This window comes from Chitinophaga sp. LS1, assembly GCF_034274695.1.
Classification (GTDB): domain Bacteria; phylum Bacteroidota; class Bacteroidia; order Chitinophagales; family Chitinophagaceae; genus Chitinophaga.
On the sequence record NZ_CP128362.1, the window covers coordinates 3830586 to 3888256 of the forward strand.

Annotated in this window: 50 protein-coding genes (2 of these 50 cut by a window edge); 29 read left to right on the forward strand and 21 right to left on the reverse strand. The window is 44.9% G+C overall.

Annotated elements, in window-relative coordinates; all coding sequences use genetic code 11:
- From QQL36_RS15860 to nirB, 5 genes are all read right to left on the reverse strand, one after another.
- Nucleotides 1-148, reverse strand: partial view of a molybdopterin-dependent oxidoreductase gene (locus QQL36_RS15860; protein WP_321570240.1) — the beginning only. 3341 nt of this gene lie to the left of the window's left edge; only the first 148 of its 3489 coding nucleotides appear in the window; its start codon is at nucleotides 146-148; its stop codon lies off the left edge, out of view.
- Nucleotides 109-1407: an MFS transporter gene (locus QQL36_RS15865; protein WP_321570241.1), complete on the reverse strand. Its 1299-nt coding sequence runs from the start codon at nucleotides 1405-1407 to the stop codon at nucleotides 109-111. The genes QQL36_RS15860 and QQL36_RS15865 overlap by 40 nt, the downstream gene beginning before the upstream one ends.
- A gap of 97 nt (nucleotides 1408-1504) precedes the next feature.
- On the reverse strand, nucleotides 1505-2860 hold the full coding sequence (locus tag QQL36_RS15870) for an alginate export family protein (RefSeq protein ID WP_083722756.1): 1356 nt from the start codon (nucleotides 2858-2860) through the stop codon (nucleotides 1505-1507).
- Nucleotides 2861-2934: 74 nt separating this feature from the next.
- Nucleotides 2935-3306: a nitrite reductase small subunit NirD gene (gene nirD, locus QQL36_RS15875; protein WP_083722755.1), complete on the reverse strand. Its 372-nt coding sequence runs from the start codon at nucleotides 3304-3306 to the stop codon at nucleotides 2935-2937.
- Entirely contained in the window at nucleotides 3297-5783 is a 2487-nt protein-coding gene (gene nirB / locus QQL36_RS15880) for a nitrite reductase large subunit NirB (protein ID WP_321570242.1), read from the reverse strand. The genes nirD and nirB overlap by 10 nt, the downstream gene beginning before the upstream one ends.
- Before the next feature lie 183 nt (nucleotides 5784-5966).
- Here nirB and cobA point away from each other — a divergent pair, with 183 nt between their 5' ends.
- Complete coding sequence (gene cobA / locus QQL36_RS15885; RefSeq protein ID WP_083722753.1) at nucleotides 5967-6731, forward strand: uroporphyrinogen-III C-methyltransferase; 765 nt, start codon at nucleotides 5967-5969, stop codon at nucleotides 6729-6731.
- Entirely contained in the window at nucleotides 6718-7407 is a 690-nt protein-coding gene (locus tag QQL36_RS15890; protein WP_083722752.1) for a Crp/Fnr family transcriptional regulator, read from the forward strand. Before cobA ends, QQL36_RS15890 begins: the two co-directional genes overlap by 14 nt.
- Here the strand turns inward: QQL36_RS15890 and QQL36_RS15895 are convergent.
- From QQL36_RS15895 to QQL36_RS15910, 4 genes are all read right to left on the reverse strand, one after another.
- The gene (locus tag QQL36_RS15895) at nucleotides 7399-8025 is read right to left on the reverse strand and encodes a response regulator transcription factor (RefSeq protein WP_083722751.1); all 627 of its coding nucleotides are present in this window, start codon (nucleotides 8023-8025) and stop codon (nucleotides 7399-7401) included. The genes QQL36_RS15890 and QQL36_RS15895 overlap by 9 nt on opposite strands.
- On the reverse strand, nucleotides 8022-10019 hold the full coding sequence (locus QQL36_RS15900) for an ATP-binding protein (protein WP_179091095.1): 1998 nt from the start codon (nucleotides 10017-10019) through the stop codon (nucleotides 8022-8024). Before QQL36_RS15900 ends, QQL36_RS15895 begins: the two co-directional genes overlap by 4 nt.
- Nucleotides 10020-10449: 430 nt before the next feature.
- Entirely contained in the window at nucleotides 10450-10875 is a 426-nt protein-coding gene (locus QQL36_RS15905) for a DUF983 domain-containing protein (protein ID WP_083722749.1), read from the reverse strand.
- 1 nt (nucleotide 10876) lies between these two features.
- Complete coding sequence (locus tag QQL36_RS15910) at nucleotides 10877-11761, reverse strand: AraC family transcriptional regulator (RefSeq protein ID WP_083722748.1); 885 nt, start codon at nucleotides 11759-11761, stop codon at nucleotides 10877-10879.
- A gap of 217 nt (nucleotides 11762-11978) precedes the next feature.
- Between QQL36_RS15910 and QQL36_RS15915 the strand changes: the two genes are divergently transcribed.
- The 3 genes from QQL36_RS15915 (at nucleotide 11979) to QQL36_RS15925 (ending at nucleotide 16089) form a co-directional block, all read left to right on the forward strand.
- Nucleotides 11979-15203, forward strand: coding sequence for an AsmA-like C-terminal region-containing protein (locus tag QQL36_RS15915; protein WP_321570243.1), 3225 nt, complete (start codon nucleotides 11979-11981; stop codon nucleotides 15201-15203).
- Between the two features lie 2 nt (nucleotides 15204-15205).
- Complete coding sequence (locus QQL36_RS15920; protein WP_321570244.1) at nucleotides 15206-15451, forward strand: hypothetical protein; 246 nt, start codon at nucleotides 15206-15208, stop codon at nucleotides 15449-15451.
- A 65-nt stretch (nucleotides 15452-15516) separates the two neighbouring features.
- Nucleotides 15517-16089 (forward strand): GNAT family N-acetyltransferase, encoded by a 573-nt coding sequence (locus QQL36_RS15925; protein ID WP_320581269.1) that lies wholly within the window; start codon nucleotides 15517-15519, stop codon nucleotides 16087-16089.
- A 25-nt stretch (nucleotides 16090-16114) separates the two neighbouring features.
- On the opposite strand, the gene QQL36_RS15930 is transcribed toward QQL36_RS15925, so the two are convergent.
- Entirely contained in the window at nucleotides 16115-17302 is a 1188-nt protein-coding gene (locus tag QQL36_RS15930) for a hypothetical protein (RefSeq protein WP_321570245.1), read from the reverse strand.
- Between the two features lie 585 nt (nucleotides 17303-17887).
- On the opposite strand from QQL36_RS15930, the gene spt reads away from it, so the two are divergent.
- The 10 genes from spt to QQL36_RS15980 are packed head-to-tail and all read left to right on the forward strand — an operon-like array spanning nucleotide 17888 to nucleotide 28973.
- Nucleotides 17888-19114: a serine palmitoyltransferase gene (spt, locus tag QQL36_RS15935; protein WP_083722743.1), complete on the forward strand. Its 1227-nt coding sequence runs from the start codon at nucleotides 17888-17890 to the stop codon at nucleotides 19112-19114.
- A gap of 27 nt (nucleotides 19115-19141) precedes the next feature.
- A complete protein-coding gene (locus tag QQL36_RS15940) occupies nucleotides 19142-20320 on the forward strand; it encodes a hypothetical protein (RefSeq protein ID WP_321570246.1) in 1179 nt (392 codons plus the stop codon).
- On the forward strand, nucleotides 20317-21300 hold the full coding sequence (locus QQL36_RS15945; protein WP_083722742.1) for an NAD-dependent epimerase/dehydratase family protein: 984 nt from the start codon (nucleotides 20317-20319) through the stop codon (nucleotides 21298-21300). Before QQL36_RS15940 ends, QQL36_RS15945 begins: the two co-directional genes overlap by 4 nt.
- Nucleotides 21301-21340: 40 nt before the next feature.
- Nucleotides 21341-22666, forward strand: coding sequence for an inositol-3-phosphate synthase (locus tag QQL36_RS15950; protein ID WP_083722741.1), 1326 nt, complete (start codon nucleotides 21341-21343; stop codon nucleotides 22664-22666).
- Nucleotides 22663-23115: a phosphatidylglycerophosphatase A gene (locus tag QQL36_RS15955; protein WP_083722740.1), complete on the forward strand. Its 453-nt coding sequence runs from the start codon at nucleotides 22663-22665 to the stop codon at nucleotides 23113-23115. Before QQL36_RS15950 ends, QQL36_RS15955 begins: the two co-directional genes overlap by 4 nt.
- 37 nt (nucleotides 23116-23152) lie before the next feature.
- The gene (locus QQL36_RS15960; RefSeq protein ID WP_083722739.1) at nucleotides 23153-23521 is read left to right on the forward strand and encodes a GtrA family protein; all 369 of its coding nucleotides are present in this window, start codon (nucleotides 23153-23155) and stop codon (nucleotides 23519-23521) included.
- A 9-nt stretch (nucleotides 23522-23530) separates the two neighbouring features.
- On the forward strand, nucleotides 23531-26086 hold the full coding sequence (locus QQL36_RS15965; protein WP_083722738.1) for a DUF5686 and carboxypeptidase-like regulatory domain-containing protein: 2556 nt from the start codon (nucleotides 23531-23533) through the stop codon (nucleotides 26084-26086).
- Between the two features lie 23 nt (nucleotides 26087-26109).
- A complete protein-coding gene (locus QQL36_RS15970) occupies nucleotides 26110-27363 on the forward strand; it encodes a DUF4833 domain-containing protein (RefSeq protein WP_083722737.1) in 1254 nt (417 codons plus the stop codon).
- Nucleotides 27364-27399: 36 nt separating this feature from the next.
- Nucleotides 27400-28032, forward strand: a complete 633-nt coding sequence (locus tag QQL36_RS15975; RefSeq protein WP_083722736.1) for a sterol desaturase family protein — start codon at nucleotides 27400-27402, stop codon at nucleotides 28030-28032.
- Between the two features lie 5 nt (nucleotides 28033-28037).
- Nucleotides 28038-28973 (forward strand): phosphatase PAP2 family protein, encoded by a 936-nt coding sequence (locus tag QQL36_RS15980; protein WP_321570247.1) that lies wholly within the window; start codon nucleotides 28038-28040, stop codon nucleotides 28971-28973.
- Here QQL36_RS15980 and QQL36_RS15985 read toward each other — a convergent pair.
- Both QQL36_RS15985 and QQL36_RS15990 read right to left on the reverse strand, forming a co-directional pair.
- Nucleotides 28950-30146, reverse strand: a complete 1197-nt coding sequence (locus QQL36_RS15985; RefSeq protein WP_321570248.1) for a tetratricopeptide repeat protein — start codon at nucleotides 30144-30146, stop codon at nucleotides 28950-28952. The two genes, QQL36_RS15980 and QQL36_RS15985, sit on opposite strands and share 24 nt — an antisense overlap.
- Nucleotides 30147-30206: 60 nt before the next feature.
- Entirely contained in the window at nucleotides 30207-32399 is a 2193-nt protein-coding gene (locus QQL36_RS15990; protein WP_321570249.1) for a B12-binding domain-containing radical SAM protein, read from the reverse strand.
- A 240-nt stretch (nucleotides 32400-32639) separates the two neighbouring features.
- Here QQL36_RS15990 and QQL36_RS15995 point away from each other — a divergent pair, with 240 nt between their 5' ends.
- A complete protein-coding gene (locus QQL36_RS15995; RefSeq protein ID WP_321570250.1) occupies nucleotides 32640-32813 on the forward strand; it encodes a hypothetical protein in 174 nt (57 codons plus the stop codon).
- Nucleotides 32814-32899: 86 nt separating this feature from the next.
- On the opposite strand, the gene QQL36_RS16000 is transcribed toward QQL36_RS15995, so the two are convergent.
- The 4 genes from QQL36_RS16000 to QQL36_RS16015 all read right to left on the reverse strand — a co-directional run bounded on the left by QQL36_RS16000 (nucleotide 32900) and on the right by QQL36_RS16015 (nucleotide 36393).
- Nucleotides 32900-34264: a DNA/RNA non-specific endonuclease gene (locus tag QQL36_RS16000; RefSeq protein WP_321570251.1), complete on the reverse strand. Its 1365-nt coding sequence runs from the start codon at nucleotides 34262-34264 to the stop codon at nucleotides 32900-32902.
- 144 nt (nucleotides 34265-34408) lie between these two features.
- On the reverse strand, nucleotides 34409-34714 hold the full coding sequence (locus QQL36_RS16005; RefSeq protein ID WP_083722729.1) for a hypothetical protein: 306 nt from the start codon (nucleotides 34712-34714) through the stop codon (nucleotides 34409-34411).
- Nucleotides 34711-35478: a sterol desaturase family protein gene (locus tag QQL36_RS16010; RefSeq protein ID WP_321570252.1), complete on the reverse strand. Its 768-nt coding sequence runs from the start codon at nucleotides 35476-35478 to the stop codon at nucleotides 34711-34713. The genes QQL36_RS16005 and QQL36_RS16010 overlap by 4 nt, the downstream gene beginning before the upstream one ends.
- Before the next feature lie 72 nt (nucleotides 35479-35550).
- On the reverse strand, nucleotides 35551-36393 hold the full coding sequence (locus QQL36_RS16015; protein WP_321570253.1) for an SDR family oxidoreductase: 843 nt from the start codon (nucleotides 36391-36393) through the stop codon (nucleotides 35551-35553).
- Nucleotides 36394-36530: 137 nt separating this feature from the next.
- Here QQL36_RS16015 and QQL36_RS16020 point away from each other — a divergent pair, with 137 nt between their 5' ends.
- The 5 genes from QQL36_RS16020 (at nucleotide 36531) to QQL36_RS16040 (ending at nucleotide 44886) form a co-directional block, all read left to right on the forward strand.
- The gene (locus QQL36_RS16020; protein WP_321570254.1) at nucleotides 36531-37565 is read left to right on the forward strand and encodes a serine hydrolase domain-containing protein; all 1035 of its coding nucleotides are present in this window, start codon (nucleotides 36531-36533) and stop codon (nucleotides 37563-37565) included.
- Nucleotides 37566-37603: 38 nt separating this feature from the next.
- Complete coding sequence (locus QQL36_RS16025; protein ID WP_321570255.1) at nucleotides 37604-39163, forward strand: tetratricopeptide repeat protein; 1560 nt, start codon at nucleotides 37604-37606, stop codon at nucleotides 39161-39163.
- A 288-nt stretch (nucleotides 39164-39451) separates the two neighbouring features.
- The gene (locus QQL36_RS16030; protein WP_321570256.1) at nucleotides 39452-42220 is read left to right on the forward strand and encodes a TonB-dependent receptor; all 2769 of its coding nucleotides are present in this window, start codon (nucleotides 39452-39454) and stop codon (nucleotides 42218-42220) included.
- A gap of 21 nt (nucleotides 42221-42241) precedes the next feature.
- Nucleotides 42242-43603, forward strand: a complete 1362-nt coding sequence (locus tag QQL36_RS16035; protein WP_321570257.1) for a hypothetical protein — start codon at nucleotides 42242-42244, stop codon at nucleotides 43601-43603.
- A 5-nt stretch (nucleotides 43604-43608) separates the two neighbouring features.
- Complete coding sequence (locus QQL36_RS16040) at nucleotides 43609-44886, forward strand: histidine-type phosphatase (protein WP_321570258.1); 1278 nt, start codon at nucleotides 43609-43611, stop codon at nucleotides 44884-44886.
- A gap of 41 nt (nucleotides 44887-44927) precedes the next feature.
- On the opposite strand, the gene QQL36_RS16045 is transcribed toward QQL36_RS16040, so the two are convergent.
- On the reverse strand, nucleotides 44928-45467 hold the full coding sequence (locus QQL36_RS16045; RefSeq protein WP_321570259.1) for a hypothetical protein: 540 nt from the start codon (nucleotides 45465-45467) through the stop codon (nucleotides 44928-44930).
- A 340-nt stretch (nucleotides 45468-45807) separates the two neighbouring features.
- Here QQL36_RS16045 and QQL36_RS16050 point away from each other — a divergent pair, with 340 nt between their 5' ends.
- Genes QQL36_RS16050 through QQL36_RS16060 form a run of 3 tightly spaced genes read left to right on the forward strand, consistent with a single transcriptional unit; the run spans nucleotide 45808 to nucleotide 48224 of the window.
- On the forward strand, nucleotides 45808-46740 hold the full coding sequence (locus QQL36_RS16050; protein WP_321570260.1) for a TonB-dependent receptor plug domain-containing protein: 933 nt from the start codon (nucleotides 45808-45810) through the stop codon (nucleotides 46738-46740).
- The gene (gene pnuC, locus QQL36_RS16055; protein ID WP_321570261.1) at nucleotides 46712-47221 is read left to right on the forward strand and encodes a nicotinamide riboside transporter PnuC; all 510 of its coding nucleotides are present in this window, start codon (nucleotides 46712-46714) and stop codon (nucleotides 47219-47221) included. The genes QQL36_RS16050 and pnuC overlap by 29 nt, the downstream gene beginning before the upstream one ends.
- Nucleotides 47214-48224 carry an AAA family ATPase gene (locus tag QQL36_RS16060; protein WP_321570262.1) on the forward strand — a complete coding sequence of 337 codons (1011 nt, stop codon included), beginning with the start codon at nucleotides 47214-47216 and terminating at the stop codon, nucleotides 48222-48224. Before pnuC ends, QQL36_RS16060 begins: the two co-directional genes overlap by 8 nt.
- A gap of 344 nt (nucleotides 48225-48568) precedes the next feature.
- Here QQL36_RS16060 and QQL36_RS16065 read toward each other — a convergent pair whose 3' ends face one another.
- The 3 genes from QQL36_RS16065 to QQL36_RS16075 form a co-directional block, all read right to left on the reverse strand.
- Complete coding sequence (locus QQL36_RS16065; protein WP_083722718.1) at nucleotides 48569-50731, reverse strand: hypothetical protein; 2163 nt, start codon at nucleotides 50729-50731, stop codon at nucleotides 48569-48571.
- 326 nt (nucleotides 50732-51057) lie between these two features.
- Nucleotides 51058-52953 carry an AAA domain-containing protein gene (locus QQL36_RS16070; protein WP_321570263.1) on the reverse strand — a complete coding sequence of 632 codons (1896 nt, stop codon included), beginning with the start codon at nucleotides 52951-52953 and terminating at the stop codon, nucleotides 51058-51060.
- Nucleotides 52954-53089: 136 nt separating this feature from the next.
- Nucleotides 53090-53479, reverse strand: a complete 390-nt coding sequence (locus tag QQL36_RS16075; protein ID WP_083722716.1) for a VOC family protein — start codon at nucleotides 53477-53479, stop codon at nucleotides 53090-53092.
- Nucleotides 53480-53494: 15 nt separating this feature from the next.
- Here QQL36_RS16075 and QQL36_RS16080 point away from each other — a divergent pair, with 15 nt between their 5' ends.
- Entirely contained in the window at nucleotides 53495-54328 is an 834-nt protein-coding gene (locus QQL36_RS16080; protein WP_321570264.1) for a DUF6348 family protein, read from the forward strand.
- Nucleotides 54329-54339: 11 nt separating this feature from the next.
- On the opposite strand, the gene QQL36_RS16085 is transcribed toward QQL36_RS16080, so the two are convergent.
- The gene (locus QQL36_RS16085) at nucleotides 54340-54465 is read right to left on the reverse strand and encodes a hypothetical protein (RefSeq protein ID WP_321570265.1); all 126 of its coding nucleotides are present in this window, start codon (nucleotides 54463-54465) and stop codon (nucleotides 54340-54342) included.
- Between the two features lie 110 nt (nucleotides 54466-54575).
- Here QQL36_RS16085 and QQL36_RS16090 point away from each other — a divergent pair, with 110 nt between their 5' ends.
- From QQL36_RS16090 to QQL36_RS16105, 4 genes are all read left to right on the forward strand, one after another.
- A complete protein-coding gene (locus tag QQL36_RS16090) occupies nucleotides 54576-55106 on the forward strand; it encodes a hypothetical protein (RefSeq protein WP_083722714.1) in 531 nt (176 codons plus the stop codon).
- Nucleotide 55107: 1 nt separating this feature from the next.
- Nucleotides 55108-55332 carry a hypothetical protein gene (locus QQL36_RS16095; protein ID WP_083722713.1) on the forward strand — a complete coding sequence of 75 codons (225 nt, stop codon included), beginning with the start codon at nucleotides 55108-55110 and terminating at the stop codon, nucleotides 55330-55332.
- A 342-nt stretch (nucleotides 55333-55674) separates the two neighbouring features.
- Nucleotides 55675-56655, forward strand: coding sequence for a glycosyltransferase (locus QQL36_RS16100; protein ID WP_083722712.1), 981 nt, complete (start codon nucleotides 55675-55677; stop codon nucleotides 56653-56655).
- A 395-nt stretch (nucleotides 56656-57050) separates the two neighbouring features.
- Nucleotides 57051-57671, forward strand: the 5' portion of a protein-coding gene (locus QQL36_RS16105; protein ID WP_083722711.1) for an SDR family NAD(P)-dependent oxidoreductase. The gene runs 405 nt beyond the window's last position; only the first 621 of its 1026 coding nucleotides appear in the window; its start codon is at nucleotides 57051-57053; its stop codon lies off the right edge, out of view.

A 57671-nucleotide genomic window follows, 5' to 3' on the forward strand; every position in this document is an offset into this window, starting at 1 on the left:
GAAGGTTCATCCCTTTGGAGCAAAGCATGCCCCTGTTTACAGGATGATCTTTATCTCCCTCTACCTGGATCTTTCCCTGCCTGTCCTGGTGCACGATGATCCCACATCCTACTCCGCAATAGCAACAGGTTGTTTTGTATGAAGCCATGATTTCGCTGGTTTACTGATAAATCTTGTGAGCATCACGATGAGCGATACACCAATTACGATGTAGCCAATGTAAGTGAATGCCTGTATATAGGAGATCGATTCAGACTTAAACAGGAAGCCGAAGAGCATACCACCCAGGTTACCCCCTGCACCTACGATACCACTGACCAGTCCAATGTTTTTCTCATTGATAAAAGGTACAATGCCGTAAGTAGCACCATTGGCCATCTTGAGGAAGAGCGCAAAGGTGAGCATAGAGATGATCGCCAATGTGAGATTACCAGCCTGTGCAAAGAACAACAGGCCAATGCCTTCGAGTAATAATACGATGGCGAGCAGACGGCCTTTGCCTTTGAGACCAAAGCGGGCACCTACTTTGTCAGATACGATACCACCCATGGCACGGGCAAATAGGTTCATGAATCCAAACACGCCTGCCCAGAAACCTGCACTGCTCTGTGATAAATGAAACGTGTCGACAAAGTGTAATGAAGCCACATTGTCAAAAGTGATCTCCATACCAAAGCACATCGCATATGCCAATGTCAATGCCCAAATGCGCCAGTCAGCAAGGATGGAATAATCAGTTTTTGTTTTATTCGCATGATGGTCTATCTCATCGAAATTACCATCAGGTGTATCTTTTGTATAGCGTGAATAGAGGAAGGCTACGATCAGCATCATGATGCCGGGAAGGATCATTGCATACCGCCAAGCTTCAGATTTTGTGAACCCCAGGCCCACAATGGTTGCGAAGATAACCGGCATCACCATGTTCGTCACTCCACCACCCAGATTGCCCCAGCCACCGGTTACTGCATTGGCAGTGCCTTTGATATTCGCAGCAAACATCATGGAAGTATGATACTGTGTGACTACGAAGGATGCGCCTATCACACTGATGGCTAAGCGGAAAAGTAAGAAAGTAGTATAGTCTCTGGCCAGTCCTACCAAAAATACCGGTAATGAACCAGCGATCAGCAGCCGGATAGCCGTCTTACGAGGCCCCCAGGTATCACAGAGTTTACCGATGATAAGGCGGGCCAGTATAGTACCCGATACGGATGCGATGATAATATTGCCTACCTGTGCTTTAGAGAGACCCAGGTCTTCACGGATGGTGGGCATGAGCGGTGCAAGACCGAACCAGCCGAAGAAGCAAACAAAAAACATGAGCCACGTAATGTGAAAGGTGCGCATGTTAATGCTATTCAGTGAGAACAGCGGGAGGGTTTTGAGCTGGTTGTTTTGCGACATAGTGCAATGAGTTTTTTATTTGAGTGATGGCATGGCGGTGCCCTTTAGCTGAAAGCGTACTTTCAGCTATGGCTGGCGAACGATGTATCCTAATCCTTTACTTGAAAATAAAATCCGGTTTGATGATGATCATTAAGTAAGCCCAGTTACTATTGCTCTTAGCGTTTGCAACATTTTTAACGCCTGCGGATGTTAATGCATTGGTGCTCCAGAAGTGGCTATAACCACCTTCGAAGCTGACTACCTTCGTCAGGGCAAGGTTGGCTACGATGTCCAGCTCTTCCCCAAAACGGCGGGTGTCATACCCCGGGATCTCACTGCTGGCAAGAAATTCATGAATATCGCCGGTGAGTGTCCATTTGGTATTTGGTTTGAACTTCGTTTTGATATAGTAGTTCTGTAAGCCCCTGTTGCCAAACGGACTGCCTACATAAAAGTAGTCCATATAGCCCCAGTATTTATGCGGGGTACCATACAGGAAGTCAAAGGCATTGCTGGTCTTGCCGTCCGACGACGTGCCACCTGTGGCAAAGTCTACACCAGCACCTGCGCTGAATGGTTTGGATACCTGGTACATGAAGTTACCATTCAGGGTAGCTGCACGCAGGTTCAGGCCAGTGGCACCTTTACCAAACTGGTAATAACCCGAAGCTGTCACCGTCCACCTGTTGAACGTGTTGGTGTAAAACAGTCCGGTGGTCATGCGGGTGTAGGTCGCCTGTTCGTATGTTTTAGTCGCTACCCCAGCCACTGTATCGATGTGATACTTAGAGAACTGGTCGGCAAAGAAGAGGAACGATACATTGCCCTTCTTAAATTTCTTACCGGCATAGAGGAATTCCATGGCTTTATACATGGTACCTGCGTTGGTGGTAGCTGTGTAGTTGCCAGGAGGCGTTTCGTTGTAGATCGTTCCTGTGCTGTTTTCCTTGTTTTGATTAAAGCCGCCACCCAGGTGTAACTGGAAAGGGCCTGTTTCATACTTCAGGATAGCTGCATCGTGGCGACGACCTTGTTGCAGCCAGTCCAGGTTCCCCAGTAACCGCATATCGTCGTAGGCAATTTCCTGTCTGCCGACCTTTAGGTTCAGGGCTTTGTTTTTGTAAACGGTGTCGAGCAACATTACTTCTGCCCAGGCTTCGTGTACCATCAGGCCATTGAGGTCCTGGGTAGTAGTGCGGTTGATCAGTGATACATCCTGTCCCCATACTCTTACATCCTGGATAGTAGCACCCAGTTTGAAACGGTAACCGGAAAAACCTGCCATGAGACGGGTACGCTGAGATGTAAAGACGGCGGGGTTTGATCCCTGTGGTAGTGGGGCCCCTTGTCCATCACGATATTCCGTGCGTGTTCTTAATTGAGCCCCTATAGAAAACTGCGCATCTGCATGGAGGTAGGAGATAGCGCTTAGTACGATGGAGAATGCCCCGGCGCGGAACAGTAGCTTCATAAATTTTGGTTGAGTGGTGTGAATTACGATTGTTACACTGTTATTATTCAGTACACGACTGGTTCTATCGTAATTTACATAACCATCGCCGGATTATAAACTCCTATAAATACTTTATTTTCTACCACTTTCACGGGGTAAGTTGTGATGTTACACTCATGTTCATCAGTGAGGCAACGGCCGTCTTTCAGCGAGAATGTTTTTTTATGAAAGGGGCAGGCTACTTTGGGTTCTCCTTCCTGCGTGCCGGTCATACCCCGGCTCAGGGCCATCTGCTGGCGATGTGGGCACAGGTTCTGGGTAGCATACCATTCGTTTCGGCGGGCAAAGTGGAACAGGGCAATCTGTTCATCGCCCAGTTTTACACATACGCCACCGTTAGCAGGCACGTCGGTGGTGTGACAGGCGAGTACCCAATCTTTCTGAGTGTTGGTTGTTACTTCCATTCGGCAGCTTTTTTTTGTTCTCTGAGATGATCAAATTTTACGGTAGGATCTTTTTCGCCGGGGGCGTTTACGAAGTGATTAAATCGCTTGCGGAGTTCTGGATTGTCAACCACTTCTTTCCATTCGCACTTGTACCTGTCTACGAGGGATTGCATTTCTGCTTCCAGTTGGCCTGCGATACCCAGACTATCATTCACGACTACATTGCGGAGGTAGGTGATGCCACCATCCAGTTTGTTGAGCCATGTAGCTGTACGGGTAAGTGGATCGGCAGTTTTGATATAGAACATGAGAAAGCGGTCGATGTAGCGGATGCAGGTGTCGCTGTCCAGGTCCGAAGCCAGCAGGATGGCGTGTTGTGGCTTGGAACCGCCGTTGCCACCTACATACAGGTTCCAGCCTTTTTCGGTAGCGATAATGCCGAAGTCTTTGCTCTGGGCTTCAGCACATTCACGGATACAACCCGATACAGCTGATTTAATTTTATGTGGCGCACGCAACCCATGATAGCGTTCTTCTATCTGAATAGCAAAGCTTACACTGTCGTGCAGACCAAAACGGCACCAGGTAGAACCTACACAACTTTTTACTGTACGCAGTGCTTTGCCATATGCATGGCCGCTTTCGAAGCCCGCAGCGATCAACTCTTCCCAGATGGAAGGCAGATCGCTGAGGTGAGCTCCGAACAGGTCTATACGTTGACCACCTGTAATTTTGGTGTAGAGATTGTATTTAAGGGCCACTTGTGCGATGACCAGTAATTTAGCAGGTGTGATTTCGCCACCGGGAATACGGGGTACCACTGAATACGTGCCACCTTTCTGGATATTGGCGAGGAAACGGTCGTTGGAATCCTGAACGGTGTCATTGCCTTTGTCGAGAATGAGTTCGTTCCAGAGGCTGGCCAGGATGGAGGCAACTACGGGTTTGCAGGTTTCGCAGCCATCGCCATGACCGTAAGTGTCCAGTACTTCATCGAAAGTATAAAGGTGTTTTACTTTGATCAGGTCGTACAGTTCCTGGCGGGAATAGTGGAAGTGTTCGCAGAGCACATTACGGATATATTTGCCCTGTGCCTTCATGGTAGAGGTGATGAGGTCTTTGACCATAGGCACGCAACCTCCACAGCAGGTACCGGCTTTGGTACATTTCTTTACATCATTCAGTGTTTCATTACCTGCTTCTACTGCCTGGCAGATGGTGGCTTTGGTCACACTTTCACAGCTACAGATGATGGCTTCGTCAGGCAGACCCAATACCCCGGCACCTGCTTCAGTATTGCCTCCGCGGGCGCCGAGCAGTACATCTTCAGGATTAGGGGGCAGAACCACTTTGTTCTTAGCGGTTTGCAGGAGCATGTTGTAAGCTTCCGCTTCGCCAACGAGAATACCGCCTATCAGTGTTTTACCATCGTCAGAGACATTGATACGTTTATAGATGCCTTTCATGGTGTCTTCATATACAATCGGACGGCCGGTAAAAGGATCGCCGAAGCTGGCAACATCTACGCCAATGAGCTTGAGTTTGGTGCTCATATCGTAACCAGTAAAGGTCTTGTTGCTGTCGGTGAGGTTAGAAGCTACTACTTCCGCCATTTCATAGCCGGGGGCAACGAGGCCATAGACCATACCATTATGTAAGGCGCATTCACCAATGGCAAAGATGGCAGGATCGGTGGTTTGCAACTGGTCGTTGACTACAATGCCGCCTCTGTGGCCGGTATCCAGACCGCACAGTTTTGCCAGTTCATCTCTGGGCTTGATACCTGCAGAGATTACAAGCATGTCTGCCTCAAGGATGGAGTCGTCGGCAAATTGTAAACCCGTGATGGTATCATCACCTAATATAATAGAGGTGTTCTTGTTGGTATGAATTTCCAGACCCAGCTGGCTGAGTTTGGATTGGAGAATGCGGGAGCCGGCATCATCAATCTGGCGGGGCATGAGTCTTGGCGAAAATTCTATGACATGGGTGTCAGGAATACCGAGGTCCAGCAGGGCTTTGGCAGCTTCCAGACCCAACAGGCCACCGCCTATTACCACACCACGCTTTGCTTTGGGGGCATAGTCGCGCATCAGTTCCAGGTCCTCGATGGTACGATATATAAATACGCCTTTTTTGTCAACACCGGGAATGGGAGGAACAAAAGCAGCTGAACCAGTGGCGAATATGAGAAAATCATAAGATTCGTTGATACCTTTGTAAGAGTGAACGGTCTTATTTTCGCGATCAATATGTTGAACAGGGTCTCCGGTATGCAGCCTGATATTATTATTGCTGTACCAGGAGGCAGGGGCGAGGAGGAGGTCTTCCGCAGTTTTGCCGGCGAAAAATTCGCTTAGATGAACACGGTCGTAAGCTGGACGGGGCTCTTCGCCAAATATCGTGATCTGAGGTGGTGTTGTGTGTGTCTTTGAGATTATTTTCTCACAAAACTTATAGCTCACCATTCCGTTGCCAATGATTACTATTTTCATGGTTGATAAGAAGCAGAAGGTTATTTATTACGAAATAGTTAATATGATAACTTTTTCCTGACTGACTATCTGTTTTATTCCTTTTTATGTGATTTGCATCATGAAATTAAGAATAATGAATGTAATTTTATAGTGAATGGTATGATTTGTATCAAATATAGTTATTTATAATATAAAGGAAGCATGGCAAAATTATCCCTGGTAGGTGCTGGTCCGGGTGATCCGGAACTAATTACGCTAAAGGCCATTAATGTGTTAAAACAGGCAGATGTAATATTATATGATGCGTTGGTGAACGAGGCATTGCTGAGTTATGCCCGGCCGGATGCAGTGCTGCGTTTTGTAGGCAAGCGATATGGATGCCATTCTTTGTCTCAGCAGGAGATCAACCACCTGATTGTAGAGTATGCTAGTAGCCATGGGCATGTAGTAAGACTGAAAGGGGGCGACCCTTTTGTATTTGGACGTGCAGGTGAAGAAATTGCAGCAGCGAATGCCGCAGGGATACCAGTGGACGTTATTCCCGGTATTTCCAGTGCGCTGGCAGCGGCGGAATCGCAGATGATTCCATTGACCAGCAGGGGGGTGACTGAAAGCTTTTGGGTAACAACCGGCACTACATTGACTGGCGATATTTCAGGAGATATTGAACTGGCCGCCCGATCGACTGCTACTGTGATTATATTAATGGCGATGAGCAGACTGGAAGCCATCATGGAAATCTTTTCCAAACATGGTAAGAAGGATCTGCCGGTTGCCATCATACAGGAAGCCACTACAGGCAGAGATAAAATGGTACTCGGTACAGTAAATGATATCTATTATAAAGCACATCATGAAGGAATGGCAAATCCTGCTGTGATAGTAGTCGGAGAAGTAGTACGTTTGCGTAATATAACTGCCGAAGTGCAGGCGTTGATCAAAAAGAAGAACGATGAAGAAAGATAAATCAGGTTGCGACGTCGCCACCTGTATGTTTTGTAAGCTTTGTGTACCCGAATGGAAACCCGCAATACAGGCACACAAACAAACCTATAATGTCAAAAAAGGAGGAGTATTATTTAAGGAAGGCGAACCGGTACAGGGCATTTACTTTTTGTATAGTGGTTCTGTAAAAGTGCATAAGCACTGGGGAGAGGAGAAGGAATTGATAGTCCGCTTTGCCCGCAAGGGAGACATTGTAGGTCATAGGGGAGTAGGTACAACCCAACTTTACCCAGTATCAGCTACCGCACTGGAAGCTGCGGAAGTTTGTTTTATCCCCATTGATTTTTTCCAGACTACGCTAAAGGTCAACCATGATTTTCTGTATGCTATGATGCTCTTCTATGCCGCAGAACTACAGGAGTCAGAGCAGAAAATGCGGAACCTGGTGAACATGCCGGTGAAGGGAAGAGTAGCCTATGCCCTGTTATTATTATTGGAGAAATTTGGGCAGGATGCCGAGGGGAATATAGACCTGATATTAAGCAGACAGGATCTGGCTTCTTATACAGGTACCACTTATGAAACGGCTTTCAGGGTGATGAGTGAACTGATACAGGAGCAGGCCATCGCTGTATCCGGCAAGAGCATAGCGGTGACAGATACAGCGAAACTGCAGGTGTATTCCCAGTTACAATAGTTTGTATTCAGCAGCGAGTTTTACAACGGAAGTCGTATTGTTCACACCGAATTTTTCCATCAGGTTCTTACGATGGCTTTCTACTGTATGGGTACTGATAAATAATTGTTCTGCTATCTGAATAGTAGTGAGTCCCTTGCCTATGAGCTGAAGGATCTCCTTTTCACGGCGGGTGATACGGGGGATGGCTTTGAGCAGGTCCTGATCCGCACTTTTCAGTGCCTCGCGGGTACTTGTACAAAGGTATTCTTCTCCATCCATCACGGTATTGATGGCTTTGATGATTTCATTACCCAGCGCATTTTTTAACACATATCCACTTGCGCCGTTATGTAGCATACTATGAATCACAGGTTGCTCATCGTGTACGCTGAGGGCGATGATCTTGATATCCTCGTATTTCTTTTTGATTTCAGTGGTTAGGTTTATGCCACTTACATCCGGAAGGTTTACATCCATGAGAATGACATCCGGGTGTTCCTTTTCTTCCAATGCCTGTAGTACACTTTTTCCATTGCCATAATCCCCGATCACATCAATGGTCAGGTCAGAACGTAGTATGTTCTTCAGCCCTTCCACCATTATGGGGTGGTCTTCAACAACTATAACCTTTATCATGCATCATTTTTTTCGCTTGTTGCACATTCTATTGTGATGGTGGTTCCTGTTCCTATTTCTGATTGAATTTCCATTTTTCCACCGAGGAAGTCTACACGGGCCTGGATATTGGCGAGGCCTGCGCCTTTCAGTTTATTTCCCTGCGTGGTGTCAAAGCCGGCACCATCATCTTCTATTGTGAGGAAGATGGTATCGCCGGTTTGCTGAAGGAGTACGAGGATCTGGGAGGCGTCGGCATGCTTGATAGCATTGTTGACCAGCTCCTGCATAATTCTGTACAGTACTACCTGACGGGTATGTTTCATACTATCTGTATGAAAGTTGTATACCTGGCAGACGATATTATTAACTCCGGTCTTTTTAAGGCCACGGCAGTATTCTACGGTTGCTTCACCCAGTCCATATTTAATCAGGATTTCAGGCATCATACTACGGGCTATGCGACGCAATTCGTCCATGGCGCCGTCCAGTCGTTGTAGTGTGTTGTTTACCTTGTCATGCTTGATCTCAACATCATCTATGGTTGGGATGGTAGATAGCTCAAGTTTGATACCAGATAATAACCCACCCAATCCATCGTGCAGATCTCTGGCCAGTCGGGTACGTTCCTGTTCCTGCCCTTCGAGCATGGCGCTCAAAAGGGAAATGTGGTGTTCCTGGCGGATGCGGTCTACTTCGAACTGGTGCAGTTGCTCCTGTTGTGTGAGGAGTTTGCGGCCATTTCGGTAGAACAGATAACTCAAACCTGCAACGACTAATAACGAAATCATAATCACGATCATCAGGGAAATCAACAACCTGTTTTTTTGCAGGGCGAATTCCTGTCTTTCGTTTTCATGTTGCAGTTGCAATATGCGTCGTTCCTTTTCAGAAGTCTGGAACTGGGTTTCCAGTTCATGCAGTTTGGCAGTGACTTCCTGCTCCTGCATACTATCGGAAAGGGTAATATATTGTCTCAGGAAACGATAGCCCTGATCTGAATTACTTTGTTTGTAAGCAATATCGGCCATGAGGTCCAGCGCCGGCATGTGCAGAGGGTAATCCCTGAGGGAAGACGCCAGCGTGGTATACTCATTCATGAATGACATGGCGATATCATACTGGCCCAGGCGGTTATACAATTTGGCCAGGGAATAGAGGTTCTGACAGATCGTAGTATTGTCCTGATAGCGACGGGCGATGGACAATCCGCTGTTGAACATCATAGTAGCATGTACATACATCTGGTGCTTCTGATCCAGTTGCCCCTGGTAGTCAAACCAGGAAGCCCACAGGTTGGAAGAGTCACCGGGCATGGAATCCAGTTTCTTCTTGGCGTCAGCGAGGTGTTGCTGCATCTGTGAAAGGCTATCCAGGTAAAACATACAGCTGGACAGGTTCAGGTGACGGCTGATGATATCTTCCGTGAACGCTGCAGAATCGGCGTAGGTATCCAGGCTCTTATTATAATAAGTAGTGGCGGTTTTATATTGGGCCTTATTAAAGAAGATATCACCCAGGCTCTGGTAGGTGCCACCCAGTATTTTGGGCTCATTAAGCTGTTCAAGTACGGGGATGGCTTTCAGGTATTCTTCTACCTGTAGCTGGGTGTAGCCTTTGTCGCCCATGACCATGGCGAGATTAATCCGTGTCATGGCCATGAGCTTGCGGCTTTCCCTGGCAGTGTCCTTTTTGAGGGCCTCTTTGGCCAGGATCAGGTACTTTTCTGCTTCCTGAGGGTCGTGGTACGTGCGGTACCATTCACCCAGGGCCAGATGAGCACTGGCGATGCCGAGCTTGTTGTCCCGTTTTTCTTCCAGTTTAAGTGCCTGTTGTATGTAAGAGAAGGCTAAAGCGCTGTCGGTGGTTTGCAATTTTTTTGCAAGCCGGAGGAATAATTCCACCCTTGCTGCTTCGTCAGGTACCCGACGAATGGCATTCTGAAGGCTATCCAGGTAGGTCGGTTTGGACCTGGAGCAGCTGGTGATAAATACGCTGTTAGCTATTAACAGCATGATTATGAGTATGCTTAGTACCCGCTTGTAAGTAAATAATGTTCCCATCCGGATGGAAATATATAAAATATTTTATAAATATAGCTAATTGGTTGAGATTATTGGATTTAGATTGTTTTTAATATGATCAGCTAAGAAAACCCCTGTTTTCCGGGATTTTTTTCAGGGAGAACAGGCTGTACTTTTGTGATGTCGAAAGGGAAATGTGAAAGCGAAAATATGCCGAAAGGCTACAACAATGACGATATACTAATCAAAAATATTCACGAGGCCATAGATTTTATTGAACAAACCCCCAGAGATGACAAGGCAGCGGGATTCGTACACCCGCTGCCTGTATTTAATCAAAAACGATCATCTCTTTAAATTATTGTTCCCACAACCATTTTAAATTTCAATATTCTGCGCTGACCTAAGGACCTAAACCACGTTAGTGGTGATAGTGTCCTGTTTTTATTTCAGGATTATACCCGACAAAGAATGCCAGCCAGATGGTTCTGGATATGCGCATGATAGGTGGCTGCAAAAGGATCAGTAACACCGCATTCACACCTATCCACCAGAAAATTCTGTTATCATAGAGAGAAAAACCAAGGAGTACCCACCAGGCCACAAAGGTTGCTACACTGATCGCTACGGTGAGTGCATAACTTACATAACCGGTACCAAAATAGAACCCGATTTCCCTTTGCAGATCTTCTCCACACACCGGACATCTTTCGTTCATTTCTGTAAAGTGCTTCAGATCATATGCATTATCCGTCTTAAAGAGCTTTCCTTTACGGCAGGCTGGGCACCTGTTTTTCCAGATGCTAAGGAATAAATTAGGCCGTTTTTCGATTTTTTCTGCACACATATTATTGAGTAATGTATTTCTTTCTGAATTCTTCGGGAGTGATTCCTTCGTAATTTCTAAAGAAACGGGTGAAGTAAGAGTTGTCTTTAAAGTTGAGATCGTACGCGATTTCCAGTATACTCAAGTCTGCATTGGTTAGCAGGCGTTTAGCTTCCAGGAGGATCCTGTCGCGAATGACATCGCCGGCTGTTTTACCCAACAATTCTCTGCACAATGCATTGAGATGGTTAGGCGTTATGTACAACATAGCGGCATAATCTTTTGGCAGTCTTTTAGTACGGAAGTACTGATTGATCAGCTGTTGGAAGTTGCGGAGCTGTATGGAAGTGTGTACTGTCAGGGCTGTGGTTCCCCCTCTGGTGGTATGTCGCTCTACTGTAATAAAGAGCTCCAACAGCCGCAGGCAGATCATGTCCATATTGAGTTGAGGATGCTGATTCGCTTCCCGCAGCAGTTTTTCGAACAGTTCGGTCACTTCAGGATGAATGTAACCCGGCAACTGGCAAACGGATTGCTGACTGTTGCCACTGAAAAAGCTGAACTGGTCCAGGTAGTTTGGATTGAGCAGGAAGGAGCGGAAGAAGTCGGCGGCGAAATGTATAATATACCCGTCGGTACGGCTTGTGAAGTCCCAGCTGTGTACCTGTCCTGGAGCCATGAAGTAGATCTGGAAGGGATGAACATCGAATTTGACAAAGTCGATGGTGTGGGATCCGCTACCTTTTGTGAACATCACCAGGTGATAGAAGGCGTGCCTGTGGGGATGATGCCTTGCCTGGTAGTGTTTGTCGAGGTAACCGGCAAAGTCTTCTACCATAAGGTGCAACGGTTGCCCGTTTTTGTCGATGGTACAGACGTCGTAAACCGGTATTGTAGCGCGCGCCATTGTGCTGTTGTTATTAATTGTACAAAATTACCGGATTTTATGAGTATGTGATGGTGAAATAAGGGGGTATTATGGTACTTTTTACCGATTCGGTAATTAATGAGAGAAAACGGAGCCGGGTAGCGTCTTATATACATATAAAATATTTTTATTTTATAGGGTTCTGGTTAATTTTGCATAATTATATAAGTCTCAACTTACACATCATTAAAGAAGCATGAAGACACGGAAACGCATTTTTCGTATCCTATATATCGTATTGGGTTCTATGCTGGCATTATTAGGGATCGCCTCTCTTATTCTGTACACGCAGCAGGAACGACTGACACAAATGGCACTCAGGGAGCTGAATAAGCAGCTGCCCGGTGATCTCGTTGTGGGTGGCAGTAATATCGCCCCATTTGAAAACTTTCCGTACGTATCGATTGGACTGAAGAATGTAACATTTTATGCTAACAAACAGCATACTGGCAAACCATTGTACCAGGTAGAAAAATTGTTTGTTGGATTTAGTCTGCCAGACATCATCCGCCAGCAATACAATGTAAAGGTACTGGTAGTGAAAAATGGTTACCTGCACCTGGTTAAAGAGCAGAATGGAAAGATCGATATCGTGGAAGCCAACCGTATTCAGTCGGATTCGACTATTACTACTTCTGGTGATTCGGCGCCTATGCAGCTGGATATCAAGAAGATCATTCTGAGAGACCTGGATATCTCGTATACCGACAAGGTGATGGGATCGCATGTGGCTACACATATCGACAAGATCAAGACCTCGTTCAAAATGGATGGGGATCTGATCAACGCATCGATGGAAGGTAAGCAGGTCATTGATTATATCACCCCGTCTGACACTGTGCTGTTTCGCCATAAAAATATTGAGACAGATCTGCAACTCAGTTATGATAGCAAAAAGCAGTTACTAAACCTGCCCGTGGGCAAACTGAAACTGGAACAGGCAAGATTTAGTGTGACAGGTTCCCTGAATATGTCTCAGGGTAATCTGGTTGATGTGACACTGGAAGGAGACAAGCCGGATATCAACCTGTTATTATCTTTCGCACCTGCGAGTGTGACGGAGCAACTGAAACAATTTAAATACGACGGCCGGATCTCTTTCAAAGGCGTCATGAAGGGAAAACTGGGTGATGGCAAAATGCCACTCATCTCTGTCAACTTCGGTTGTGAAAATGCTTACTTCCTGAACCCGGATGCGAACAAGAAAGTAGACAGTTTGAGCTTTAAAGGATATTATACCAATGGTGCTGAGCATTCGCTCAAAACCTCTGAGTTGCACATTCTGAATATGAGCGCATTGCCAGACAAAGGTGTGTTCAAAGGCAACTTTGTAATGCGCGACTTCACCGATCCAAAGATTGTGATGCAGGTGAACTCAGAATTGGAACTGGAATTCATCGGTGCTTTCCTGGGTATCAAAGACCTGCAGAAGGTAACAGGCCACATCAGTCTGAACATGAACTTTAAGGAACTGGTGGATATGCAACTGCCGGAAGCTTCGCTCGGTAAACTGAAAGAAGGAATACAGAGTGAACTGACGGTGAGCAACCTGACCTTCCGGATTCCGAATTATCCGCATATGGTGCGCAATATGAACCTGCATGCGAACATGAAGAATGGCATGGTAACGCTGGATAGTCTGGCGCTGCGCGTAGGCCATTCTGATATCATGCTGAGTGGTTCACTAAGCGACCTGCCAGCAGTGTTTCACAAACACCAGCAACCAGTAAAGGTGACGCTGAATGTACATAGTAATAAGATATTGATGAGCGATGTGCTGGCCTTTGATTCTGCGAAAGCAAGAAAAGCAAAAGAGGAGATCAATGGGTTTAACATCACCTTGTCTCTCGAAACATCTGTGAACCAGTTGCTGCATCCTGCCCCCTTGCCAAAAGGTACTTTCAGGATGGAAAAACTGAATGCCTCCTTTAAATACTATCCACATGCATTTCATGATTTTGGTACAGAAGTGGCGATCAATGATACTGCATTGCTGATGCGTAACTTCGGTGGTCTGATTGATAGTACGGATCTGAAGCTGAGTGCGAGAGTGATTAACTACCAGTTGTGGTTTGATAAGGTAAAGAGAGGGAAAACACAGATTGCATTTGACCTGAAATCACAACACCTGGCCATGAATGACCTGCTGGGAAGGATCAGCAAAAACTATGTTCCAAAAGATTATCAGCAAGAGGTAGCCAGTAATATCTGGCTCCGTGCCAAGTGTGATATGAAGTATGATTCTGTCTTCAAATTTGCGAAACTGCATATTGCGAATATATCCGGATCATTGAAAGTACATCCGATCGTACTGGAAAAGATCAATGGTACCATCATGTATGGTAATAACCGCTTTGTACGTGTAGACACGCTGACAGGAAAAATTGGTAACAGTGACTTTGATATCAGCGGCCGGCTATTTTTAGGAACTGATACCACACAGCGGAAGAAGCCGAATTTCTTCACATTCAAATCTGAAAAACTGGATGTGGATCAGCTCACGAATTATAAATTCTCAGGAGTGGAAGAGGAAGAAGACAAACCGCTGGTAGCGCCTACAACCGTGAGAAATACGGTCACGGATTCTATTCATAAGAGTGCGTTCAACATTTTCAATGTACCGTTTACAGATATAACCGTGAATGCGGAAGTAGGAAAAGTAAAGTACCATCATCTGTGGATAAAGGACTTTACGACAAAGATGCGGATGCAGAGTAACCATCATATGTATATCGATACCCTGGGAATGAATATTGCTGAAGGCACCATTGGAATGAGAGGTCACTTTGATGGTTCTGATCCGGCTAAAATTATGTTCAGGAGCAGGATCCGTTTCAATGACGTGAACATTGAGAAGATGATGTTGAAGCTGGATTACTTTGGTCAGGACTATGTGATCAATAAGAATGTAAAGGGAAGGTTGTTTGGACAGGTAAGGTGCCGTGTACTGATGCATCCGGATCTGACACCAAGGTTAGAGGATTCACAAGCTACGCTGGATGTGGATATCAGGAATGGGAGTCTGGTGAACTTTTCCCCGATGCAGGCGATGGCGAGTTACTTTAAAGACAAGAACCTGAACAAGATCAACTTTGATACGTTGAAAAATAAGCTGACCCTGAAGAATGGGGTGCTGGAAATTCCTAAAATGAATATCAACTCATCACTTGGGTTTATAGAGATTTCAGGTAAACAGGGATTGGATTTCAACATGGAGTATTACCTGAGAGTGCCCATGAAGGTGGTAACGAGTGCAGGATGGCAGGGGTTGTTTGGCAGGAAAAAAGAAGATGTAGATCCGGATCAGGAAGATGCGATTGAGTACAGAGATAAGAACAAGACGATCCGGTTTATGAATATTAAAGTGACAGGTACGCCAGATAAGTTTAAAGTTGGATTAGGGAAGGCGAAAAAAGCATAACTATGATGAAAGCAATCATGATACTTCTAATTTATGGCAGTACAGTGCAGGCACAGCGATTGCATGTGCTTGCACTGGCTGAAAATGGAGGGCATCATATTGCTTACACTAAAAGAGCAAAGGTGTGGTTGGATCAGCTGGCGAAGGAGAACAATTTTGTGATTATGGGGCATGCGCCTGAATTGTTTGATAACCCGACGTATGTTTTACTATTCAGGAATGCAATCAGCTGGGCTTTCAAAAAATAAATTCCATTTTTGAGCAAAGGGTATTTTTGAATTGTTTTAGCTTGCTGTTTATAACCCATTCCACTATGACGCAACAATTACCTGCTTTTTTAAGTGCTGATGCAGGCACGTCTTTTTCTTCCGGTGAGTTTTTTCTGAGACCATTGGTATTGGATACTGATATTCCTTTGATTCACGATTGGGTGAACAGGGAGTATGCCGTGTATTGGCAATTACAGCATAGTACGATAGAGACAGTGCGTAAAATGTATGCCGATCTGATCGCTTTGCCGCATGTACAGCCTTTTCTGGGGTTTTATAATGACAAGCCGGCTTTTCTGGTAGAGTTTTATAAGGCACAGGAAGATAGGATAGGGGAGTATTATGATGCGCTGCCGGGGGATTATGGATTTCATATCCTGATGGCGCCGGTGGAGAAGCGGATACCGGATTTTACCTTTCAGGTGTTTCAGGTGATAATGGCGTTTTTATTTAGTGATGCGAGGGTGGAGCGATTGATAGTGGAACCGGATGCGAGGAATGAGAAGATACATGTGTTGAATAAGAGAGCGGGGTTTGAGTATCAGGGGTTGGTGGAGTTGCCGGAGAAAACGGCGCATCTGGCATTTTGTAAAAGAAAAGAACAGGTAGTTTCCTAAGGGAAACTACCTGCGGGGAAATATATTAGTTCCTGGAAACGCGACCACCGCGTGAACCGCCACCATTGTTAGATGATCTGCCGCCACTGTTATTGCCGCCGCTGGATTGTCTGCCGCCGCCATTGCTGTTTCCTACAGATTGTCTGGTGCCGCCACTGTTGTTGGTTCTGCCCGGGGTGTAGTTACCACCGCCATTTGATCCACTGTTGTTGGTTCTGCCTGGGGTGTAGTTACCACCACCGTTGTTGGTTCTTCCCGGGGTGTAGTTGCCACCACCATTGGATCCGCCATTGTTCACTCTGCCCGGGGTATAGTTGCCACCACCGTTGTTAGTTCTGCCCGGGGTGTAATTACCACCGCCATTATTAGTCCTTCCCGGTGTATAACCGCCTCTGCCGCCATAATTTCCACCACGATCTACCCGACCGCTATTCCTGTTATTACGATAATTATCCACCACAACCCTGTTCCGCTGAATCACGGTTACAGAAGTCATACGGGTAGGTCTGTACATCACACGTGCAGGTTGGATTCTGCGTGTAGGTACGACTACATAGCGGGTGTGGTAATGTGCACAGTAAGGACGATATTCGTAATAAGGCATTGGGCGCCATGGACGCCACCATCCTGGATGTGCTACCCATGTAAAGGGTGAAATCCATACAGTATAAGCAGGTGCATATACAAAGCGAACACATGGCCAGAACCACACATTTACAATAATCCCTTCAGGGCTTGAAACGGATGGACCGTGGCTGGCAGGGCTGTAATTAAATGCATTGTCAGCTTCAGGCAATGGCTCTGCTATGGTAGATTCACCATAAATATCAGCATCCCCTTCAATCTGGATTACAGCATTGTCGTCAGCAGTTTTCTCAAGAGAGATCACTGCTACATCCTGACTTTCGGTGGGAGATACCAGGGCCTGCAGTACAAATATCTGTACATCGTCCTGCTTCTTGCCTGTAACACGCACATAATCAATCTGTCCGTCTTCATTCAGGTCCAGGTTATTGACTTTATTATCCTCAGTGTTTAATAATTTTTCGAATTCTTCAGGTGATCCTGCTTTTTTAAATAAATCCAAAGCTCCCTGTAAACTGAAATTGTCCCCGGGTAAACCGGTAGAATCTGCTTCCTGATCCTGCGCGCTGGCGGAAACTGCTATAGTAAAGCATAGGAGCAGTGCAGAAATGGTTTTTGAAAGGTTCATACGATGTTGTTTAGATCGTTAGGGATGTGAAATTACAAATAGTTTAATTATATTATATAAAAACTGTGCCAATTGGAAGGGTTCGGTCTTTTTATAGTATAACTAATTGATAATTAAGGTAAAAATAATTGAACGTATAAAATAATTTTATTTGTCTATCTGATTGTGATTCTTGATGATTTAGATTTTTTTTTGATCTTAATTCAATTTTTATTCCTAATTTGGTGCCGTCAATCGTAAGGTCCGGGCTACCGGATCACTCTACTTAAACCGCAACTCGCATACTGTTTTTGGGCCACCAAATTAGGACATTGTTTGAATAATGATAGTCACCATTTTGTTTTCAAACATACTTAATAAATAAAACCATTTACGATTTTTCGTGAATAGTGCTTAAACCGCAACTCGCATACTGCTTTTGGACCTTTTTTAACGCTGCATTCAGTGGTGTGATGCTGGCTATTAGCCTGTCGTCATAAGAATTAAATACTGTCAATTATGATCTGAAAAAGGTGCAGATCATAAAACACGGTATCTGAAATTGCACAGGTATTGTGTTACAACAACCGAATTAGAGCAAAAAAGATGAGTAAAATGTTACGTGCGAAGATGGCGGGAATAGCCCGGGTAAACAGTGCAAAAGAAAGAGGAATCTGGCCTTATTTCCGACCAATCTCTTCCGGTCAGGACACTGAGGTAGAAATTGAGGGTAAGAAAGTACTGATGTTTGGATCCAATTCCTATCTCGGGCTGACAAACCATCCTCAGGTAATAGCAGCAGCTATTAAGGCGACAGAAAAATACGGAACCGGTTGTGCGGGGTCCCGTTTTCTGAATGGAACCCTGGATTTACATCTGGAATTAGAAGCAAGGCTGGCAAAGTTTGTGGGCAAAGAAAACGCGATCGTATTCAGCACCGGCTTTCAAGCCAACCTGGGTGCCTTGTCAAGTCTGACCGGTCGCAATGATTACATCCTGCTGGATGAACTGGATCACGCTTCTATTATTGATGGTAGCCGTTTATCCTTCTCCAAGGTAGTCAAGTACAAGCACAATGATATGGACAGCCTCGAAGCCAAGCTACAGGCATTACCATCAACAGCGGTGCGTTTAATTGCTATAGACGGGGTATTCAGCATGGAAGGTGATCTGGCTAAACTGCCTGATATCGTATCGCTGGCTGATACCTATGGTGCAAATATCATGGTAGACGATGCACATGGTCTGGGTATCTTAGGTATGAATGGTACCGGTACCGCTTCTCACTTTGGTCTTACTGACAAGGTTGATGTGATCATGGGTACTTTCAGCAAATCCTTTGCTTCCCTGGGGGGCTTTATTGCTGCCGACAATACCATTATTGAGTACCTGAAACACACTGCCCGCGCACTGATCTTCAGCGCAAGCATGACCCCTGCTGCTGTGGCAAGTGTACTGGCTACGCTGGACATTATTGAATCAGAACCTGATCATATCAAAAGACTGTGGGACAATACAGAGTATGCCCGCAAACTGCTGGAAGATGCTGGTTTTGACACTGGTGAAGTATCTGAAACCCCCATCATTCCTATTTATATCCGAAATGAAGAAGGGGTATTCAGCATTACCAAAAGATTACAGGAACTGGGGATCTTCGTGAACCCTGTGGTGCCACCTGCCGTTCCTCCTGATGCTACACTGATCCGTTTTTCACTGATGGCGACACATACCTTCAGCCAGATTGAAAAAGCCGTGGAAATGTTAGTGAAGGCATTCAAAGAAGAAGGCATTCCCTTAAGAGAAAAACATAACGGGAATATAGTGCTGCAATAACGCCTGTAACAATTAAAGCAAATAATAATGGACACCATACAGACACCTTCCGTTACCACCACAACCACTGTAGTCAGAGGAAGTGCACCCGTTATCGAACAGGTGAGTACTAAACAGCAGATGAAATTATTCATTGACTTCCCGCATGACCTATACAGCAATGATCCTTTATATGTGCCCGAGTTGTTTATTGCACAACGCGACCTTTTAACGCCGGGCAAGCATCCTTTCCACGAACATTCACAAATACAACTGTTTCTCGCTTACCGTGACAAAAAAATAGTAGGCCGTATAGCCGCTATCAACAATCGTAATCACAACGCGTTCAATGGCACTAACGATGGTTTCTTTGGATTTTTTGAATGTATCCCCGATGTGACTGTGAGCAATGCGCTGTTCAATGCAGCTGCAGAATGGCTAAAGAAACAGGAATTATCTACCATCATTGGACCAGTGAATTTCTCTACCAATGAAACCTGTGGTTTACTGATCGAAGGATTTGACAGTCCACCAGTCGTAATGATGACTTACAATCGCCCTTATTACATAGAGCTGATTGAGGCCGCTGAAATGACGGAAAATGTGACACTGATCGCATGGCAGGTAACTGCCGAAGCCGTGGAAGATAAGCCGCTGCGTATGATGCAGATGCTGGAAAACAGACTCGCCCAGCGGAATATCATCATACGCAAAGTAAACCTGAAGGATTTCGACAATGAGGTAGCAAAGATCAAAGATGTTTATAATAAGGCCTGGGATAAGAACTTTGGATTCGTTCCTATGACAGACAATGAATTCGCATATCTGGCCAAGGACCTGAAATTAATAATGGATCCGGATCTATGTATCGTGGCAGAAAGAGATGGACAGATAGTAGGTTTTTCCCTCTGTATTCCCGATCTGAACAAGGTGCTGATCAAGATCCGCAGAGGACGATTACTGCCTACTGGCCTTTTCAAACTCCTGCTGGGCAAGGGCAAGATCAAAGGTGTACGGGTAATAGCACTGGGTGTACTGGAACCTGTGCGTAAGCTGGGGGTGGAAGCAGTCTTCTACGGCCGCATCATCAAAGAATGTCGCCGTAAAGGTATCAATGTGGCAGAAGCCTCCTGGATACTGGCACAGAATGACCTGATGAACAGTGCGATCCATGCGGTGAACGGCGTACCATACAAGCGATACAGGATTTACGAGAAAGCAATATGAGTAAAAAGGTATTGATTACAGGTGCAAGCGGTTTTCTGGGTTTCCATTTAATCGAAGCTGCACTGGCAGCAGGAATGGAAGTGCACGCAGGGGTAAGGCCCTCTAGTGATGTAGCACATTTACACCATCTGGAGATCTCTATCGTGAACCTGGATTTTCGCAATGTACCTGCCATGGCAGCCTTGCTACAGGAACAGCAATATAGTGATATCATTCATGCTGCTGGCGCCACCCGTGCTAAGAATGAAGCCGCTTTCAACGAGGTCAATGCAACGTATACAGAAAACCTCCTGAAAGCAATCGTACAATCAGGTATTGAATTGAACAGGTTTGTGTATTTCAGTAGCCTGGCAGCAGTAGGGCCAAAAGCTTATGAAGCAAAATGGCCGGAGCAGGATGAGTTATCACCTGCACCCGTGACATTGTATGGTAAGAGTAAACTGCTGGCAGAAAACCTCCTGAAGCAATATGCGCAGATCCCCTGGGTAGTATTGCGCCCTACGGCCATCTATGGCCCCCGGGACAAGGACCTGTTTGTGTTGTTTAAGACGTATGGCTGGCGATTGGAACCGTATATGGGGAAAGGCCCCCAGCAGTTGAGTTTTGTTTATGTAAAAGATGTGGCACAGGCTGCCATTTGCGCGCTCAATGGACAAATTATACATACCTGTTATGATGTTTCGGACGGGAATAGTTATGATCGTTATGCATTGGCCAAAGTGACGAAACGGTTGTTAGGCATCAGAACACTACGTATTCACATGCCATTAACATTGATCCGGTGGATAGCTGTAATGGCTGAGGCAACAAGTAAGGGCATGCCGTTGTTAAATAGGGACCGGTTAAATGAGCTGACTGCCCAAAACTGGAACTGTAGCATAATACGTATACAAAGAGAACTTGGATACCAGCCTGACTTCTCCCTCGAGGAAGGAATGAGGGAAACACTGGACTGGTATACCGGGAACCACTGGTTATAACAAACGTTCACTAATTGAAAAACAAAGAGGCAAAAAGAAAATGAAACATCAAATTAAAGACGCAAACGGAAAGCTGGGAGTACTGATGCCAGGCCTTGGCGCAGTAGCAACCACTTTCATCGCTGGAGTGTTAGCTGTTAACAAAGGCTTTTCCAAGCCAATTGGATCGGTAACACAAATGGGACACATCCGTCTGGGTAAAAGAACAGACAATAACAATCCATTGATTAAAGATTTTGTTCCCTTAGCTAAGCTGGAAGATATCGTCTTCGGCGGCTGGGATGTTTATGAAGATAACGTGTATACAGCAGCGGTAAAAGCTGAAGTATTAGACAGGTTTCAGATTGAAGCAATTAAACCCGAACTGGAAGCCATCGTTCCGATGAAGGCAGCTTTTGACAAAAACTTTGTTAAAAATCTGGATGGCACACATGTAAAGGATTTCAAGACGCGTTATGACCTGGCAGAGATGGTTATGGAAGACATTAAAACCTTCCAGCAGAAAAATAACTGTGATCGTGTCGTAATGGTATGGTGTGGTTCTACTGAAATTTACCATCAGGCAGCAGACGTGCACAATTCGCTGGCAGCATTTGAACAGGGATTGAAAGACAACGATGCAAGAATTGCTCCCAGCATGATTTACGCTTATGCGGCACTGAAGCTGGGCGTACCTTTTGCCAACGGTGCACCTAACCTGACCTGCGATATTCCGGCATTGGTAGAGCTGGCCCACCAGACCAAGACGCCGATTGCAGGTAAAGATTTCAAGACCGGTCAGACCCTGATGAAGACAATTCTGGCGCCGGGGCTGCAGGCGAGAGCCCTGGGTATGGAAGGCTGGTTCAGCACCAACATCCTCGGAAACCGCGATGGATGGGTGTTAGACGATCCTGACAACTTCAAAACCAAGGAAGTTTCCAAGCTTGGCGTTTTAGAAGATATTTTAAGTCCGGAAGAATATCCTGATCTTTACGGTGACCTTTATCACAAAATCCGTATTAACTATTATCCGCCGCGCAAGGATAATAAGGAAAGCTGGGATAACATCGACATCTTCGGCTGGTTAGGGTATAAAATGCAGATTAAAGTAAACTTCCTGTGCCGTGATTCAATCCTGGCTGCACCGATTGTACTGGACCTCGCATTATTTATTGACTTTGCTAAGCGTGCAGGCATGAGCGGCATACAGGAATGGCTTTCATTCTACCTGAAATCTCCTCAGACTGCCCCTGGCTTACGTCCTGAACATGATATTTTCAAACAGCTTATCAAGCTGCAAAATACCTTGCGCTACCTGATGGGTGAAGATCTGATCACGCATCTGGGACTGGACTATTACGAAGGAATTTTTGATACTGAATGATAAGAATACACAAATTAATCGCCACCAGCCTTGGCATTGGATACATTGGCAAGGGCGGAGGAACGGTTGCAGCTGCAGTCGCCGCTCTGGTCTGGTACCTGGTTTTGGCTGGTGGCCATCCTAACAACGTTTGGACGGTGCTGTTTACAGTAGCCATCACCTTATTAGGAATCTGGTCTGGTACGGAAGTAGAACCATATTGGGGCAAAGACGACAAAAAAGTGGTAATAGACGAAGTCGCCGGCATGTTCGTAACCGTCCTGTTCGTGCCTGTCACTCCGGCATATATGTTGGCCGGATTGGTATTATTCCGTTTTTTTGATATAGTAAAACCTTTATATATCAGGCGCACAGAGGCTCTTCCGGGAGGACTAGGGGTTATGATGGACGATATTGTAGCTGGCATCTATTCCAATATTTTGTTGCAACTGGCAATACATCTGATTTAGAAGGTTTGGGTACGCGTTTTGCACAATTGTAGACCATATGCAATTTATTAAAGCACAAACTTCGGCGATGATAGCGACCGGAGTACAATTTTCGATATCCTTTTTACTATTGCATATGTGGGAAGGATATGGTGTAGCTGCCAATGTGACAGGAGTCACCTGTGGAGGTATTACCAACTTCCTGATCAACAGGACATGGGTATATCAAAAGGGAAACGATACATGGAACTGGCAAGCCATTAAATATATCATTGTCTGGTTCGGAAACCTGATAGTCAATACTACCTGCTTTTGGGTATTGACCAATTATACCGCTATCGATCAGCGCGTGGCTGTGGTTATGGCATCGGTTATTACCGCCGTCGGGTATAACTATGGAATGCAAAAGCGGTTTGTTTTTAAATGATTTTGGTTAATGAATGGATTTAAAAATATAGTATCCGGAATTCTTTTATTGCTCGTCTCTGGCTTTAGTTCGGTATTCGCACAAACGACCACCACCGTGAAAGGACTTATTACTGATAGTCGCACGGGGGCTCCGCTGCCTTTTGTAAACGTTTTTGTTCCGGGCACTTCCATCGGTACTGGTACCAGTGCAGATGGAAAGTATCAGCTGGATGTCTCTATTACGAGAGATAGTATCCGCTTTGCTTTCATGGGTTATAAGAGCGTAACCCGGAAAATCACACCCGGTATTGTTCAAACCATTAATATTCAGCTGGAAAGTACAGCCAAGAATCTGAATGAGTTTGTAGTTAAAAAGAAAAAAGAGCGTTATCGCAACAAGGATAACCCAGCTGTGGAGCTGATCCGCCTCGTGATCGAGAACAGGGACAAAAACCGAATGACGCATTTTGACTATGCTCAATACAACCAGTACGAAAAACTGGAATTCGCACTGAGTAACCTCTCTGAAAAGATTAGCAACGGTCGTCTGACCCGTAAGTATAAATTCATTTTTGAGAACCAGGATACCACCAAGTTCGCAGGCAAATCTATTCTGCCTATCTACCTGGAAGAAAAACTGGCCGATGTATACTATCGCCGTGATCCGGAGAAAAAGAAGACGATTGTGACGGGCGATAAGAAAGTGAGCTTCGAAAACTTTATCGATAACAGGGGCCTGAGCCAATACCTGAACCACATTTACCAGGACGTAGATATCTACGATAACCAGCTGATGCTGTTCACGAACCAGTTCCTGAGTCCGATTGCCAACTCTGCACCTACTTTTTATAAATTCTATATCGCTGATACCATCGTAGCACCAGACAGCACCAAGCTGATTAAACTGGAGTTCTACCCCCGTAACAAGACTGACTTATTGCTGGAAGGGGAACTGTTTATTACTTTAGATGGTAACTATGCCGTGCAAAAAGCGGATATGACTGCGAATAAAGAGATCAACCTGAACTGGGTGAGAGATTTTCACCTGTACTTTGATTTCCAGAAGACCTCCGATGGCCGCTATTATACCAGCAAACAAACGCTGATGGCCGACTTCGGTATCTTCAAAGGGAGCAGTGGTATCTACGGTGAGCGTACTGTATCTATCAGGGATATGGCCATCAACCAGCCGAAACCATCAGAATTCTACAACGGTGCTGCTGTAGTAGAAGATGAGAAAACAGTGCAGCACGGAGATGACTTTTGGGTACAGAACAGGCACGATTCCCTGTCTACTGCGGAATCTAAAGTGTATTCCAATATCGACAGTCTGCAACACATGAAATCTTTCAAGCGTACAGCTGACATCCTCACTCTGTTGCTGGCAGGTTACAAGCAGGCAGGTCCTTATTTCGAAATAGGTCCGGTCAATACTTTCTATAGCTTCAACCCGGTTGAAGGTTTCCGCCCCCGCCTGGGTGGCAGAACCACTCCGAAGCTGAGCAAAAGCCTGTACTTCGAATCTTATGCCGCTTATGGCCTAAAAGATGAGAAGTGGAAGTATTACGTGGGTGGTGCATACGCCTTTAACCATAAGTCAATTTACGACTGGCCGGTTGTAGCACTGAAAGCTAATTATCAGCACGAAACAAAGATCCCCGGTCAGGAATTACAGTTTGTACAGGAAGATAACTTCCTGCTGTCATTCAAACGTGGTAACAACGACAAGTGGCTGTATAACAAGATCTTCAATCTGACCTTCCTGCAGGAGTTTACTAACCACTTCAGTTATCAGGTAGGATTCAAACATTGGATACAATCACCAGCCGGTAGTCTGGCATACTATAAAGGAAGCGAACCGAATACACCTGTTACTGACCTGACTACGGCCGAGTTTAGCACAGAACTGCGCTGGGCGCCAAATGAAAAGTTCTACCAGGGTAAGAGCTTCCGTATTCCGCTGCCAAACAAGTACCCTATTTTCACCCTGAGAGGTATCGCAGGTGTGAAAGGAATTGCCAACAGCGCATACAATTACCAGAACGTAACGCTGAACATTTACAAGATGTGTTACCTGGGTCAGCTGGGCTTCAGCGAAGTGGTACTGGAAGGTGGTAATATCTTTGGTAATCACCTGCCTTATCCATTACTGTCTATCCACAGAGCGAACCAGACGTATGCTTACCAGCTGGAGAGTTATAACCTCATGAACTTCCTGGAGTTTGTGAGTGATCACTATATAGGATTAAACATCGACCATAACTTTAATGGTTTTATCTTTAACAAAATTCCGCTGTTCAAGAAATTGAAATGGCGTGAAGTGCTCGCTGGAAAGATTTTGTATGGCGGTCTGCGTTCTGAAAATAATCCTTCCAACAATCCTGATCTGATTCAGTTTTCAAAATATACTGACGGTTCATCCTTTACATATACATTAGGCAAAGAGCCTTATATAGAAGGAAGTGTGGGCATTTCTAACATTTTTAAACTGTTCCGTGTAGACCTGGTAAGAAGGTTCACTTACCTGAACAATCCTGGAGTAGCAAACTGGGGTATCAGAACACGTGTACGGTTCGATTTTTAACAGCGAGGTTAAAAAGTCTGAGTATGAAAAAGTCATTGAGAGACCAGTTACAACAATTGATTTATCTGGTTATCAATCCTATCGTAAAAGGGTTGATAAAGATAGGCTTTACGCCTAATATCGTGACCCTTGTAGGGTTTCTGCTGAACATAGGGGTGGTGATCATCTTTGTGACCGGCGTGGAAGAAGGAAACAGGGGAGACCTGTCGTATGTAGGTTGGGCGGGTGCGCTGACCCTCTTCGCAGGTCTGTTTGATATGCTGGATGGACAGGTGGCCAGATTGGGCAATATGGGTTCCCGCTTTGGTGCATTCTTCGATTCGGTGCTGGACAGGTATAGTGAAATGGTGCTGTTCCTGGGTATCTGTTATTACCTGGTAGGACATCATTATTTCCTGAGTTCACTGGCAGCATTTGTAGCCATGATCGGTTCTATGATGGTGAGCTATACCCGTGCAAGGGCAGAGGGCCTGGGCATTGAGTGTAAAGGTGGCCTGATGCAGCGTCCGGAACGTATCGTAGTGATCTCTTTGTCAGCGATCGCCTGCGGTATCACAGCCCACTTTATCGGTGGCGATTACAAACTGTTTGTACCAGGTATCCCTTTCCATATTTTTGAAACCATTTCTATCTTTACATTCCCGCTGTTTATCATGGCGGTGATGACGAACATTACTGCCATCGGCAGAATGCGCGATGCGAAGATAGCACTGGACAAACAGGACCAGGTAACCAGGGTGATCAGAGGTGCGGCAACTACTGTAAAAGTTCTGTTGGTAGCAGCCCTGCTACTGCCGGCAATGGCATTTACTGAGCCTAACTTTCCAACGCCCAATGAACCAGGGCAGTTGTTTTATATTCAACGTACCCCCAACACTAATACGATCGTATACGACCTGAATATAGTTGATGGTAAGCTGGATGCAGATGAGCCGGTAAATGTATACTGGATCCGTTATGCAGATGGAGGAGAAAAGAAGCCACTGAACTATATACAACGTAAATTTGCCTACGGAATCAAAGTAAAGGACCTGGGACAGGGGAAATATGAATTACATTCCGTAGCTTATGCAAAAAAAGACCTGTACCTGATGAAGCCTACCGGCCAACCCGATTACCATGTGTATGCAAAGATCGGAAATTCACTGGCTGTGCTGGACCGCATTTATATAGAGATCGATGGTGGTACCTTCTGGCATCCGAATGTACTTTACATTGAGCTGAAAGGGAAAGACATGGTGACTGGTAAGGAAGTAAAGGAACAGATCAAACCTTAAGTCAGTAAAAACACCACATATAATAGATTTAGAGTGATGAAAAAGCAATATGTTTCCAATTCAACGGAGTCGGTACCCATGTTTAAGAATGGGCTTATGGAGGCATTATCCAAGGTGCATTTCAGTGTACCGCTGATCCTGTATATCCCTGTGATCAGTTATGTATGTTATTATGGGCTGACTCATACAGATGCTGGTGTGCCGGCGTTCCTGCTGTCAGCATTGGGAGGGCTGTTTGTCTGGACTTTGACTGAATACGTACTACACAGATTTGTATTTCACTTTGTGCCTAAATCCAAATGGGGACTAAGGCTGCATTTTATATTTCATGGTGTGCATCACGATTATCCAAATGATGCACTGCGACTGGTACTGCCACCCTCAGTGAGCGTTCCGCTGGCAATAGGATTCTTTTTCCTGTTCAGGGCACTCATACCTGTCAATTACCTGTATGGTTTCTTTGCCGGTTTTATGACGGGGTACCTGTTTTATGATATTTCCCATTACGCATTACATCACCTGAATTTCAGGAACGCTTTCTGGAAGAGACTGAAAAAGCACCATATGAAACACCATTATCAGAATGCAGATAGAGGATATGGCGTAAGTTCAGCATTATGGGATAGGGTGTTCGGATCAAATTTTCCTCAAAAAGAAGAACAGCTATAAGGAAAGTGGAGACTAACAGTAAGACACGATTTGGACGAAAAGAAATCATATTTACTACACTTGCAAGTATAGCCTACCTGTTACTTTCTGCCCTCCTGGTTGGCTTCAAAACCGACCAGGTGTGGCTGATTGCCATTTTTAATGGCTGTTATTACGCCTCCTGGGGTACACGTAGGTTCATTATAGGATTTTCCATTTTTTTAGTTTACTGGATCTTATTCGACTATATGAAAGCCGCACCGAACTACATGTTCTTCAAGGTGCATATAGCGGATATATATGAGTTTGAGAAACACTTATTCGGTATTCATGATGGCGGGCAAATACTGACCCCTAATGAGTACTGGCTGGCACATTCCCGGTCGTGGATCGATGTAATGACAGGGATCTTTTACCTGTGCTGGGTGCCCGTGCCACTACTGTTTGCCTTGTATTTGTTTTTTACCGACAGACTGGCGTTACTGCATTTTGCAGCTACTTTCTTCTTTGTAAACCTGTTGGGATTTGTGATATATTATACCTTTCCTGCGGCGCCACCATGGTATGTACAGTTGCATGGATTTGAGTTTATCGCGAATACACCGGGCAATACTGCAGGGTTAGCGCGCTTTGACGCTTACTTTCAATCGAATATTTTTCATTCTATTTATAGCAAAGGCTCCAATGTATTTGCTGCCATGCCTTCCCTGCATTCTGCCTATCCACTCATCGTGCTGTATTATTCCAGGCATCATGTAAACCGTTTCTTCCAGGTTGTATTTGCCACCGTAACGGTAGGCATCTGGTTTGCCGCAGTCTATCTCAGTCACCACTATGTTGTGGATGTACTGGCGGGGATTACGACGGCTACTGTAGGCATTTTCATTTACAGGAAGTACCTCATGAAGGTATCCTTTTATGACAGGGGTATACAGTGGTTATACAGTTTCGTACGCGGGTAATTTGCGGAGTAATTCATCTACTTCATTCCCATATTTACGGTTGAAATAATAGCGTTTTGCTGTGAGGAGCATGTCTCTGGCAGCAGCTGTATTCTTTTGTTTTGTGTACAGGATACCCAGGTTCCTGTAGGCGTACGCGTTACCTTTGTTGTACTGTAAAGATCTGTACATTAGTTCTTCTGCCTGTACCGGGTGACCGAGTCGCATGAGTACATAGCCCTTATTGTTATAAGCAAAAGCGCAGGTTTCATCATAGGCAATGGCCTGATCGAAATAAGCGATCGCTTCTACAAACAGCTGCATATGAATGCAGGTAAAACCAATACTGTTCAGCAGTTCAGAAGATCCCGGATTGAGGGAAAGGGCGTAGTTGTATAATTGCAGTGCGCGATGATGGTTCCCCATTTCACTGTAACAGTGTGCTACTTCGGCAATGACACCGGTATGTGCATTGTGTTTTTCCAATACCTTTTCATAGTAAGGGAGTGCCTGCACAAAATTGCGCTCCGCCCTGTAAGACACACCTGTGAGCCAGAGTGTATTCACATGGTTCGGGTCTATATGCAGAATGTGCTGACAAAGGGTACGGCACTTTTTGCCTTCATTGTATTGCAGGCAGGACTGCGCTTCCCTGAAGTATTTTTCGATGATGTGTTTCTTCTTTTTAGCGCTGTACAACCAGTGGAGGAAAGGGTAATACCTGGCGGTAAATGGTAGCCTGATGCTGGGTGTATGCAGCGGTATGTCCCCATGGATATTCCTGTCTGCCTTCAGGATGTCTATGTACGAGGCATACACAATACCTAAGGATTGCAGTTTATATTGACAGCGGTTTTCTATCGTTAAGATGGAGAGAATGATGTGTTGCGGATTTAAATGTTTGTCTCCCAATCGTTTCTGATAAAAGACGGCATTTTCCAGCATTCTTTCGGCTTCGGCAGTGAGGGGCAGGGTATCCTTGTGAGGTTGCTCCCCGGCTTTTTCCCATGAAAGGGTTTTGAGCCAAAAGATCATTTTCTCGCGATCGGGGGTATCGATGGCGATATCGGTCGTGCAGGTTTCGAGGATGCCTAAAAGGAGTAATTGACTATCAATGTAATAGAGATTCCGTTCCAGAGAAAACTTTCTGGCATAGGCAAACACGGCTGATAATTCATAGGACGGCGCAAGCATTCATTCAAAACTTTGAGTACATATCAAATTTAAAATAAATGAGGCATATTTGGAACCGCTTTATAATTGCAGCAAACCGTATTTATATAAGGTGTTGATTGGCTTATTGTCCCAGAACAATTCAAAATCTTCCAGTCCGGCAGCCGTATAGTGGTCCATTACTTCTTTCAGTGTATAGGTCTTGCTGTTCCGCACCGACAGTTGTTCCAGCATACCTGCCAGCCATTGGCCTTTGTCAGGGTCTACGCTGATGGTATGTTTATCCTTTTTGCGCTGGAAAGTGAGGAGGGCTATTTCCCAGGTGGCGCCTTTCTTGGATTTAGTCATTGTTTCTACGGATGGCGTTTTGCCCAGCCATACTATTTTAGCAGTAGGTTTGGCAGTGGCCAGTTCGTTATCTTCCAGTGCTTTCACAATATAGTCAGGGGCTACTTTTGTCTTCGGCACTTTGAACTCAAACCACTTTTGCAGTGGATCGGTCAGACAGATGCCGTGCATAAAGTTCAGTAGTGATTTCTTCAAACCAAAGCTAAAGGTTTCATGTTCTGCACCTGTTTCATCAATGTGAATGATATCATTATTGGCAAATGAGCCGATGGCATCGCTTTCTTTTTTAACACTGAATTTCTCCGGTTCCAGACCTACGGGGCTATGTGCTGTCATGGTGAACTGATGCCAGAAAGCAGATTGTAAGATGCCTGCCTGGAACATCTGGCGCACCATTTCCAGTGAGTCGATGGTTTCCTGTGCAGTTTGAGTAGGAAAGCCGTACATGAGATAAGCATGTACCATCACACCTGCCTCCGTAAAGTGTTTATTCACCTGCGCCACCTGTGCTACGGTAATACCTTTCTGGATAAGCGCCAGCAATCTGTCCGATGCTACTTCCAGGCCACCGGATACCGCAATTAAACCGCTCTCTTTCAATAATTGACAAAGGTCGCGGGTAAAGCTTTTTTCAAAGCGGATATTCGTCCACCAGCTTACAGTCAGTTTTCTTTTGATAATCTCCAGTGCCAATGCGCGCATCAGGGCAGGAGGTGCGGCTTCGTCTACAAAGTGAAAACCGTTTTGCCCTGTCTGCGCAATGATCTCTTCCATACGGTCACAGAGCAGAGCAGCTGCGATAGGTTCGTATAAACGAATGTAATCGAGAGAGATATCGCAGAAGGTACACTTGCCCCAATAGCAGCCATGGGCCATGGTCAGCTTATTCCAGCGGCCATCGCTCCACATGCGGTGCATGGGGTTCACTACTTCAATAGCAGAGATATATTGATCTAACAGGAAGTCGCTGTAATCCGGCGTACCTACCTGTGACTGTTTATAATCCTTACAACTGGCATTGTTGATATAGGTGACCTTGTCGTCTACAAGGGTAAAAGTGCGCTTCAGGTCAGCAGTAGGCGTACCATTGATGTGGGCAATGAGTTGTTCGAGCGGCGCTTCTCCATCGTCCAGGGAGACGAAGTCGTAGAATTCAAATACCCTTGGATCGCTGAGTGAACGCAGTTCTGTATTGGCGAAACCGCCACCCATGGCTACTTTTACCTGTGGGTAGTGCTTCTTGACCCACTGTCCGCAGCGGAGGCTGGTGTACAGATTGCCAGGGAAAGGAACGGAAATAGCCACCAGTTGTGGTTGTTCCCTTTCCATGTGTTTGCTAAGGAGGTCGATCAGGATATGATCGATATAAGTATATTCCTGTTGGAGTGCGGTGTACAGCTCGTCGAAGCTATTGGCCGATCGGCCCAGTTTTTCGGCATAACGGCTAAAACCGAAGTGTTCATCCACACATTCCATGATGAGATCGGAGAGGTCTTCCAGGTACAGGGTGGCCAGGTGTTTGGCTTTGTCCTGGTTACCCATGGAGCCAAATGCCCAGTCAAGGTCTTCGAGTTGGGCAAAGCGGCTGGCTTCGGGGAGAAAATCCCTTTTGCACACGCGGTGGGAGAGGGTAGGGTTCTTGCCTTGCAAAAAGGCGATCACATCGTCGATCGTGGCGATATAGTCGTCCTGCAGGGCAATGATGCGGCTGATATTTTCTGAATGAGGGATTTCCAGCTGGTTGATATGGGCAAAAAGCTTTTCCAGACCTTGTTTGGAAAACAGGGCTACGGTGACTTCTATGCCAAGGTCAGCCTGAAAGGAGGAGACCCCCTTTGTATTTAAGAAACCTTTCAGATAAGCTGTGGCCGGATAAGGCGTATTCAGCTGTGTGAAGGGTGGTGTAATCAGAAAAACAGCACTCATTTGAGTGCGAAATTAGGGAAACCGGGGGAATAAACGCTGCTACCTGCTGGTAGCAGCGCCTATGGCCTTATTGCAAAGCTCTGAAGACTGAATTTGTATAATCGGGATTTACATTTCCTGTAACCGCCTATGGCCTTATTGCAAGGCTCTGAAGGCTGAAAATCATTTTCAGAATAAAACATTCATGAAAAATGGAATTCACCAACGTGAAATGAAAACCATTTTCAGAATAAAACATCCATGAAAGAGGGAATTCACCAACGTGAAATGAAAATCATTTTCAGAAAAAACATTCATGAAAGAGGGAATTCACCAACGGGGAATGAAACCTATTTTCAGAAAAACATTCATGAAAAATGGAATTCACCAACGAAGATGAAAACCATTTTCAAAGAAAAAGAGGGTATCAAATAGATGATACCCCCTTTTAAAATTTGATACCAGGCGGAGACATTTTCAATTAATAAATTGCTCAGTGCCTCCCTCTCTTATCAATAAAATTACTGGTTATCAACCTGCGCTTCGATCGTTGACTGTATAGTGGTAGATACAGCTGAGAGCAGATCATATCCGGTAGCAGATTCAATAGCGTCTACGCTGGTACGATAGCTCTTCCAGTCACTGCCAATAGAGTTATTGTTCGGCGTATTGATCGCAATCACCCTTGTAGAGGTGGAAATTCGACTCAGGTCACTGTTACCATTAGAAAGTACCACTACTACTTTCCATACATTGCTTGGTACAGTTACATTGCCACCATCGATCGTAGAGGCAGAGCCGCTACTACCGGTGCCGCCTGTACCATAGCTACCCATGATGATGTAGCACTCACTGCCTGCGCTCACGAGGGTTCTGATGTAAGATTCAAAACCTTCCCAGGTAACCTGATTATTATTCGGGGCCTGTGGAATCATGTTGGTCATCAGGAAGGTAGAAGAATTCGCAGCAACAGAAGAAGTTCTGTCACCTGAAGGACAGTTGTGACCGCGATCAAAACCACTGCCGGAATAGCTGGTAGAACCTACCTGGTACCAGCCGGAAGGCAATGCAGTATTAGCACGGAAATCATCCTGACGCGAAGTGCTGCCAATGTCAGAACTGTTCAGGTGCCAGCTAACCCAATTGGGTGTACCTCTTACACTGTTGTAAGATTCGATGTAGTAAGTAGCATCGTACAGGTAATTGGTAGTGTACACAGAGCTGGCTACAGCACCACTTGGGTTACCTAACAGCAGGTGACTGTTATCGCCGGTAGTGCCACCTGTGCCGCCACCGCCGGTAGAAGTACCTGTGGATACAACTACATCATCGATGTTGATCCTGTTGGTACCGCCAGATACTTTGCGGATAGAGAGTCGGTAGCTGCCTGTAACGCTCACGGTGAAGGTTGCAGTAGACAGGGTCGTGGATGAACTGGTCACAGTGCTGCCTACCTGTGAGTAGGAGCTGCCACTGTTGGTAGAGATCCAGAGTTGCCATGTACTGCTGCCATCAGAGCCAAATACAGCGTGTGCAATGGAGATAGTTGTAGCCCCGCCGGTAGCATCGAAGTTCATATCGAGGGTACCGGTGTTGCGGATACGAACGGACTGGGAACCGTTCTTCGCATCGGTAGACAGTGTGCCAAGGAGGGCGTCGTTGAGGCTCCAGCTACCACTGCTGAGCGTAACGTTGCCAACTGTATAGGCGGTTTTAGTGCCGGACTCGAAAGACTCGCTTAAGGTAGTAGTGGCAGCTGCGGTAACTGCTGCTACAGTTTTCTCCTTGTTAGCGATAGGAGTAGGGGCTTGCTCTTTCTGACAGGATGCGACGATAAGTGCTGCTGCTAATATATATAGCAGGCGATACGACAGATGGCTTTTCATTACGTTGGGTTTTTATGAGGGTTTACCAAACTGGAAATTTACGGTATTTAGCGGGGAGGAGGGATTGGAAGGAGGGTTATTATTTTGTTACTAAAAAAAATTACTAAAAAAAGGGGGGATGTGGTGAGCATCCCCTTTTGGATATCAATGATTTCTTCTGTTATTCCTGTTTTGTTGCACAGTAGCTGCACGGTTACTTCTATTTGTCGTACGGTCAGCCTGCCTGTTAGCGCTATTAGTCGTTGCCGTTTGTTTGGCTTCTTCTTTTGTCACAACACCATCGGCAGTGGCGGCCTGTCTGTTGGCAGTATTTGAAGTACGGGTAGATTGTCTGTTTGTCGCATTCTGTGTAGCAGTTGCCTGACGGTTAGCCCTGTTCGTTTGCGGAACTGTTTGCGCTATGGCCAATGAACTGATGCACATTGATAATAGAACGATGGTTTTTTTCATGGTTTTAATTTTAGTTTATGACTGAATAAAGCAATGAAGCCGTAAAAGACAAGTACAAAAGGATTCTTACTGATATACCCGGTCGTTAATCCATATCGGACTTTCTCTGTCTCCGGTTGATAAGTATGAAAGAGCCTATCCCATATCATGAACACACCGCCGAAATTTTTATCAATATAAAGGGGATTGGTGCCATGATGTACCCGGTGTGCAGAAGGTGTATCGAGTACTCCTTCAATTGGGCCCAGTTTACCCACAGCTTCCGTATGCAAAAAGAACTGGTACAGTAAATTCAATGCATAGGAAAGAACAATAAAATCGGGCGGTAATCCAATCAATGCCGCAGGTACAAAGAATAAAGGACTGATCAATGCACTGAACCAGTTCAGCCTGTAAGCCGCTGTGAGGTTCATCAACGGTGATGAATGATGAATAAGATGAAAGGCCCATAACGGTGCCCAGTGATGAGAGGTCCTGTGAAACCAGTAATAGATGAAATCAGCCACAATAAAAGTAAGTATGAAAGTATACCACGTATGCGGCAAATGAAAAGGAGCAAGATCCGTTGCAAATCCTAAGATCCACAACTGATACCCGGCAAAGATCAATTTAGATAAATGAAACCCTGCCAGTATTAAAATATTAGTGATCGTCTCATCCAACTGGTAAGCTTTTTTATCTTTCTTCCAGCTCCAGATGATTTCTGCAATGATCAATATTGCCAGAAAGATCAATATGCCGCCTCTGTAATGTCCTGTATGCATGCTATAAAGGTCATGCATACAGGGAAAACAACCCGCGATAATCCGGGTGAAACAGCTAAAAATGGCGGTGAATTATGCGGCAAAAAACGTGGCATACCCATTGGCAAATGAAGCAAAATTGCGGGCAGGGGTGCCTGTTACATCAACAATTGCAGCACTGATTCCTGCTGCTTCCCCTCTTGCATAGTGTGCATAATCTTCCAGCAAGCCATCTGCCTGCCACTCCGGAAATCCTGCCTGTATCAATGCAGGGCGCATGGCTGCCGCAGGTACATCTACAAACGAAATCTGCTGCCCGGTCGCTGCCGATAAATACGCTGCCATCTCTGCATGGGTAATAGCGGCCGGTCCTGTCAGATCATAGATCTTATTTTCATGCCCGGGTTGGGTCAAGGTAATCGCCGCTACTGCTGCAATGTCCCTGATATCGACCAGGCTAATTGCAGCATCGCCAATGGCTGCATAAAACTGATGCGTATGTTTGATCAGATCTGCAAAGCCTAATAACCCCTGCATAAATAAGTTAGGTCTTAAAAAAGTATAGGCCATACCAGATTGAATGATCTTTTCTTCAATTGCCGCATGATAACGCAAGAACCGAACCGGAGAGTTTTTGGCTGCTGCAAACTGGGAGAGTTTTATGATGTGTTGCACCCCCGCTTCAACAGCGGCTTCCACGAAATTACTTTGTAACTGTTCTGCTTCTTCAGATGAGTTGGTTAATAAAAACGCTTTTTCTACACCCTGCAATGCTTTTACCAGGCTATTTTTATTACTCATATCTCCAATGACAGTCTCTGCCCCTTCAATGGTTTTAGGAGACCTTACCAATGCACGAAATGCAATCCCTTGTGCAGCCAGTTGTTTTGCGAGTTCAGTACCGATATTGCCGGTAGCGCCTGTAATCAGAATCATATTGTTTGTATTTTTATTACTCAAAATTCCAACTTTCACAGGAGGCTGTATTGTAAGAAAACGAAATTCAGGGTGGAATTTAACAGCTTCGCGGGGAAAAATAATAGCAGACCTCGTTGATCATGTACCTTCGAACTATGAGCAAAATACTGATTATCCTACTCTGCCTGTACAGTACGATCGTCTGTGGGCAACAATACGATTTCTCTGCTGTCGATAAATTTATCGAAGCGCATACCGCTGCTTATGATAATGGCGTAGCCGTAATGGTATCCCAAAATGGAAAGGTCATTTATAAAAAAGAACTGGGCCTGCGTGTAGATGATAAACGACTCATAGCTTCCTGTTCCAAATGGTTATCAGGTGCCGTGATCCTGTCATTGGTAGATGAAGGAAAATTATCCATGACAGATACCGTCGGCAAATACCTGCCCATTTTTACAAAATATCACAAAGGGCATATCACCATTCGCCAGCTCTTCTCGCACACCTCCGGTTTCCCCGGCAATAGCGATCAGCACTATGAAGGCAGGCCTTTTATGACCCTCGAAACAGCGGTCGATTCCATTGCCGCTTATGTTGATATGATTCATCCTGCAGGTACCTACTTTAACTATGGCGGCGTAAGTATGCAGGTGGCCGGTAGAATCGCAGAAGTGGTATCCGGCAAATCATGGCAGGCACTCTTCAATGAGAAAATAGGGAACCCCTGTGATATGAATGCGAATTATATTATTATGAGCTTTCGTAATCCAATGATTGCCGGTGGGGTGAGAACATCGGCTACTGATTACCTACACTTCCTTGAAATGATTGTGAACAAAGGCGTCTATAATAATAGAAGGGTCTTAAGCGAAGCCGCCATCGCTACCATGCTACAGGACCAGACAAATGATGCAGCAATAGAGAACACCCCTTACCCCCGAAATCCTTTTTCTCCCCAGCCGGAAAAACCGGTACGCTATGGTATCGGCAACTGGATTGATGTGGTAAGCACTGATGGAAAAATACTGGAAACAAGCAGTCCCGGTGCTTTTGGTACCCATCCGTGGCAGGATGAAGTACACCAGGTAGCAGGCATTATCTTCACAAAAACAGAATTAAAAAAGAGTGCCCAGGTAAGTTTGGAAATCCGTAAAATGATCAGAGATATCCTGAATAGTAAGCCTTAACAATTACTTAATATTAAAGGTGTTTCTTTGCCATCAGTATGCGTATTTTCTTATTGTGCTTATTATTGGCAGTGAACAGTGCATTTGCACAGGAGGTAGATCAATCGGAACAGACTACGCTGGAATTTCCCGACTCCGCCTTTTTGAAATTGAAGGAAGTGTATAGTAAATCTATTGAAGAAAAAGATCATGTCACCACCGGCATCTCTCTTCAAAAGATGGGTAATATCTGTTATTACCTGGGCAATTATCCACAAGCTTTGGAATATCATCTCAAGGCCGACAAGATCTTCCGTGAACAAAACCGGAAAGACCTGCTCGCTGCCAACCTGAATGATATGGGTATATTATATTATTATAACAGGCAGATCCCCATCGCCCGTAAAGAATATGACGAGGCCTTATCTATCTATAAGCAATCCGGAGATGGTGAAGGACTGGCAGTGACCTATGGAAAAATAGGGCACTTATATGAGAAAAGCGCTAAATATGACAGTGCTTTTTCTTACCAGCGCAAGGCTTTGTTGCAATATAGCAACCTTGCCAAGAAGCAGGGGATGGCCAAGATCTATGAGAATATCGGTAGTATTTATGAAGACCTCGCAAAATTCGACTCCGCATATTATTATTATAGTCATGCCTATGACCTCTATGAACAGGAACACGAAAGTGTAGCCAGCATCGAAGTGCTCAATAACCTCGGAGACATTTTCCGCAAGACAGGCCGATACAATGAAGCCCTCATTCGTACCCGGGAAGCACTTTTGCTGGCAGAAAAAACCAATGACCTCTATGAAAAAGGCGCCGCTTACAGGGATTTAGGTAAAACTTACGCCCTCATGCAGCAAAAAGACAGCGCTTATTTATACGCAGAACTCTCCCGCAAAGCCACCATCGATATATACTCTTTGGAAAATAACCGGCAGACCGCCTTTCTCAGTGTCTTATTTGATATTAATAAAAAAGATGCTGAGATCATTGGGCTGGAACATACCCGGGATATCCACATCATTATCACCATCGCGACCATCGTTGTTATTATATTATTATTGGTATTAGGCCGCATGGTCCTGAGCCGGCAGCGGTTAATGCATGCCACACAGCAGCAACTGATGCAGACAGCATTGGAAAATAAAGACCTGCAGGAAGATAAATTAAGACAGGAACTGGAGATAAAAGGAAAGGAACTGGCCTCCAATACCCTCCACATGATCCAGAAAAACCAGTTGCTGGAAGAACTGAAGGGAAAACTGGAGGTAATGGCGAAAGATGATAAACGGGATCAGAAGAAACAGATTCAACACGTGCTCCAACAGATCAATGTGAGTTTTAATCACGATGAGTATTGGAATGAATTCCGGGATGTATTTGAACAGATCCACCAGGATTTCTTTGCCAGTCTCCGGAAGAAAAAGGAAGATCTGAGTCATAATGATGTACGGTTGGCAGCGCTTATAAAACTCAATATGAACTCAAAAGATATGGCCACTTTGCTGGCAATTTCTCCCGATAGTTTGCGGGTAAGCCGGTATAGGTTGCGTAAAAAGTTAGGTTTGGATGAGGGCGAAAGCTTATCAGCTTTTATTCATTCGCTATAACAAAGCGGATTAAAACGACCTGCTATGAAGGTAAAAATCTCCGGATTTTTTACAATCAAAATTCCGAAAACATCTTTTGCCGTAGACAAATGCAACTAATTATGCTACGCCCCTGTTACGGTAACAATTTGTTAATGTAGAATGTGTGTGTTGATTTTCAATTACTTAAAACGCCTTGTTGCCGTCTTGTATACGCTCCTGTTCACGCTGTTACATTTTGTTCACGCCTGTTTTTCGGTTTCAAACGCACCTTTATTCAACTTGCAGCAGCTTTTTAAAACTGCTACAATGAAGCGACAATTCTTTCTTTTCATTATGCTGATTGTTGGGACACTTTCAGCCTTTTCTCAAAAGATCAGTCTGACTGGTCAGGTTATTGATCAACTTTCCGGCGACCCTTTATCAGGTGCCAGCATCACTATCGAAGCTGGAGGAAAACAACAATCTGTAGTTTCCGGACTCAATGGTTCCTTCATTTTTAGAAACCTTCCTGGAGGTACTTACCCTGTACATGTAAAATATGTAGGATATAAACATTTCTCCGGTACCATCTCTGCCGGCGCACCGCTGAAAGTATCGCTGGAAAAAGAAGAACGCGCGCTCCATGCCGTAGACATCTCCGGCAAGCACGATAAAACGACTGCCGCCTCCGCCATGCAGGCCGACAGAAGAGCCAACGTAGTCATGAACTCCGTTGCTGCCAGAACCATCGAAATCTCTCCTGACCTCTCCGTAGCCAACGTTTCTCAGCGTATCTCCGGCGTATCTCTGGAAAGAAGCACCAATGGTGAAGGCCAGTACCCGATCATCAGAGGTATGGACAAAAGGTACATTTACACCCTCGTAAATGGTATCAAGATCCCAAGCCCTGACAATAAAAACCGTTACGTACCACTGGATATCTTCCCTGCTGACCTGCTGGACAGACTGGAAGTGATCAAATCTCTCACGCCAGACAGAGAAGGCGATGCGATTGGTGGTGCGATCAATATGGTGATGAAAGATGCACCTGATCAACTCACCATCCGGGCAAATGCCGCTGTGGGTTATGCAGATAAATTTGCACATCAGGACTTCACGACCTTCAATCACAGCGCTAGTCTGGATGCATCTCCACGTGCTACCAACGCTGCAGGTTATCAGGCTACCATGAAGGATTTTCCAAACAGCGCCTTCACTTACAATACCAAACAGAATCCGATCAATACCCTCTTCAACCTGTCTGCAGGTGGTCGTGTATGGAAAGATAAACTGGGTATTATCGTAGCAGGTAGCTATCAGAATAACTACCGTAATGTAAACTCTGTTTTCTTCGATACTGAAACAGACATGAACAACGGCGATGCAAAAGTAACCAGCATCGAATCCAGGAATTACTCTATCCAGCAGCAGCGTAGTGGCCTGCATACCAAATTTGACCTGAAACTGAATGACAGGAACCAGATCAAATTATATGTAGCCTACATGAACCTGGCGAAGAATGAATTCAGAAGTAAGTCAGACACCAACCTGATCCTGGGCCGTACCGGCGAAGGAACGGGTCGTATCAGCAACAGCTACAGAACTTACCACGATGTACAGCAGATCTTCAACACTACCCTGAGTGGTAACCACGAGATCCTGCCACGCCTGCACATGGATTGGTCCGCTGTATATAGCAAAGCTTCTGACAACAGACCTGACGAAGCGACCCTGAGCCTAACTACCGGTGTAAGCAAGGATGCAACGACAGGTGCACTGGTACAATCTCCACTATACCTGGATGGTACTTCTACCCGTGAGTTCACCCGCAACTCAGACCAGGACAAAGCCGGTTACCTGAACTTCACTTATAAAACTGATATCGCAGATGCAAAGGTTGACTGGTCTGTAGGTGGTATGTACCGCAACAAAACCAGGACCAGCACGTACGATGCATACACCCTGCGTCCTACCGATCCAAGCACACAGACTTACGACGGCAATATCAATAATAACAACTTCACCGTATTCAATGGCGAAGGTACTTCTACCAATGCGCTCAACTACGACGCTACTGAAAACGTAGGTGCGGGGTATGCAATGGCAAAGATCACCTGGCGCAAAATAGAACTGACAGGTGGTGCCCGTTATGAGCATACTGAACTGAACTGGAACAGTGCCGTACCTAAAACGGTTTCCGGCAAAACCGGTTCTATCAACTACTACGACGTATTGCCAAGTGGTTTGCTGAAATACACTATCGACAGGCATCAGGCAGTTCGCTTATCTTACTACTCTGCTATCAGCCGTCCTAACTTCTACGAAGTGATCCCACACACAGGTGGCGATCCGGATGCTGACTACCAGGAGAAAGGTAACTCTAACCTGAAGAGAACTACTGCCGATAACTTTGACCTCCGTTATGAATACTATCCCAAAGGACTGGATCAGTTACTGGCAGGTGTATTCTACAAGAGACTGAACAACCCAATTGAATACGCACTGGAAAACGTAGGTACCAATGTATACTACATGCCGGACAACTTTGGTAAAGCCAGCAACTACGGTTTTGAACTGGATGTAACCAAATACCTGCGCAAGTTCGGTGTAAGAGCAAACTACACGTATACACACTCTGCGATCACTACTGCGAAGACATTATATTATAGCACAACTACCGGTACTTCTCAGAAACAGGTAGATCAGACTAGACCACTGCAGGGCCAATCTGCACACGTGGCAAACGTTTCCCTGTTATTCAAAGATGACAACAAACTGGGTCTGAACGCACAGCTGGCACTGGGTTATACCAGCAGAAGGATCAACACCGTATCACAGTTCCTGGATAACGATATCTGGCAGAAAGGTTTTACGCAGATGGACTTCTCTATCGAAAAGAGATTCTGCAAGCGTTTCGCTGTGTATGCGAAGGTGAACAACATCCTGAATACACCTTACGAACTGGAGATCAGACAACCTTATACTGCAAGTGGTATCACAGGCAGTGTGCCTTACCAGACATTGGGCAAGAACACATTTGTTCGTAAAGATACTTATGGTGCAAACTACCTGCTGGGTGTAAAATTCAAATTATAAGACCAACAAAATAAGATCACAATGCAAACAAAAAATATATTGCTGTTAGGCTTACTGGGAGTTGCTTTCAGTGCCTGTCATAAAGAAGAATCTGTAAAGGTATCTACGGCTTCTGTAACAGTAGGCCAGACTATTACGTCCGATACATTGACCGGTTCTGTAAAAGGAACGCTTCAATCAGGTCGCACCTATTACTTCAGCGCTGATATCACGATCAATGCAGGCGATACTTTACTCATGCAGGAAGGTACCAGACTGATCGCACTGGGTGATGGTAAAACAACCGCTACCAGTCCGCAGATCACTTGTAATGGTACATTCATCAGTCTGGGTACAGAAGATAACAACAACTTCATCACTGTACTGGATAGCCTGCGTACCACATCAAATATCGGTGCGGGTTTCTGGGGTGGTATTCAGTGTGGCGCAAGTAGTGGTGATGTAATTATTAAGTGGACACACTTGGAATTTGCTGGTGGTCCTGCAGGTGATGCAGCTGATCCGGCGGTATTTGCTTCCGGCGATCCGCGTAACTTCCTCAGCTATACGAATATCGATGGTCAGGTGATTGTAGAAGATTCCTGGTTCTATGGTAGTACGGACGATGGTATCCGCATTCTGCATGGTAACATCAGCTTTATGCGTAATACTTTTGAAGCCTGTGGTAAAGCAGGTGGTGAGTCCCTGAACATGAAAGCAGGTACAGTAGGGGATGTGGCATACAATGTATCGATCGGCGCAGCTACTAATTCTTTCAAAGTTTCTAACAGTGGTGGTGCGACTGTGCAGACAAATGTGTATGTTTACAATAACACGATACTGAATGGCGGTATGCGTCAGGTGAAGTCAGGTCGTGGTGGTTCTATCAACTATGAAAAAGGTGCGCAGGGTAAGATCTATAACAACATAATCGTAAACTGTCGCTTTGGACTGAGAGTTACATCAGATGCGGATACTACACACATTGCGCATAACAACCAGTATTATTATGCCAATGCACAGTACATGATCAAACAGTTCAATGCAACTGATGGTGTGGCCAGAGCAGGTAGTGCTGACATTAGCAGTGCATCTGTAAAAGATAAGAATCCTCTCTTTGGTTCATACGATGTAGATCAGTTTGATTTTTCTACTGTGACACCTCCATTGGATATATCAAAAATGCCATTGACGATCCTTACGGCACAGTCTTACAACTGGTCACTGCTCCCGGGTTCTCCTGGTCTGAGAAAGGGTGATGCAGATAGTTTCCAGGCACAGGCGAAGGTAACGACAAGTGGTACTTATGGTGCCACTATTCTTCAACCGGGTGTGGATATGGGTGCTTATCAGTCTGATGGAACCGGCAACCAACACTATACTACCAGTTTGGCTTCTAAATAATGAGTATGTATAAGATCGTATTCTTTTTATTATTGAGTGTGGCTGCTGTAGGGCAGGGCTATACAGGCACAAAGACACCATATCCGTTTAAACAGGCGAATTATACACCGGTACCCAAAGGATATACGGCCGCGTATGTGAATTACACAGGCAGGCATGGTGCGCGGTTTATGACAAAAGCAGGGAGTGATGTAAAGTTGCTGGCATTGCTAAACAAGTCGGCACTGACGCCACTGGGTGATAGTATCAAAGTGATGACAGCACAGTTCCTGGAGATAGAGAAAAATAATTACGAGAATATCAGTTTGCTGGGCAATGCGGAGCAGCATGCCATAGCAGAACGATTAATCAAAAGAGAGGCCGCTGCTTTCAAAGGTCGCGGTATAACGATAGAGGTAACGCATAAGAAGAGAACAAGACAGAGTGCAGATGGATTCCTGAAAGCATTTGCAGATTACAAAGGAAAGAAAGAGTTTAAGCTGGTGCAGGACACGAATGAGAATGTGCTTCGGTTTTATGATCTTTCACCGGCGTATAATTCATTTAAAGAGGGAAAAGTGATTGCAGAGAGAGTAGATTCATTGCAGCAGGATCCGCTCTCCCGGAAAATAGCTGGTGACATCTGTAAAAGAATCTTTACGACTGCCCTGTCAGAAAAAGAGCAAACCGCAGTCGCAGAATGGTTATATGACCTCTACAGTATCCAGTTTTCTTTGGTGATGGAAATGCAGCAGGCAAAGGTATATTTTGATTTCGGAAAAGCTTTTACACAGGAAGACCTGCAATGGCTGAACAAAATAAACAATGCAGCAGACTTTCTTGAAAAAGGTGCAGGGTTGGATACATTAGGTATACAATCAAGAATTGCAGCGCCTTTGTTGTTGGATCTGGTTACCTCTACCGATGCGCTGACAAAAGGGAAGCTGAATAAAGATGCCGTATTAAGGTTCTCTCATGCAGAAGCGATTTCTCCATTAGCTACGCTGATGGGAATTAGGGAAGCAAGCGTACCCACTGCCAGTATTTATGATTTTGATAAAAACTGGAAGGCAGAAAATATCATTCCATTGAGTGCGAATATTCAGTGGATCATTTACAGCAATGGAAAGCAATTCCTTCTCAAAGTTTTACTGAATGAGAGAGAAGTTGCATTGCCTGTTAAGACTACCTGTTATCCGTATTACAAATGGGAAGATGTGAAAAGCTACTATTTATCTAAATTGAAAAAAATAGGAGTGAAGCCCGGTGATGATATGCACAAGTATCTATTGCAGGTGAAATAATAAATAACTGGCCGTCTCATACATCTATGAGGCGGCTTTTTTTACGTGATTAGTAATTCCCTCACCGTTTCATTCCCCGGTAAATCCACCGCCACCACAATCACCTTTCCTCCTGGCGGCAACACATTGACTTTATAATACCAATCCACGCCATTCCGGCCTAATACAGCAGCACCTCTTTCAAGAATGACACCATCATTATCTATCACCCGTACCTGCATTTCTGCTACCCGGAATTCATCCTTAGCAGTAACTACCACCGTCTCTTCTTCGAACCTGATATTCTGTACTTCAGGAGACTTATAAGCATCCTTTACAGCCATATTATAAGCATTCTGTCCGGGTCCTGCCAGCGACTTATAATAAGTCTTCAGCTCCGGATCCTGAATGATCACCTTAGCATAGGCTGCCGCAACGCGCATTTTATACCTCGCTGCCAGCTGATTTTTTGTCGGTTTTCCCTTTGATGGTCCGCGCTTTTTGGCAATGATAATCTGGTCATTCCGTTCGTAAATAGTGAATTGCTTGCCAAGGGTGCCCCGGACGGCATAAAGGAGTAAGTTGTCTTTAACAATAGCCATAAATAACAATTTTGGGGTTATATGTTCAATATTAAAAGAATTCTTTCAAATAATAGTGCGACAATAACGCCAAATGAGTACTAATACGTCACTTAATTATCACCTCAATATCCAATTGATATATAGATGTACTTCTAATGTCCTTATAGTGACCTGTTAATAACGGTAAGGAGAACTTATTCTTCAGGTGCCCGGATGAATGCCTGATTTTTATCGTAATAAAATCCTGTTTTGTTTTTTCCAACCAATTCTTATATTTGTGTAATAATTACATTAATTCACACCTATGCCATAGTCATGTGATAACCCAGTAATAACAATTTAGAGGACAATATAATATATGAAACGACATCTATCTGCCACTGTATCAGTATTGTTATGGACTTTGTTTGTCAACGCCCAGGATAAGGATACAATTACGACCCAAAAGAAACTAGGTGAGGTAGTCATCTACAAGGCGAACACGGTTACGCCTGTCACCTACCAAAACCTGAATATGCAAGTCATTGACCAGAAAAACACCGGTCAGGAACCTTCATTCTTACTCTCAGAAACCCCTTCAATCACTGTATATTCAGATGCCGGCTCTTATCAGGGCTACTCTTATTACAGAATGCGTGGTATGGACCAAACCCGTATCAACACCACCCTCGACGGTATGCCGCTGAATGAACCGGAAGATCAGGGGGCTTATTTTTCCAACTACCCTGACATCCTCAACTCTATCAGCAATATCCAGGTTCAGAGAGGTGTAGGTATTTCTAAAAATGGTGCTGCCAGCTATGCAGGGAGTGTACAGCTCTTCTCCCCGGATGTAAGAGACTCCGCCAAAACTACTATCGGTGGCGGTTACGGCGCTTACAATAGCTACCGCCTCTTTGGTGAATACCAAACGGGTGTAAGGAATCACAAAGCCCTCTATATACGTGCTTCGCAGGTGGCCACGGATGGTTATAAATATCATTCTGCCAATCACTCCCAATCTATCTTTGTGAGCGGTGGATTGTTCTATGATAAAAGCACCTGGAAACTCAATGTCATGGCTGGACATCAAAAAAATGACATGGCCTGGCTGGGTGTAGCGGATACCCTTATTGCAAAAGACAGAAGAACGAATGGGAACCTCTCTGATGAAAAAGATCATTTCTTTCAAGGGCTGGTGCAGTTACAAAATATCTGGCAACATCGAGCTGTTGGGTACCGTGTCCGGTCTCATCTCTGTTTACTATGCATCCAGGGGCAATGTGCTTACATGGCCCACAGGGATTGTTAACGAAGTGGCACTGGCCATTTTATTTTATCAGGTACAGCTGTATGCTGATATGTTCCTGCAGGTATTCTTTTTTGTGGTTACCATTTTTGGATGGTATCACTGGAAAAGTAATCAGGCCGATGTACCTATTACAAGACTCAGTGCAAAAGGCATAAAATGGTATATCATTAGCCAGGTAATTGGTACGATTATTTTAGGCACTGTTATTCAACAGTTGCATATATGGCTCCCTGTTTATCTCCCCGTACCTGCCGCCTATGCATATGTAGACTCTTTTGTAACAGTCGCCAGTATCTTAGCGACACTATTACTCGCAAAAAAGCAACTGGAAAACTGGATCTTTTGGATTATCGTAGATATAATTAGTGTAGGCCTATACCTGGTGAAAGGAATTAATTTTTTGTCAATAGAGTATGCCATCTTTTTAGGACTCGCATCCTGGGGATTGTGGCAGTGGCGTAAAAAATTGCGGTATGCGTAAAGCGTTTGTATTTGGGAAGTTTATGCCTTTTCACAAAGGGCATGAGGCAATGATCCGCTTTGCCCTCACAAAGTGCGATTTCCTCACTGTATTGATCTGTGTGAGTGATCAGGAAACCATGCCCGGGGTATTGAGAAAATCATGGCTGGATGAAACGTTCAGACAGGAACAACGGGTAGAGATCCTTACTTATCATTATGATGAAAATATATTGCCCGGTACCTCAGTTACTTCTGCAAGTGTATCTGAAGTATGGGCGGTCGCATTCAAAGAATTACTCCCTGATTACAACATCTTAGTTACCTCAGAACCTTATGGTGAACTGGTAGCAGGCTTTATGGGTATTACACATATCCCTTTTGATCCGGAACGGAAAATAGTCCCTGTCTCCGCCACGATGGTGAGAAATAACCTATGGGAAGCATGGCCATACCTGCCCGATAGTGTGAAAAAGACGATGATGAAAAAGGTGGTGATATTGGGTACAGAATCCACTGGCAAGACTACCTTAACAGGCCGGCTCGCCACCCATTTCAATGCAGCTGCTGTGATGGAAGCAGGACGGGATATTGTAGCAGACTCCAACGATTTCAGTATGCATGATCTGTATGCGATTGCCACTGCACATGCTGCAAGAATAAAAGCTACTGATGCGCCTTTGCTGATTATAGATACAGATATTCATATCACTATTTCCTATGGTGAATATGCCTTTGGGAAAAAAATGCAAATTGAAAACGAAATTTTTTCCATCAATAAAGCAGACCTCTATCTGTATATGGACAATGACGTTCCTTTCGTACAGGATGGTACCCGTATAGATGAAGCTGCAAGAAATGAACTGGATGTATCACACAGAAACGTACTGGAGAAATATGGTATTGAGTACGAAGTGATCAGTGGCAATTGGGAGGAACGATTTGAACAGGCTGTAGGGTTAATAAATCACCTTGTAAACTTTCGTTCACAAGGCGCAAACTTTTCAAGCGTCACACACAGTTAATAGAACAAACTGTGGGGCAGATGTGGCCCTTCTCTTTCCACGATTGTTGTACTATCCATGCCATACATAATAGCAATATCCGCCCGCAAATCTTATTCGGGGCACCATGTCTCTGCAATCTGGAAAGAGGTTTTTTCTTTTTGTGCAAAAGCCGGCATTGCCAATAGTAGCAAAGCAGCTAAGAAGCCGTTCTTTGTATTCATTGTTCCTGATAATGAAAGTTGAGACCCTGTAAATAAAATTCGTAGATCGTAATAATAAAAAATCATCAGGAGAAATCATAACAGGAAGGCCATTCTTTTACCAGCGGTAAAAGAATGGCCTTCAGCAACTAAAAATAACAACTATGCGTTAGGGCACTTCTGCGATACAGAGAATCCCACAGCCTTCACTCCATACCATGGGAACTGTGTATTACTGTTCAATATCACCCTTGTATTTGCTGAGATGCTCAAAGCATATCCGCAGGTATCCATAGCCGCAACATCCAGTGACCATGGCAGACTGCTATCACCCGTATCACCGATACTATGGTAGTAGTGATTCAATGGTGCAGGGGCTGCTCCATTTGTATGCGATGACGGCTGCAGACTGAAATCCCAGTTGGCAAAGAATGGATGCGTAGCACGTAGCTCACCATTGATGATGTGTTTCGCCGCTGTCTTATCATAGCAATGGCAATCGCCACCGATGATGATCAGGTCCAGTGTTTTGCTGAGATCCAGTGTGGTATTCGCGGTAGGACTAATCGTTATTGGCTCGTTGCAAATCACGATAGAGAAGGTGTCCTTGTGAACAACATTGCCCGATGCATCTGTGTATGAGAAACGAATGGTGTAATTACCATCTGCCTGTCCACCGGTGCTCCAACCTGCGAGGTAATTGTATTCATTGTAAATACCCAGTGCCGGATTCGCTTTGTAAATAAACCAGCCATCGGCAGGGTTCTGTGCATCGCTGTATTCCAGGTTCGGATCAGGATTGAAATCGATCATCGCAAAGCTTTCAGCAGTGGATACCGGGGCATAAGTGGTATCAGCAGCACCAAATTGCTTGTACTCGATCTTGTATTTAATCTCACCATTGAAACCATTACGGTCAATGATGCCATGGAAGCTCACCCAGCCGCCATAAGGACGGTTGTTATCTCTTGTAGGTGAAACGGATGCTGCATTTACCAGGAAGCTGGCCGGATCGATGGCATCGCGGTCCACACCACCCACCAGTGTCAGTTCCGCATCTACATGAGCTACCTGGCTTGGACGGATCTGTACCACTGCATCTATCCTGTTGCCCCAGGTATTCAGTGTATTCGGATTGGTAGTAGAAGGGAGGGAAGACCATGACAATACTGCACGTACCCTGATAATATTCGGTGTTGTACAGCTTTTAATACGACCTTTCAGGTTAATAGGCAGGTCTACATTGTAGTACAGACCATCTTCAGGAATATTGCTGATATCATGTACGGTTACACTGGCAGTACCCAGGTATTGCGTGAAGGTGCCGTTGTTGTCCCAGTCAGCCCAGAAAGCCACATGCTCCTGCGAACCTGCATGACACATGTCGCCGCTAAAACCGCTGTTCTTCTTTACTTTGATTACAGCGCCCAGAGTATCCTGTGCGGTATTCAGCCCTACACAGGTCAATTCTTCAAAGGTCACATCCGCTTGTCCTACAGGTTGCAGAATGATCTTGGAGATAGCGCTGATATCTACTTTCAGCTGCGCAATATCTGTCAGATTATAGCCCGAAGCCGCTTTATAAAGCTTGGTGCCATTACTGATCTTCGCTATTACAGAAGGATAGAACGTACGATGATCAGGTACCTGTGCACGCTTGTAGGTCGTGTACAATTGTTCTAAAGGCGGCACAGGAGCTAAAGCTGGTAAATCAACTTTTGCCTGCAGGTCAATGTTCGCGAGAAAGTCTGGTTTCTCCTTCACATTCAGGATGGTGAAGATATCATTCCAGATGATGAACTTTTTGCGGGGCAGTTGAATATTCACATCTTTCACATTGCCATAGTATGGCTTGTCGTTTGGGTTAGCAGAGGGGATGCTGTTCCATGATAATACCGCTCTTACAGTTGGTATCACGGCCTGGTTACAGGCAAGGAAGCGGCGGTATTTCTCATCATTGATGTACAGGAATGTCATATACTTCAATGGATGTTGCGGACCCGCAGGTGCTTCAGAGATGTCAGCTACCTTGAAGCTGGTGTATCCCATATCCTGGAAACCGCTGCCGTCTTTGAAGTCTACAAAGAAGCGGACGTATTCTTTAGAGCCATTGGTACAGAGACCACCGCTGTAACCGGTAGCTTGCTTGATGCTTACAATCGCTTCCAACTTGCCTTTGGAAGGATTGTAGCCTACGCAGGAAAGTTCTTCCCATGTAGTGTTGGTGTTGGTGATAGCAGGCTGTGAAATGAATGACTGCAATAAAAAGGTCTGGCGGGTAAATAGTTGCTCCGCTGACAGACCGGGAATCTTCAGATTTTCCATGACGTTTTTTTTGGGGTGACGAAACTTTAGCTTTGTTGTGGTGAAACAAAGGTAGATGTCCCCAAAAGAAACGCCTAGCGTATTAATACGTGATTTGTGTAGGTAATACTTCTATAGACCTGAAATAAAAAAACGAGGCTGACCAAAAAGCAAAATGAAGGTCCTGACAATTGCTTAAACGATGACAGGGCTCCATCAGGTACCCGAATAAAATGAGGCTGACCATTACTTTTTGGTCAGCCTCATTTTATTCGGGTACCTAATGTGTATTGAGAAGGTTTTTTAATTTTTCCTCGTTTTTTTGTGTATGTCTGTGGGGGCATCAATCAACTATCCATAAATTCCCACGCACTCTGGTAAGCATCCTTCCCTTCTGCATATGCAATGAAGTCAGCATAGAACGGCAGCTGGGACAGCGTAGCACTATCTCCAATCACCACCAGTTTCTTCCTGGCTCTGGTCATCGCCACATTCATACGCCGGATGTCAGAAAGGAAACCGATCTTGTTATCACTATTACTTCTCGTCATACTGATATACACAATATCCCTTTCCTGTCCCTGGAAGCTATCGATGGTATTCACGGAGATCCTGTTTCCAAAAGGCTGTAGTGCCGGTGAATGTTCCAGTTGCTCTTTCAACAGTTGTATCTGTTGTTTATAAGGAGAGATAATCGCAATACTGGGGAAATCTGCAGGTTGGTAATGTGTGTTCAATGTATCAACAAACTGGGAGAGGTGTTTAAACAGGAACGCAGCTTCTTCAGGATTCGTTGTACTGGTACCTTCCGTCTTTTCCTCAAAACCACAACCGGCAGTATCTACAAAAGACAAAGGACTATCTGCAGAGAAGAGCAGGTGCGCTGCTACAGAAGCGTGTGCTTTCAGTTTATCGTGATAGAAGATAGCAGAAGAATAGCCCATGATGGTAGCATGCATACGATACTGTTCTTCCAGCAATACGACTGCTTCAGGATGCAACTCCGTACACTTCTCCAATAATGTATGTGCAAGACCGTTACGCGCGGCTTCGTCAGATTTGATAGTAGGGGAGAGCTGACAATGGTCACCAGCCAGTACCACTTTCTCTGCTTTCAGAATGGGGATCCAGCAGGCAGGCTCCAGTGCCTGTCCGGCTTCGTCAATCACTACGGTATGGTATTTCAGTTGCTTCACGGTATAGTGGTTGGCACCTACTAAAGTAGCCGTGATCACCTGTGCTTTATGAATGAGGTCTTCAGCAATATAAGATTCCGTGTTTTCCACAGCCTTCATAATGTTCCGTGCTTCATCAAAGAGGGCCTTGCGTTGTTCACGTTCTGCCTTTCCAAAGTTCCGTTTGTATTTATGCGCCATGTCTCTGAACTCACCCGCCTGTTTGCGCAGGCGCTTCACTTCTTTCATGCTGTTGTGTTCAGCCATTTTACTATCGAGAGTGAGCGACATGAGTCTTTCAGACACCCTTGCAGGGTTACCTACCCGGAGTACATTCATGCCTTCGTCTGAGAGTTTTTCACTCAGTAAGTCTACAGCCGTATTGCTGGGGGCGACTACGAGGATCTGTTTACGATCCTGAGCATACAGGGCTTTAATAGCTTGTACGAGGGTCGTGGTTTTACCGGTTCCCGGAGGGCCGTGAACGATAGCCAGTTCATTGGCGGCCAGAATTCTGTTCACTGCATCCTGTTGGGAGGCATTGAGCCGGGGATGGGTGAACTTTGGCAGTTCATTATTAAAGGTAGGCGACTTTTTACCAGTCAGGATTTGTACGAGCTGATTTTTATCAGCTCCTGATGCCTGTTTTAAGGCATTTTGCATCTCATCGTAGCTGTTGTCATCAAAAGACAGGTCGATGCCTAATTTCCCGTCGTTTGCCCATTCCGGGAGCTCATCGGTGCGTAAGGTGATTTTCAGGCGGTTACCGCTCTGGTAGGAGACGGTACCTTCTATATTATCTTTTTTAGGATCGTGGTTGGAGAACAGCACGGCAGATACGCCAAAGCGCAGTTGATGTGAGATGTCCTGGTGGGTGGTACGTTCTACTTCGACGGTCAGGTAGTCTCCGCGGCTCATTTCGGTTCCCCTGATAGCAATAGGGTACCAGGAGAGGCCGTTGGCGCGGCGTTCGGCTACAGATGTTTTTTCCGTGAGTGAAATATAGGACTGCCGATCTTCTTCTCTTTCAGTCTTCAGCAGATCCAGTAGCTTTTTAAAATAATCCATGGGCGCAAAGGTACGCCTTTCAGGAATTATATGTTTTTCCCGGGGGGCGATTACAGGTAGTGAATGACCAGAGGGGGCTTCTACATGCTATTCTCTGGCGATTAGCCTACAGACAGTGAATTACCAACGGGGGCTTCTACATGCCATTCCCCGGCGATTCGATCACCGACAATATATTTCCTGCAGGATCCTCAAACCAGGCAATCAATGGCCCCCCGCCCCTAAAAATCCCCTTATCATCTGTATTTAACTCCCCGCCATACTTTATAAACCGGATACCCTTACTACTCAGCTCATCCACAGCCTGATCAATATTGTCTACCGGGAAATTCAATACCGTATAAGAAGCTGGGGTATGCGTTGGCTTAGGGTACACCAGAACTTTCGAATCGTTATTTATATGCAGTTCCATCACACCCATAGGTCCATCCGTCACTTCCATCCCCAGTTTATCCTGGTAGAAGGTTTTCGCTTTTTGAATATCATTGACAGAAAATCCGCTGAAGGCTTTGCTAGTTATAATCATAACAATGGGGGTTTAATGAACAAACAATTTAAGCATATTCCGGCAGGGGGCCATGCACCAACCACGGCAATTAATAGCCGAAAATTTAATAAGTTTGTCGAAACTAACCTACAAACCCGCATGGAAACGAATGTACTTGTACCCACACTGGCAACCAATCTCGCGAACGCTATTCAATCGTTTGATTTTGAAGTACCCGTTACCCTTACCATCGAAGCTGTAAACGATATCGTTTATTTACGGGAGCTAGAGCTTGAAATTGTTTGTAACGTTTTAGGCGAACAGGACCACGGCAATGATGTAAAAGTATATCACCTGGCCTTTATGATCCGCCTGAAGGGAGACAATATCATGTATGAAGAAATGGCGGCCATCGGCACTGATCCGGAAGAATCCATGTCACAGGGAGCCTATACATTTTTCAGAGGTTTCCTCACTGGCTTCTTCCAATGTCTGCTAGGTTATTATGAGCCTGTCTATGAACTCAAAAGTCCCACCGGCGATGAGTTCCATCTTAACTACAGTCACCTGCAGGTGCAGGGTGCCTTCATGGATGATATTGACGGGCACCAGGACAACACTTTCCCCGATATTCTTTATCCTGCTATCAAAGAAGTTTTTGAAAGAGAGATCACTGAACCCGATCATGATTACAAAGATTTCTACTGGATTAAAATTTACCTGAGCAGACAACCCGGAGGTACATTTATCGGAGAATGTCGCTTCGATAACAACATCTGGGATTATGCACTCAATGAACTCATAGCGTACGATTATAAACTATGGAAAGAAACAGATCGTTTCCTGGGCAAGAAGCAATTTATTTTTATCCGCAGATGCCCTAAATAGCATGAAGAATCTTATAGCCTCACATTGAATGCTGACCATAGTGAGACTGGCGCACTCACCGGCACATTTTGATCATCAATTGCCTGTTCGTTCTTATTCTCTAACGGATTTTCTGGTTGTTCGTTTTTCTTATCCATAAAGTGAATTTATTAAAGAGTGAACATATTTTAAATAGGTAGTGCAAAGTTGGATCCATGCAAAAAATGGCATGGCCTCATTATTGTTATCTCAAAAGAAAACCAATGTTATGGCAAACAAGACAAAAACTACAAACGATATACAGGATTCAAAGCATGATCAGGATCGTATGAAACCAGAAACGACAATTATAGACATGCCTGAGGTAAATGATATACCCGGTCAGGAAAATGTAGAACCGTTACTGCCTGATGCTGGCCATGTGTCTACTCCCGCCTCCGATGATGAAGAGGGATATGGCGTACTCGACGATTTGAATGGCAGTCCAAAAGATACGATTGAAACAGACGATGAACAACTGATCACTGATGAACGTAGCAATGTATCCCGTCAGGAAAGACAGGATCTATATGAAAGTGCAAACGTCACACCTGGCGATGAAGGCGCCAGTGATCTGAAACGTGCCCAGTTGGATAATGTGGATGAGGAGGGTGAATTACTGGAAGAACAAACCGGTCAGATATCAGGTGAAGATCTGGATGTACCCGGTAGTGAATTGGATGATGACAATGAAGGCACGGGTGCAGAAGATGAAGAAAACAATTCGTACAGCGTAGGTGGTGACAGAAATGAATTATAATATGAAGCACACATCTCTTGATAAGGAAAAGGTACAGGTAGATTTCACTTCTATGAATCTACCTGCACCTGTTCTCAATTTTCGCCCAGACGTATATACAGACGGCGATAGGTATTATTGCGTATTAGGGGCAGGTACAGAGCAGTCAGTATTTGGGGAAGGTAATACAGTAGAAGAAGCACTATTGGACTGGGAAAAGGCTTATCATGAGCGATCAGGCAAGTAAGTTTTCCTTGTCCCTACTTTCACTTCTCAACCTGTTTATTCAAGGTAGGTAAAGGATTCCGGCGATCTGTGCTATTACGTCACTTGTTCCCATGGTTCCTATAAATGGGGAACAACTTGCTCAGCTACTCCCAAACCCTGCTGCTGAGAGAGACTTTCATATGAATAAATACCCCCATTACAGGCGTTTCCTTACCCATTGAGTACTGTTGGTTTGCTTCTTGTTATTATTGGTAAATGGCATTAAACACTATCTGACGAACTTTCTACCTGTATGCTTGGCTATTTTCACTCAAAAAAACTGGGACAAATTCACTCACTATAAAATCAAATTTCTCATTGTATGACGACCCGGGTTGGTTCTGAATCCAGATTGAAAATCTTTACATGGCATATTCATGGTAGCTATTTGTATTATCTGTCACAGGGGAACTATGATATATATATCCCGGTAAATGATGAGCGTACACCCGGTTATTATGGTCGTGGGAGAACATTCCCATATGGAAGCAATGTAATAGAGATACCGGCTGATATGGTAAAGAGTTATGACTTTGATGTCATCATGTACCAATCAGTCAAGAATTATCTTGTAGATCAATACGAGATCCTGACACCTGCACAGCGCAGATTACCCAGAGTATACCTGGAACACAATACCCCGCTCAAAAGCCCCTTTGGCACCCGCCATACGGTCAATGATCGTCGTATCTGTCTCGTGCATGTAACACACTATAATAGACTGATGTGGGATAATAACCGCACGCCTGTTACCGTGATAGAACATGGTGTCACAGATTCAGATATTCCTTACACAGGAGAACTGGGTAAAGGTATCACCGTTATCAATCACCTGTCACAAAGAGGTCGTGCGCTGGGTTGGGATGTATTTCAGCATGTAACGAAAGAGGTGCCTGTAGACCTGGCAGGCATGGGCAACGATGCGATAGGAGGGGGCGAAGTAGCGTTTGCGCAGTTGCCTGCATTCAGGGGTAAATATCGTTACCTCTTTCATCCGGTACGGCATACCAGTTTAGGACTGGCAGTATGCGAAGCGATGATGCAGGGATTACCTGTAATAGGGCTTGCTACTACAGAACTGGTCACGGTGATTGAAAATGGGGTGAATGGTTTTATCCACACGGATATAGATTTTCTCATTGATAAAATGAAACTGCTGATGAATGATCCTGAGCTGGCTGCACGGATGGGAAAAGCGGCAAGGGAGAAGGCGCTCAGGCGGTTTAATATAGATCGATTTACAGCGGATTGGGAAAATCTATTCCATACTGTTTGCAATAATGTGAAAGAAAAAATGATGTAGGAGTTGTTTCGCATAAAAATTAACCTCCTGGGAATCGTTTAAAAAGACAAGCTGTTTCTATGGGTAACCGAGGAAAACAGGCTGTATCGAACTTATGATGCAGCCTGTTTTATTTTAAATGAATACAGATCGGTGCGCTAAGATGTTTTTCGACAAAAGTGAGCATATGACGCTACATCCCCGGCAGTTTAATACCAGCATCGCGCAATGTATGGATCACCCTGGCGTTTAGATCAAATTTTGTTTCATCAAATTGTTCCTGTGGTAAGCGTTCTCAAGCATTTTATCCATCATAATTAATCCGGTTTTTCATTTTCAGTATTAAAATATCATACCAGTCTTAGCAATCACGTGGCCTCATCTTTGTACTTCACTAAGTATAAAAATATAACTTTATGGAACCTGTTAATATAGAGAATAGAAACAAGTATGCGCTTATAACAGGCGCCACCAGTGGGATTGGCTTTGAATTGGCGAAATGCTTTGCAAAAGATGGTTACAACCTGATCCTGATAGCACGTAATGAAGAACGATTGAAGGACGTGACAGATGAGTTGAAGAAAAGTTACACAGTGGAAGTTACACCTATAGCAAGGAATTTATTTGCACCGGAAGCAGCGGAAGAAATCTACGAACAGACAAAGAAAATGGGTATTACAGTGGATGTATTGGTCAATGATGCGGGGCAAGGTGAGTGGGGACCATTCGTAGATACCAGTCTGGAGCGTGACATTGATATCATTCATCTGAATATCATCGGTCTGGTGTCACTCACCAAGTTATTTTTGCGTGACATGGTGCGCCGCAACGAAGGGAAGATCCTACAGGTAGGGTCAGAGGCGGGGACCACGCCAATGCCATTGTTGGCAGTATATGCTGCTACCAAAGCATTCGTTCTGTCATTCAGTGCTGCGCTGGTAGATGAGCTGCGTGATACGAATATTACCATCACAGCTTTATTACCTGGAGCTACAGATACAGACTTTTTCCACAAGGCAGGGCAGGAGGATACCGTC

Excerpts from the sequence above, each read along its gene's own strand:
- QQL36_RS16050 (WP_321570260.1), top strand. The coding sequence starts at position 45,808 with ATGAAACGACATCTATCTGCCACTGTATCAGTATTGTTATGGACTTTG.
- QQL36_RS15990 (WP_321570249.1), bottom strand. The coding sequence starts at position 32,399 with ATGAGTGCTGTTTTTCTGATTACACCACCCTTCACACAGCTGAATACG.
- QQL36_RS16080 (WP_321570264.1), top strand. The coding sequence starts at position 53,495 with ATGAACAAACAATTTAAGCATATTCCGGCAGGGGGCCATGCACCAACC.
- QQL36_RS16065 (WP_083722718.1), bottom strand. The coding sequence starts at position 50,731 with ATGGAAAATCTGAAGATTCCCGGTCTGTCAGCGGAGCAACTATTTACC.
- spt (WP_083722743.1), top strand. The coding sequence starts at position 17,888 with ATGAGTAAAATGTTACGTGCGAAGATGGCGGGAATAGCCCGGGTAAAC.
- QQL36_RS16070 (WP_321570263.1), bottom strand. The coding sequence starts at position 52,953 with ATGGATTATTTTAAAAAGCTACTGGATCTGCTGAAGACTGAAAGAGAA.
- QQL36_RS15930 (WP_321570245.1), bottom strand. The coding sequence starts at position 17,302 with ATGAACCTTTCAAAAACCATTTCTGCACTGCTCCTATGCTTTACTATA.
- QQL36_RS16090 (WP_083722714.1), top strand. The coding sequence starts at position 54,576 with ATGGCAAACAAGACAAAAACTACAAACGATATACAGGATTCAAAGCAT.
- QQL36_RS15945 (WP_083722742.1), top strand. The coding sequence starts at position 20,317 with ATGAGTAAAAAGGTATTGATTACAGGTGCAAGCGGTTTTCTGGGTTTC.
- cobA (WP_083722753.1), top strand. The coding sequence starts at position 5,967 with ATGGCAAAATTATCCCTGGTAGGTGCTGGTCCGGGTGATCCGGAACTA.
- QQL36_RS16005 (WP_083722729.1), bottom strand. The coding sequence starts at position 34,714 with ATGAAAAAAACCATCGTTCTATTATCAATGTGCATCAGTTCATTGGCC.
- QQL36_RS15955 (WP_083722740.1), top strand. The coding sequence starts at position 22,663 with ATGATAAGAATACACAAATTAATCGCCACCAGCCTTGGCATTGGATAC.
- QQL36_RS15920 (WP_321570244.1), top strand. The coding sequence starts at position 15,206 with ATGATGAAAGCAATCATGATACTTCTAATTTATGGCAGTACAGTGCAG.
- QQL36_RS16085 (WP_321570265.1), bottom strand. The coding sequence starts at position 54,465 with ATGGATAAGAAAAACGAACAACCAGAAAATCCGTTAGAGAATAAGAAC.
- QQL36_RS16010 (WP_321570252.1), bottom strand. The coding sequence starts at position 35,478 with ATGCATACAGGACATTACAGAGGCGGCATATTGATCTTTCTGGCAATA.
- QQL36_RS15890 (WP_083722752.1), top strand. The coding sequence starts at position 6,718 with ATGAAGAAAGATAAATCAGGTTGCGACGTCGCCACCTGTATGTTTTGT.
- QQL36_RS16095 (WP_083722713.1), top strand. The coding sequence starts at position 55,108 with ATGAAGCACACATCTCTTGATAAGGAAAAGGTACAGGTAGATTTCACT.
- QQL36_RS15865 (WP_321570241.1), bottom strand. The coding sequence starts at position 1,407 with ATGTCGCAAAACAACCAGCTCAAAACCCTCCCGCTGTTCTCACTGAAT.
- QQL36_RS15985 (WP_321570248.1), bottom strand. The coding sequence starts at position 30,146 with ATGCTTGCGCCGTCCTATGAATTATCAGCCGTGTTTGCCTATGCCAGA.
- QQL36_RS15910 (WP_083722748.1), bottom strand. The coding sequence starts at position 11,761 with ATGGCGCGCGCTACAATACCGGTTTACGACGTCTGTACCATCGACAAA.
- QQL36_RS16100 (WP_083722712.1), top strand. The coding sequence starts at position 55,675 with ATGACGACCCGGGTTGGTTCTGAATCCAGATTGAAAATCTTTACATGG.
- QQL36_RS16015 (WP_321570253.1), bottom strand. The coding sequence starts at position 36,393 with ATGATTCTGATTACAGGCGCTACCGGCAATATCGGTACTGAACTCGCA.
- QQL36_RS15975 (WP_083722736.1), top strand. The coding sequence starts at position 27,400 with ATGAAAAAGCAATATGTTTCCAATTCAACGGAGTCGGTACCCATGTTT.
- QQL36_RS16040 (WP_321570258.1), top strand. The coding sequence starts at position 43,609 with ATGTATAAGATCGTATTCTTTTTATTATTGAGTGTGGCTGCTGTAGGG.
- QQL36_RS15970 (WP_083722737.1), top strand. The coding sequence starts at position 26,110 with ATGAAAAAGTCATTGAGAGACCAGTTACAACAATTGATTTATCTGGTT.
- QQL36_RS15950 (WP_083722741.1), top strand. The coding sequence starts at position 21,341 with ATGAAACATCAAATTAAAGACGCAAACGGAAAGCTGGGAGTACTGATG.
- nirD (WP_083722755.1), bottom strand. The coding sequence starts at position 3,306 with ATGGAAGTAACAACCAACACTCAGAAAGATTGGGTACTCGCCTGTCAC.
- QQL36_RS15905 (WP_083722749.1), bottom strand. The coding sequence starts at position 10,875 with ATGTGTGCAGAAAAAATCGAAAAACGGCCTAATTTATTCCTTAGCATC.
- QQL36_RS16020 (WP_321570254.1), top strand. The coding sequence starts at position 36,531 with ATGAGCAAAATACTGATTATCCTACTCTGCCTGTACAGTACGATCGTC.
- QQL36_RS15925 (WP_320581269.1), top strand. The coding sequence starts at position 15,517 with ATGACGCAACAATTACCTGCTTTTTTAAGTGCTGATGCAGGCACGTCT.
- QQL36_RS16060 (WP_321570262.1), top strand. The coding sequence starts at position 47,214 with ATGCGTAAAGCGTTTGTATTTGGGAAGTTTATGCCTTTTCACAAAGGG.
- QQL36_RS16035 (WP_321570257.1), top strand. The coding sequence starts at position 42,242 with ATGCAAACAAAAAATATATTGCTGTTAGGCTTACTGGGAGTTGCTTTC.
- QQL36_RS16025 (WP_321570255.1), top strand. The coding sequence starts at position 37,604 with ATGCGTATTTTCTTATTGTGCTTATTATTGGCAGTGAACAGTGCATTT.
- QQL36_RS16045 (WP_321570259.1), bottom strand. The coding sequence starts at position 45,467 with ATGGCTATTGTTAAAGACAACTTACTCCTTTATGCCGTCCGGGGCACC.
- QQL36_RS15960 (WP_083722739.1), top strand. The coding sequence starts at position 23,153 with ATGCAATTTATTAAAGCACAAACTTCGGCGATGATAGCGACCGGAGTA.
- QQL36_RS15995 (WP_321570250.1), top strand. The coding sequence starts at position 32,640 with ATGAAAGAGGGAATTCACCAACGTGAAATGAAAATCATTTTCAGAAAA.
- QQL36_RS15870 (WP_083722756.1), bottom strand. The coding sequence starts at position 2,860 with ATGAAGCTACTGTTCCGCGCCGGGGCATTCTCCATCGTACTAAGCGCT.
- QQL36_RS15940 (WP_321570246.1), top strand. The coding sequence starts at position 19,142 with ATGGACACCATACAGACACCTTCCGTTACCACCACAACCACTGTAGTC.
- QQL36_RS15915 (WP_321570243.1), top strand. The coding sequence starts at position 11,979 with ATGAAGACACGGAAACGCATTTTTCGTATCCTATATATCGTATTGGGT.
- QQL36_RS15895 (WP_083722751.1), bottom strand. The coding sequence starts at position 8,025 with ATGATAAAGGTTATAGTTGTTGAAGACCACCCCATAATGGTGGAAGGG.
- QQL36_RS16030 (WP_321570256.1), top strand. The coding sequence starts at position 39,452 with ATGAAGCGACAATTCTTTCTTTTCATTATGCTGATTGTTGGGACACTT.
- nirB (WP_321570242.1), bottom strand. The coding sequence starts at position 5,783 with ATGAAAATAGTAATCATTGGCAACGGAATGGTGAGCTATAAGTTTTGT.
- QQL36_RS16075 (WP_083722716.1), bottom strand. The coding sequence starts at position 53,479 with ATGATTATAACTAGCAAAGCCTTCAGCGGATTTTCTGTCAATGATATT.
- QQL36_RS15965 (WP_083722738.1), top strand. The coding sequence starts at position 23,531 with ATGAATGGATTTAAAAATATAGTATCCGGAATTCTTTTATTGCTCGTC.
- QQL36_RS15900 (WP_179091095.1), bottom strand. The coding sequence starts at position 10,019 with ATGCTGTTAATAGCTAACAGCGTATTTATCACCAGCTGCTCCAGGTCC.
- QQL36_RS16000 (WP_321570251.1), bottom strand. The coding sequence starts at position 34,264 with ATGAAAAGCCATCTGTCGTATCGCCTGCTATATATATTAGCAGCAGCA.